The sequence below is a fragment of the Kitasatospora sp. NPDC087861 genome (genome assembly GCF_044742585.1).
Lineage (GTDB): Bacteria > Actinomycetota > Actinomycetes > Streptomycetales > Streptomycetaceae > Kitasatospora.
Window position 1 is genome coordinate 57672 of record NZ_JBIUUS010000024.1, and the last position, 55075, is coordinate 112746.

Sequence of the window (55075 nt, forward strand, 5' to 3'; positions counted from 1 at the left end):
AGGGCGGCCAGCCGGACCAGCAGTTCGGCGTGGTCGAGGCCGGGCAGGCCGAGGGCGTCGTAGGCGAAGAAGGTGAGCTCGACGCGGTAGGCGCGGTCCTTGGCTCGCAGGGTGCCGGCCGCGCCGCTGCGCGGGTGGGCGAACGGGGTGGCGCCGTGGGCGGTACGGACGGCGTTGGCCTGCTCGAACTGCTCGTGGGTGAGCAGCACCTCACCGCGCAGCTCGACGTCGACCGGCTCGGCGAGCCGGTCGGGCAGGCCGAGCACGGCGTCGGCCGCGGCGGTGATGTCCTCCCCCGCCAGGCCGTCACCTCGGGTCAGCACCCGGGTGAGCCGGCCGGCCCGGTAGCGGGCGGCGATGGCGAGGCCGTCCAGCTTCGGCTCGACGCACCAGGCGGCGACCGGGCGACCGAGTCGACGCTCCAGGCCGGCCGCCCAGGACTCCAGCTCCTCGGCCGAGAAGACGTTGTCGAGGGAGAGCATCGGCACGCTGTGCGGGACGTCGCCGACCGCCGCGCCACCGGCCACCTTGCCGGTGGGCGACTCGGGCAGCACCTCGTCCGGGTGCTCGCGCTCGTAGGCCTCGATCGCCCGCACCAGGGCGTCGTACTCGTCGTCGCCGAGCGGGGTGGCGCCGTCGGCGTAGTACGCGGCGGCGGCCCGTACGGCGGCGGCGACGGCATCGGCGTAGGCCTGCGGGGAGGCCGGGGCGGCGGGAGAGGCCATGGTGGCTGCGTCCTTCATACCGCCATCATGGCGAGCCGCACTGACATTCGGCCCGGCCGAACGCGGCCCCCGACCCGACCCGCCGACCCGACCCGGCCGGCGGGTCGGCGGGCGGGCGGGACCGGCGGGACGCGCGGGCACGGCCCCGGGTTCCCGCCGGGGCGGTCAGTCCGGCTGGGGCCGGGTGCGTCGGGCGTAGGCGCGGGCCGCGCGGGCGCGGTCGCCGCAGCGGGTGGAGCACCAGTGGCGGCGGCCGTGCCGGAGGAGGTACCGGGTGCACGGGGTGGAGCCGCAGGCGGTGAGGCGGACGGCGTCGGGCCCGGTGAGCAGGTCCGCGGCGTCGGCGGCGAGGGTCGCCAGGGCGTGGTCGACGATCTCGGTGGTGGGGTGCGGTGCGGCACGGTAGGGGCCGTTGCCGTCGTCCCACCGCAGCAGCCGGGCGGTGGGGAGACGCGTCAGGGCGTCGTTGACGGCGGTCAGCGCGGAGGCGGGCGCGGGCAGCTCCGCGACCCGGGCCGCGAACAAGGTCCTGATCTGCTCCCGCATCGAGCGCACCTGCGCCGTGCACATCTCCCGCAGGCCGGCGTCGGCGGGCGCGAGCTCGTGCTCCAGGAGCCACTGTTCGGCGGACGCCGGTGTGCCCAGGCGGTCGACCACGTGTCCGCCGGGCAGCGTGACGGCGCTGTTGACCAGGGCGATCGAGGGGTACTGCTGCTCGCCCGTCGCAGGCGGCGGGGCGGGGTCGTCGTCGGTCTCCGTCATGAATCTCATGGTAGCGGTTGCGCTCATCCGTGAGAACGGGCTAGCTTTTCTCACGGATAAACCGCTTCAATCCGTGAGGTGTACTTCGCCATGGCTTCTTCCGACACGACCGTCGAGCAGTTCCCCGTCCGCCTCTTCGGCGGCCCGACCGCCCTCTTCGACTACGGCGGCCTGCGGTTCCTCACCGACCCGACCTTCGACGAGCCGGGCGACTACCAGCGGCCCGCCGGCCCACTGCTGACCAAGACCGCGCCCTCGGCCGGAAGCCCCGCGGACACCGGCCGCGTCGACGTCGTCCTGCTCTCCCACGACGAGCACCCCGACAACCTCGACCACTCCGGCCGGGCGCTGCTGGCCGACGTCCCGCTCACCCTCACCACTCCCGGCGGCGGCCGGCGCCTCGGCGGGACGGCCCGGGGGCTGGCCGACTGGGAGTCCATCACGCTGGACCGCCCCGGCGGCGGCACCGTCACCGTGACCGGCGTTCCCGCCCTCCACGGGCCCGGGTCCCGCGCGGAGGTCGAGGCGGTCACCGGCCAGGTCGTCGGTTTCGTACTGACCGGGGAGGGGCTGCCCACCGTCTACGTCAGCGGCGACAACGCCTCACTCCCCCTGGTCGAGGAGATCGCCCAACGGTTCGCACCCGTGGACACCGCGATCCTGTTCGCCGGGGCGCCCCGCTTCCCCGCTCTCTTCGACGGCGCGCCCCTCGTCCTGGACAGCGCCCAGGCCGCCGAGGCCGCCAGGATCCTCGACGCCCGCCGGGTGGTCCCCGTCCACCACGACAGTTGGGCCCACTTCACCGAGGACCGCGACGACCTGGTGGCCGCCTTCACCGCCGCCGGCCTGGCGGAGCGCCTCCGCTCGGCGTGACCAGCGCACCGGGTGGGGCGCGCCGTACGGAACGCCCCACCCGCTCACCCTTGAACCACCCGCCCTTGACCCGCCTACTCTTGAGCCGCCCGCCCGGCGGGGTGGCGCAGGCCGCCGGGGCTCAGCCGGGCAGCGGTGCCAGCGGCCTGGTCCGGTAGCCGTCGGCGGAGCCCGGGGGGACGAGGCAGGGCAGCAGCCACTCCCACAGGGCGCCGACGCGAAGGGCGCGCTCCTCGCCCGGGCAGCCGTCGCCGAACACCACCTCCAGCCCGCAGGCTGCCGCCACGACCAGGGTCTCCGGCCCGAGCGCGCCCGTGCGCTCACGCAGCTCACCGGCCCGCCGGGCGCCGGTCAGCAGGTCCCGGACGACACCGGCCCAGACGCCGTGGAAGCCCCGCATACCCGCGACCAGGGCGCCGGAGGCGACTCCGCCGGGAGGGGGCACGGCGGCCTGCGGCTGCCAGCCGCCACCCTCCCGGCCGAGCCGGAACGCCGCGCGGACCACGGCGTCCGACTCCAGGGCGTCGACCAGCCAGTGGCCCAGGTCGATCAGCGCCTGGAGGGGGGAGGAGGTGGCGCGCAGGGCGCCGCAGGCTCTGCGCAGCAAGCGCTCGGCCTGCTGGAACACCGCCTGGGCCAGCTCCTCCTTGGACACGAAGTGAAAGTAGAGCGCGCCCTTCGTCACTCCCGCCGCACCGGCGATCTCGCCGAGAGTGGCGCCGGCATAGCCGCAGCGGTCGAACAGCACCGCCCCCGCCTCGACCAGCCGTCCGCGCGTCCGTTCCGACCTCTCCTGCACCACCCGACCCACAACCCCTCACAACGACAAGCACGTTCCGACCACACCCGAGCGGCGCCCCGGCGGCGCCGGCGTCTTCCGCGCGTCCTCAGCCGACCCTGGTGAACCTGGCCGTGGCCGCCTCCGGCGCTGTGGCCGCGGCCGCTTCGCGGTCCGGGCGCTCCGGGCCGGCCAGCAGGATGGAGCGCTGCAGCCGGCGCAGCCCGGCCGAGGGTTCCATGCCCAGCTCCCGTACCAGGGTGTTGCGCAGGCGCTGGTAGGCCTCCAGGGCCTCGCCTCGTCGGCCGGAGCGGTGCAGGGCGATCATGTACTGGCCGTGCAGGCTCTCGTGGGTGCGGTAGCGGTCGACCAGGACGGTGAGTTCGGCGAGCAGCACACGGTGGCGGCCGAGCCGTAGGTCCGCCTCGATCCGCTGGTCCAGGGCACAGAGCCGGGTCTCCTCCAACCGCTTGGCCTCGACGGCGAGTTGGCCGCCCGCGGGCACATCGGCGAAGGCCGGCCCACGCCACAGGCCGAGCGCCTCGCCGAGCATCCTGGCGGCCAGCGGGTGGTCGTCGCCGTCCATGGCCCGGTAGCCCATGCCGGCGAGCCGCTCGAACTCGCGGACGTCCGTCAACCCGCCGCCGCTGTTCAGCATGTAGCCGCCGGGCGAGGTCACCAGCACGTCCTTGGCGCAGGAGACCCCTGCGGCCGTGCCCACCTGGGCGAGCGCCCGGTCGATCATGTCGCGCAGCTGGAGCACGTACGTCTGCACGGTGGTGCGCGCGCTGCGCGGCGGGCGGCCCGACCACAGTTCCTCGGCCAGCACCCCGGCCGGAACGACCTGGTCGGCCCGCAGGGCCAGCAGCCCCAGGACTTGACGCGGTTTCGGCGCCGACGGCACCACCGACACTCCGCACACCCGGACGTCCAGCGCCCCGAGCACCCGAATTTCCACGATGACCACCCCAATCACACGGAACGCCGCAGGCCGATCCGCCGCGGCCGGCACCCGGGTCGACACCCCTAGGGCGACTGTCACCAGTCAAAAACAGGACGCGCGGTTTGTCAATACAAAACCGAACGCGCTGTTTGTTTCCGTGGGATGAGTGGCCGCCACCAAGGTCGTGGCGCGGCATCCACGCCGTGCCACGACCCGGGCACGCAGCGCATCCGCGCACGGACAAACCGAAGGCGGCGTCGGACCCCCATGGATCCCGCGCCGCCGCCAATTCGCCCACACCCGCACCGACCACCGACCAGCCGGCCGCCGGCCGGCCGACCATCGCCCGGCCTGCCGCCGCTCGGACGCCCCCGCGAGCAGGGAGGCCACCGAGCCTCGATCAACTCCGCACCGGCCAGCGAGACTTCCGGCCGCCGTCGGACCGTCAGCCCACGCCGACCCCGTCCGCGACCACCTGCGCCTCCGGCTGCGACTCGCCCGGCGCCTCGGCACCCTCCGCCGCCGCCCGGGCGGCCGCCACCTCGGCGACCACCTGGGCGCCGCGGTCCGGTCCCATCTGCAGCGAGCCGAGCACACCCGGCACCGCGACGCTCGGCATCAGGTGCTGGAACAGCCCGGCGGCCCGCCGCTCGAGGTCGGCGCGCCCGGAGAGCTTCTGCGACTGGATCTGCACACCCGTCCACGCGGCCGTGACCAACCACGCCGTGTCGGCCGGGACGACGTGCGGCAGCAGTTCGCCGCGCTCGCCCGCTGCGACGAGCAGCGCCTCCAACCGGCTGATCCAGCCCGGGATCGCACCGCCGCCGAGGTCGTCGAAGACGTCCTGGCCGAGGGAGAGCCGGGCCCCCGCGCTCAGCAGCGGATCACGTGGCATCAGATAGGCCACCACCATCCCGGTGTCCACGAACTCCTGCAGTTTGCAGACCCGTTCGGGCACACCGTCCTGGACGAACTGCTCCTCGACGACACCCTGGGCCAGATCCCGCTTGGAGGCGAAATGGAAATACACCGCACCGCGCGTCACGCCGGCCCGCGAGACCACCTCGCCGATGGTGGCGCCCTCGTAGCCGAACTCGTCGAAGACCGACGCCGCCGCCTCCAGGATCAGCCGACGCGTCCGGAGCGCCCGCTCCTGCCGTACCACCGCAACCACCCCACCCAGAGCTCCCGGAAAACAAAACCAAACACCCCGTATCTTAGCTACCGGTGGCCTACGGCCGACAAGACGATGTCGGCGAATCGCCTCAAACGCTCCCCCTCCCCACCGCATGGTCCGCACTTTGCCCACGGGTCGCCGGCCCGTCGACGGGTGGCCAAAAGCGGGGTCGGCGCCGCACGCCACCTGGCAGCAGAAAACCGAACGATCGGTATCTGAATTCGGACATCCAGGGCCCGGAAGCCGATCCCGGAGGCTCCACAACCACACCGGTGAATACGCCGGACGACCGCACGAGGCTCGGCGGAGGCCTACGGGGGGACCGGTCGCCGGGCCGGCGCAACTCCCGCCGCGCCGGCGGGCGTCAGGGCAGCACGGCCACCGCCTCCACCTCCGCCAGTTGGTCGTCGTAGCCGAGCACCGAGACGCCGAGCAGGGTGCTGGGGGCGTCGTGCTCCCCCATGTACTCGCGATACACGTTCCACACCGCCACCAGGTCGGCCCGGTCGGCGGAGGCCACGTACACCGTCGTCCGGGCGATGTCGGTCAGCCCGGCTCCGGCGTCCTCCAAGGTGGTGATCAGATTGCGCATCACCTGGTGGGCCTGGCCCTCGTAGTCGCCGACGGCGACCGTCCGCCCCTCGGCGTCGAGCGGGCAGGCGCCCGCGAGCCAGAGCGAGCGGGCCGGGGCGTCGACCACGGCCGCATAGGCGTAGTCGACGGTCGAGGTGAGGCGGGAGTTTCGGATCAGCTTGACGGCACTGCTCATGGGGCACTCCGAAGGTCTCGACCGAACATTTGCGCCCATCGTTGGTTTCTCCTGACCGACCGTCAAACCATTTACCAGCGGTTTCCCCTTTACCTCGGGCCCGGTGCGCCCACGATTCACCGGTATGGGTGATGGTGGGCCGACCCGCCGGGCCGGAATCCTGGTGCCTCCGACCGCGCGCGTCGACGGCGCGCCGAACACCAGGGGTCATCGATGGAATCCCAACCGCCGTATCGCGACGAGGCCTTCGGAGTCCGGCGGCGCCGGATGCTGGGCCTGGCGCTCGGGGCGGGACTCATCCCGGCACTCGCCCCCGCGGCCGCGGCCCGAGCCGCGAACCACGCGGCGCCCCCGGCCCTCCCGTCCGCCGCCCTCGGCCGCCGGGTCGCCGAGGTGGCCGCCGCCCAGATCGGCGTGCCGTACGCCTGGGGCGGCGGCGACCGGCTGGGGGCGAGCCTCGGCTTCTGCGACGAGGAGAACGGCTACCTCGACGGCACCTGCCTGGGCGAGAGCACGGTCGGCTTCGACTGCAGCGGACTGTCCCTCCACTGCTGGTACCTGGCCAGCCACGGCAGCGTCGAACTCGGGCACTACACCGTCGCCCAGTTCCACCGCAGTGCGCCGGTGGAGCGCGACGCCCTCGCCCCGGGCGACCTGCTCTTCTTCTCCCGCCCGGACGCGCCGTTGCACCACGTCGGAATCCACGTCGGCGACGGCGCGATGATCCACGCCGAGCGCACCGGGACGCTGGTGGCCCAGGTCGACCACGTCCTGGACGTCCCGCGCTGGGCGGGCGAGTTCGCCGGCGCCCGGCGCCCCGGGCCGGCCGCCTGACCGCACGTGACGGCAGGCCCTAGACGCTGCCGCGCCGTTCCCCCAGGCCCCGGTGGACGCGCAGCAGCAGTTCCTGCAGCACCTGCCGCTCCCGCTCGTCCAGCGGCGCCAGCACCTCGTCCTGCACGGCGCGCGCCCGGGCGTCCAGCTCAGCGAGCAGCGCCCGCCCGGTGTCGGTGACCGCCACCGAGACCCGGCGCCGGTCGGCCTGGTCCCGGGTGCGCTCGACGTACCCGGCGGCGGCCAGCCGGTCCGCGACCTTGGCCATGTCGCTCGGGTCCACGCCCAACCGCTGGACCAGGTCCCGCTGGGCGTGCGGCCCGAAGTCGGCGAGCGCAGCCAGCACGGCCATGTCCCAGAGCCGCAGGCCGCGTTCGGCGAGCCGCTCGGCGAGGCGGCCTCGCGCGGTCCGGCCGATCCGGGCGAGCAGGAAAGTGCTGAGGTCGAGCAGCGTCGGCGGCAGGGCGGGCGTGGGGGCAGGGACGCGGTCGAGGTCGGGGAGCGGGGGTTCGGTGGCCATGGCGGCAGTTTAGGGTCGATCCCTATAGTGGGTGCGGACCCACTAATATTCCGAACCCAGGAGCCTCGACCGTGGACGCCCTGTACCCCCGCCTGCTCGTCACCCGCTTCGCCGCGTGCTTCGACTTCTACCGGGCGGTCCTGCCACCACTCACCGGGGCCACCCTGGTCAAGGGCACGCCCGACGGCCCCTACGCCAACTGGGACGTCGACGAGCAGGCCGTCCTCGTGCTCTACGACCGCGCCTCGATGGCCGCCACCCTGGGCACCACCGACCTGCCCGACCGCCCGGGCGCCCCCGCCCAGGACGCCGCGATGCTGGTCTTCCGGGTGTCCAGCGTGGACGACGCCCTCGCCCTCTGCCTGCGCCACGGTGGCACCCTCGTCGTCGGCCCGACCGACCGCCCCGCGTGGGGGCCGAACCTGCGCACCGCCCACCTGCGGGACCCGGACGGCCACCTGATCGAGCTGCAGTCCTACTGAGCCGACGGCGCCCGGACGGACGTCGAGGCGGGTCGGCCGAGGGGCCCGAGGCCGGCTGACCGACGGCGCCCACGGCAGGAGGGGCGGCCGCCCCCTGCCGCGGCCTGACGGGGACAGCCGAAAGCGCCCGATACCCAGAACGGCCCGCCCTCTCCTGTCACAGGTCGGCGGGCGGCAGGCCGAGCTGGTCGTGCCAGGCCTGCCGACCCACCGGGGTGACCGCGATGGCGCGGGTGGTACCGATCCGGCTGAGCCATCCGGCGGTGAGCGCGTGGGTGCACAGCGCGGCCCCAGCCGCGCCGCCGAGGTGGGGGCGGCGCTCGGTCCAGTCCAGGCAGGCCCGCACGAGCGGGCGGCGGGATCCGTTCGGCAGGGTGATGCCGAGTTCGCCGTCCAGGCCCGGCCGTCGAGCAGGGCCAGGCAGAAGGCGGCCCGGGTGCCGTCGGCCAGCAGCCCGGCCACGGCGGACAGGTCCACCCCCACGTCCCGGTCCGCATGCCGTTCGTCCATGCCTCGACGTAGCGTTCCCGGGTCCGCAGGGCCGCCCGTGCCCTCGGCATGGAGGAGCCATGACCGCAGCCCACCCGACCGTCGCCGCTTCGCCACGGCCGGACCTGGTCGTCACCGACAGCCCCACGGTCGCAGACCTCGCGCTGGTCTCCGACGCGCTGGACCGCTTCAACGTCGAACGGACCGGGGTCGACGACCGCCGCCCGCTCGCCGTCCTGGTCCGTGAGCCCCGGACGCGCCGGATGCTCGGCGGGCTGACCGGGCGCACCTCGCTCGGTCTGTTCTTCGTCGACCTGTTCCACCTGCCGCCCGGGCTGCGCGGCCAGGGGCTGGGCGCGGAGATCCTGCGGCGGGCCGAGGAGGAGGCCCGCGCCCGCGGGTGCCGCTCGGCCGTGCTCTACACGATCAGCTTCCAGGCCCCGGGCTTCTACCTCAAGCACGGGTGGCGGCTGCTGGGCGAGGTTCCCTGCGATCCGCCGGGCACCAGCCGGGTCTTCCTCACCAAGCAGCTCTCCGCCGCCGGGTGACGCGGCGGCGGGCGAACGAGTCCTGACCGCCGGGCGGCCCCCGTGCTCCCGGCGGTCAGCGGCGGGCGGCGGCGGTCAGTTGTGGAAGACCTGCAGTTCGCGAACGGCGTCCTCGAACTCCTCCGGCAGCAGCGTGCGGTCGGCCGGCTGCTCGGCGGTGCGGGCGGCCCCGGCGGCCACGCCGTCGGCGTGGGCGAGCGCGTCGGCCGGGGAGGCCGGCGAGCAGGCGTGTCCGAGCGCCGGCGAGCGGCCGTCGGCGCCGGGGACGTGCCCGAGGATGGCGGCGCAGTACCGGACGTCCGGTACGGGCAGCGGGCGGAGCGCGGCCGAGGTCGCCGGGGCGGCGGCGACCGCTCCGGCGAGGGTGAGACAGCCGAACGCGGGGGCGACGAGCCGGCGCGGGATGCGCATGAGTACCTCCGAAACGGTCCGGGACAGGCCGGAACAGGGGGACGGCGGCGGCCGTGGACGAGGCCGCCCGCGCCCATTCGACGGGCGGCCCGCTCCCCCGGCCCGACCGACACACCGCAGACCGCACTAGTCGTACGTATGCCGCTGGATCGCCGACCGGGCCCGTCCGGGATGGCACCGGGCCCCGCCCGGGTCAGCGCCCGGGGTCGCCCTGCCCGGGGTCGTTCGCCCACAGCTCGGCGCTGCACGCCGCCACCAGCGCGCCGATCCTGGCCCAGGCCTCCTCCGCGGGCAGCGGTTCGAGCCGGCGGCCGTCCCGCAGCCGCAGCGCGACCAGGTCGTCCGCGGCCTCCTTGGCCCCGATCACCGCCTGGTAGGGCACCAGCCGCGCCGCCCGGATCCGGGCGCCGAGGCTGCCGTGTTCGGGCCCGGCGACCTCGGCGCGCAGTCCCAGGTCGAGGCAGCGCTGCCACAGCCGCTCGGCCTGCGGCAGTTCACCCTCGGAGACCGGGAGCAGCACCACCTGCGCGGGGGCCAGCCAGGCCGGGAACGCGCCGCCGTACAGCTCGATCAGGTGGGCGACCACCCGCTCCACGCTGCCGATCACGCTGCGGTGGACCATCACCGGCCGGTGCTTGGCGCCGTCCGGGCCGATGTAGTGCAGTCCGAACCGCTCGGGCTGGTGGAAGTCGATCTGCACGGTCGACAGGGTGAACTCGCGTCCGGCGCCGTCGGCGATCTGCACGTCGATCTTCGGCCCGTAGAACGCGGCCTCGCCCTCCGCCGCCTCGAACGGCACCCCGGAGCGCTCCAGGACGTCGGTGAGCAGCGCGGTCGCCCGCTCCCACAGGGCAGGATCCGCCACGTACTTGCCGCCCGCGCCGGGCAGCGAGAGCCGGTAGCGGACCGGTTCCACGCCGAGCGCGCGGTGCGCCTCGCGGATCAGCTCCAGCGCGGCGACGGCCTCGTCCGCGGCCTGCTCCGGGGTGCAGAACACGTGTGCGTCGTTCAGCTGGATCGCCCGGACCCTGGTCAGCCCGCCCAGCACGCCGGACAGCTCGGAGCGGTACATTCCGCCCAACTCCGCCATCCGCAGCGGCAGTTCCCGGTAGCTGTGGGGGCGGGAGCGGAAGATCAGGGCATGGTGCGGGCAGAGGCTCGGCCGCAGCACCATCTCCTCCGAGCCCAGCTCCATGGGTGGGAACATGTCCTCGCGGTAGTGCGCCCAGTGGCCGGAGATCTCGTACAGCTCGCGCTTGCCGAGCACCGGCGAGTACACGTGGCGGTAGCCGGCCCGCCGCTCGCGTTCGCGGATGAACTCCTCCAGGGCGTGCCGGATCGCGGCGCCGTCGGGCAGCCAGTAGGGCAGGCCGGAGCCCATCAGCGGGTCGGTGTCGAACAGGTCGAGTTCGCGGCCGAGCTTGCGGTGGTCGTGCATGAGGGGTCTCCACTCGGGTGGGCGGGCGAGTGGACCGGAAACGGCGAAGCCCCGGGGCACTCGCCCCGGGGCTTCGGACTAGGTCAGCAGTCAGCGCGCCGGGACTCTCTCCGGCGTCGTCGTGGCGAGTGCAGCGCGCTTCATGCCGTCCACGGTAGCAGGGCGCCGGCCGCCGCGGCGATCTTTACGGCGCACCCGCTCAGTGGAGGACCACGCAGCCGCGTGCGTCGAGTTCGCCGAGCAGTCGCGGTGAGGGCCGCACCTCGTTCCACCGCAGGTCCAGCTTCTCCAGTGCGGGCAGCTCGGCCAGCCAGCGCGGCAGTTCGGTGATCCGGTTGCCGCGCAGGTCGAGCCGGCGCAGCAGCGGCAGCCCGGCGAGCACCGGCGGGACCTCGGCGAGCGCGTTCTCCCGCAGGTCGAGTTCGCGCAGTCCGGTGAGCCCACCGAAGGTGTCCGGCAGGGCGGTCAACCGGTTGCCGCGCAGCCAGAGTTCACGCAGTCCGACCAAGCCGCCGAGGCTTTCGGGCAGCGCCGTGAGCCGGTTGTGCTGGGCGCGCAGCTCGACCAGGGCGGTCATCTCGCCGACGGTGGCGGGGAGTTCGGACAGCCGGTTCTCGCCGACGTTGAGGTAGCGCAGCACGGTGAGCCGGCCGAGCGTGTCCGGCAGGGCGGTCAGCGCGTTGTCGTGCAGGTAGAGGAAGTCGCCGAGCGCGATCAGGTCGCCCAGCTCGGCGGGCACCCCGGTGAGCCGGTTGTGCCCGAGGTCGAGGGTGCGCAGCCGCCGTAACCTCCCCACCTCGGAGGGCAGTTCGGTCAGGCCGGTCTCGGCGAGGATGAGCACGGTCAGGTCGGTCCGGTCCCACACCTCGGCCGGCACCGCGCCCAGCGGCCGGCGCCAGAGGTTCAGCGTCACGTCTGTCACGCCGACCATTCTCCCGCCGCCGCTCCGGGGCGACGGGGCCCACGGGGCCGACGGGGCAAAGGAGGTCGACGGGGCAGAGGAGGTCGACGGGCGGGCTCACCGGGCCGGGCCGGGGATGCCTACACCCCCGCACCCCCCGGCGGTACGGCCGCGGTGCGCCCGTGCCGTCGGCAGGGTGGAACAGGCGGTCGACGACGCGGTGCAGAAGCTCCCGGGGAGCACCGGCACGGTCGCGGCGGCCCAGCGCGGTCCGTACCGGTCGGCGGCCCGGCGCACCAGCTCCGGTCCGGTCCGGTCCGGGTGGGGCGGGAGGCGTGGCACGGAGCGGACCGGCCGTCGGACCGGCCGTCGAGGTGGCCGCCGCGCAGGCCCCGCCGTCCGCGTAGGCCGAGCGCCTCGACGTCGCCCCGGTCGAAGGAGATTCGCCAACCCTCCCACCAGGCGTCATGCACGCCCCACCAGGCGGGAATCCTGGCGTGCCGGTCCCCCCTTGACGGCTCGTCCGGTCACCGCGCCGAGGCCGGACGGCCCGCCTAGGGCTCGGCGGGGACCTCGGCGTTCTGGGCGGTCAGGTACTCCTCGCGGATCACCTTCGGCCCGAACGGCCAGGCGCCCTCGGCCCTCGACCACACCAGGTAGGCGAGGCCGCCGAGGCCGACCCAGGCCAGCGACCACTCGATCGGGTGGACACCCGGGTTGGCCTTGTCCGCGTAGCCGTAGATGACCAGCCAGCCGACGGCGGCGACGACGCCGGGCAGCGGGTAGAGCACCATCCGGTACGGGCGGGCGAGTTGCGGCTGCCGCTTGCGCAGCACCGTGACGGCGGCGATCTGGGCGAGCGCCTGGACGATCACCATGACGCTGGTCAGCAGGGTGATCAGGATGGTCAGCGGCGGGTGCTCGGCGGAGCTGCCGATGTGCCGGGCGAACAGGAAGCCGGCGGCGGTGACGGTGCCCATGGCCACCAGGCCGACCACCGGGAAGCCGTGCCTGGGGTGCAGTCGGCCGAAGGCGCGGAAGAACATCCCGTCGCGGGCCGCGTCGTACGGCACCCGGGACCCGCCGAGCAGGCCCGTGTAGACGGAGGCGAAGGCGGTGATCAGGATCAGCACCGTCACGGTGTCGGCGGCGCCCTTGCCCCAGGTCTTCTCCAGTACGGCGGAGGCGACCGATTTGGAGGCCACGTTCCCGGGGTCGAGCATGTCCTTCCAGTCGATCACGCCGAGCACGCCGATCTGCATCAGCAGGTAGATGCCCATGATGGCGGTGATCGAGAAGATGATGGCGCGCGGCATCACCCGGCCCGGGTTCCTGATCTCCGCGCCGAGGTAGGAGGCGGTGTTGTAGCCGAGGTAGTCGTAGATGCCGATGGTCAGGCCGGCGGCGAAGCCGATCCAGAACTGCCCGTGGGTGAGCTCGATGGCGTGGGCGGGCCAGTCGAAGGCCATCGAGGGGTGGAAGTCGGTGAACGAGGCGACGATCACGGCCGTGACGGAGATGATCATCACGGCCCACATCACGACGGTGATCCGGCCGATGTTCTCGACCCTGCGCCACAGCAGCAGCACGACGAGGGCGAGGATCGCGACACCCACGGCGTCGCCCTGACCGGTCGTCATGTCCGGCCACAGGTAGGCCAGGTACTGCACCAGGCCCTGGACGCCGGTGGACATGATCAGCGGGATGAAGAGCATCGCCGTCCAGACGAACAGGAAGGGCATCAGCCGCCCACTGCGGTACTGGAAGGCCTCGCGCAGGTAGACGTAGGTGCCGCCGGCGCCGGGCAGCGAGGCGCCGAGCTCGGCCCAGACCAGGCCGTCGACCAGGGCCAGGAGCGCGCCGGCGATCCAGCCGACGACGGCCTGCGGACCGCCGAAGGCGGCGACCATCAGCGGGATCGTGACGAACGGTCCGATGCCGCACATCTGGCTCATGTTGATCGCGGTGGCCTGGAAGAGGCCGATTCTTCGGGTGAAACCTGAGGACACGGGTGGCTCCGGGAAGGTGGGGGGAGACAACGCGCGCACAGGTGGCCACCGGGGACGCGGAGTTCAGGATCCCGACCGGAGCACCGACCGTCAATAGCCATAGTTAGGAAACTTTCCCAAACCTGGACGGCGGCCCCGCAGGCACCGGCGGCGCCGGACACGTCGAATGGCGCATCGAACCGATCGGCCGGGGCGTGAAAGCGGAAAGGCCCACCCGGGAGTCCGGGCGGGCCCTGCTGCCGTGCGGTCCGCGTCACATGTTGATCATGTGACCGGCGAGGCCGTGGATGGCTTCCTTGACCGCCTCGCCGAGGGTCGGGTGGGCGTGGACGTTGCGGGCGACCTCGTGGACGGTGAGGTCCCACTGCTGGGCCAGGGTCAGCTCGGGCAGCAGCTCGGTGACCTCGGGGCCGATCAGGTGGGCGCCGAGCAGCTCACCGTGCGTGCCGTCGCTGATGACCTTGACGAAGCCGATCGGGTGGCCGAGGCCGTGCGCCTTGCCGTTGGCGGTGAACGGGAACTTGGCGACCTTGACGTCGTAGCCGAGCTCCCGGGCCTGCGCCTCGGTGTAGCCGAAGGAGGCGATCTGCGGCTGGCAGTAGGTGGCGCGCGGGATCATGGCGAAGTCGACCTCCATGGTCTCCGCCCCGCCGATGGTCTCGGCGGCGATCACGGCCATCGTCTCGGCGGCGTGGGCGAGCATCAGCTTCGCCGTCACGTCGCCGATCGCGAAGATGTGCCCGGCGCTGGTACGGCCGCGGCCGTCCACCGCGATGGCACCGCGGTCGGTCAGCTTGACGCCGGCGTTCTCCAGGCCGTAGCCGTTGACGCGCGGCGCGAAGCCGATCGCCTGGAGCACCTTGTCGGCCTCCAGCACCTGCTGCTGCCCGTCCTTGGTGACGGTGACCTTGACCTTGCCGTTCGGGTCGCTGTCGTCGATCGACTCGACCCGGGTGGAGGTCAGCACCTCGATGCCGAGCTTGCGGTACTGCTTGGCCAGTTCGGTGGAGACCTCGACGTCCTCCAGCGGCACCATGCGGTCCAGAAACTCGACGATGGTGACCTTGACGCCGTAGTTGTGCAGCACGTACGCGAACTCGACGCCGATCGCGCCGGCACCCGCGATGATGATGCTCTCCGGCAGCTGCTCGGTGAGGATCTGCTCCTCGTAGGTGACCACGCGGTCGCTCAGGCTGGTGCCGGGCAGCAGTCGGGTGGTGGCGCCGGTGGCGATGATGCAGTGGTCGAAGGTGACGACCTCGAAGCCGCCGCCGCTGAGCGCGACCTGGAGGGTGCGGTCGTCGACGAAGGTGCCCCGGCCGTCGTACTCGGTGATGCCGTTCTTCTTCATCAGGTAGTGGACGCCCTTGACCCGGCCGTCGGCCACCGAGCGGCTGCGGCGGAAGGCCTCGCCGAAGTCGAAGGTCACCTGGCCCTCGACCTTGATGCCGAAGGTCTTGGCCTCCTTGGTGAAGATGTGGGCGAGCTCGGCGTTACGCAGCAGGGCCTTGGAGGGAATGCAGCCGACGTTCAGGCAGACGCCGCCCCAGTACTTGGCCTCGATGACGGCGGTCTTGAGGCCGAGCTGCGCGGAACGGACGGCGGCGGTGTAGCCGCCGGGGCCGGCGCCGAGGACGACGACGTCGTAGTGCGTGCTCATGTTGCTGACTCCTCCGAGGGTGTCACGGTGTCGTGATCTCGGTCCCATGGTGTCAGGACCGGGTTCGCCGCACCCACCGGGTCTCGGCGGATGCGCTCCGCGCGGCACCGTACCCGGCCGGAGCCGGATTGTCAGTGGCGTGTGCCATGGTGCTCGACATCCTCGCCCGCCAGGGGCGACGTCCGAGGGGAGGGCCGAATGGGGGATCAGTACGGCCGCGGCGGCCCGGGCGGCCACCGGGGCGGGTGGGCCCGCCGCCCGAGGACGGCAGCGGGCCCACCCGGGCGTCAGGCCGTCACCTCGTGGGCGTGGCCCCCGCTCATACCGCCGCCGCCACCCGCCTGGCCGGCGGGGCGTTGCGGCGGCACGGGCCGGTTCAGCGAGGAGAGGTCCCAGGCGTAGGTGCCGACGGCGTGCGCGATCACGTCGATGTTGACGTCGAAGGCGTCCATGTCGATGTTGCCCAGGTTGTCACAGGCCTTGTGGTAGCAGGCGTCGAAGGCCACGCCCGCCGCGCCGCCGTAGCGGTCCTCCTGCTGCGGCGACTTGATCTTCTCGGCGCCGGTGTCGGTGCCGCCGGCCGGGATGCCCGCGTCGATGAACGGGCCGTAGTCGGAGCGGCCGTCGAAGGCGGCCGGCTCGTGCGGCAGACCTCGGCCGTCCAGGTAGCCGGTGAGGTCCCGCTCGATCTGCGCCGAGCCCTCGGGGCCCGCGCCGCCGCCGGCGCTGCCGGAGCCGTCGTAGACGAACTGCGCGTAGTTGGGAGAGGCGATCATGTCGAAGTTGAGGTAGAGCTTGATCTTCTTCGTGTCCGCCTCGGAGAGCGACTTCACGTACGCCTCCGAGCCCTTGAGGCCGAACTCCTCGGCGGACCACCAGGCGAATCTGACCTTGTTCTTCACCGGGTGGACGCTCAGGTTGCGCGCGACTTCCAGGATGCCCGCCGAACCGGAGCCGTTGTCGTTGATGCCGGGCCCGGCCGGGACGGAGTCGAGGTGCGCCCCGACCATCACGGTGTTCTGCTCGTCGCCGCCCCGGGTCTCGGCGATGACGTTCCAGGTCTTGCGCGGTTCCATGAAGGTGCGGACGTCGAGGTTCACCCGGACCGGTCCGGCAGCGGCCTTCGCGGCCAGCGCCTCGCCCGCGGCCCGGGTGATCCCGCCGGTGGGGATCCGGCCGGCCGTCGGCTCCCCGAGGGTGCCGTTGAGGTCGCCCTCGGCGTTGTTGTAGATGATCGCGCCGACCGCACCGGCCGTCGCCGCCGCGGCCTGCTTGACCGCGAAGCCGCACCCGCCGCGCTGGATCAGCGCGATCCGGCCGGTGAACGCCCCCGCCGGGTAGTCGGCGGGCGCACACCCGGTGGTGGCGCTGACCGGGACGACCGCCAGGTCGGTGGTCAGGCCCGCGTCCGGACCGCCGACCGAGTACGTCATGGCGATCAGCGGGACGGGCTCGGCCTGCGGGGACAGCACCTGCAGGTGCTGCGTGCGCGCCTCGAAGAAGGTGTACTCGAACTCCTGCCGGGACACCTTCAGCCCGGCCCGGCGGGCCTGCTCGTAGACGTAGCGCGCGGACTCGTCGTGCCCCTTCGAACCGGCCACCCGGGTACCGCCGTTGCGATCCGCTATCCGCTGGAGCGCGGCCAGGGTGTCGTGGGCGCTCTCGGCGTCGGAGGCCTCGACCAGCCGCGCGGCCAGCCGCTCGCCTCTGCGCGCCGGGTCCGGGTCGGCGGCCGCGCCACCGGCTCCGACCAGCAGCAGCGGGGCGACCAGGGCGCCGACGGTCAGCGCGGCGCCCGCGCTCCGGACGGTGGCGGTGCGCGGGCGCGGGACCGGTAATGGCGTGGAACGGTCGAGCGGGGTGGTCGGGCTCAGCGGCGGGGCGGTCAGGCGGCGGGTTCGAGGCTTCAAGGCGACTCCTTCCGGCGGTCCGTGAACCCCTGATTTGACAGGACCCGGAACCGCGTTGCCAAGCCCGCCACACCGCTGCGGGATGCGAACCGCAGCGGACGCGGTGATCCTGGAGGGGTGGGGCCGTCTCATCCAGGAGTGTGACCACATGTCCATGTTGGATAAGCTCAAGGGCCTGCTGAAGGGCCACGAGGACCAGGCCGAGAAGGCCGTCGACAAGACGGGCGACGCCGTCGACGAGCGGACCCAGGGCAAGTACAGCGGCCAGGTGGACGCCGCCCAGGAACAGCTGAAGAACCAGTTCCGCGACCAGCCACCGCAGTAGTAGCGACCCGCTTCCCGCCGTACGCCTGCGGCCCCGGTCCGGCCCGCTCGGCCGGACCGGGGCTCAGCCGTCCCGGTCCGGAGCCACGGCCTCGGCCGGCTCGGCTCCGTCCGCGCCCGTGCCGCCCGCTCCCCCCTCACAGGCCCGTGCGGCCGTCGATGCTCTCCCGGAGCAGGTCCGCGTGACCGTTGTGGCGGGCGTACTCCTCGATCAGGTGGACCAGGATCCAGCGCAGCGAGACGGTCTCCGAGCCGACCCAGGCCGCCGCGCGCCCGGAGAGCCGTCCGGTGTCCTCCAGCGTCGCCCCGGCGGTCAGTTCGCGGCCATGGCCGACCTCCGCCTGCCAGTCGGCCAGCGCCTCGGCCATCCCCCGGTCCGGAGTGAGGGCGTAGCCGCCCTGGCCGTCCTCGCCGTAGAGCGGCGGCGCGTCCTCGCCTGCCAACACCCCTCGGTGCCAGTTGCGTTCGACCTCGGCGAGGTGCTGGACGAGGCCGAGTAGGGTCATCGTCGACGGCGGGACGGCCGCCAGCCGGACCTGCTGGTCGTCGAGCCCGGCGACCTTCTGCGCCAGCGTCGCCCGATGGAAGTCCAACCAGCTTTCCAGCATGGCGCGTTCGTCCGCGTGCGGGGGCGGGGTCGGCCGCCCGTCAGGTGTCGTTCCCATGGCCGCCACTGTGGCACAGTCCGGCGTCCGGGGCGATCACCCGGCCGGTTGCACGGCCCGCTCGCCCTGGTCCGGCGCGGGCGCGGGCCGCCGGGGCGGATGCCGGGTCAGGAACAGCAGGAGAGTCAGCTGTACGGCTGCGCCCACGGCCGGCCCCGCCCACACCCCGGTCACTCCGAGTGGACCCGACAGGCCTGCCGAGGCGGCGAGTTGGGCGCCCAGGCCGAGCAGCACGGAGAGCACCAGCGGCCGGCCGGCACCCGCGGCCTGGTGCACGCCGCCGAGGGCGACCACCAGCGCGTACGGGAGCAGGTAGAGCGCCGCCATCCGCAGGAAGCCGACGGACTGCCCGGCGACGGCCGGGGCGCGGGTGAACAGCGCGGTCAGCGGGGCGGCGAGCGTCGCGGAGAGCACCGCCGCGACGGCGCCGAGGAGTGCGGCGAGGCGTCCGGTGGCGCGGTGCAGCGAGCGCAGCCCGGCGGCCTCGCCCGCGCCGGTGAGGCGGGCGGCCTCGATCGCGGCAGCCTGGCGGAGCGCGTAGAAGGCCATGGTGACGACCAGCAGCATCCGGTAGCCCACGCCGTACCCGGCCACCGCCGCGACGCCGAAGCCCGCGACCAGGGCGAGTTGGGCCGTGCCGACCGCCATCCGGGCGGTGAAGTCCAGACCGAACGGCGCTCCCGCGCGGACGATCCGGCCCGCCGCCGTGCCGACTCCCCCGGCGGGCGCGGGCATCCGCGGCCGCAGCCGCAGGGTGACGGCGAGGGCGACCGCCCGCGAGGCGGCCAGCGCCAGCGCGGCGCCGGTCACGCCGAGGCCGGTGCCGAGGACGAGCAGCGGGTCGAGGGCGAGCAGCAGCGCGTTCGACAACAGGGCGATCCGCATCGGGGTGCGGGTGTCGCCCGTGCCCTTGAACAGTTCGTCGGCGACGCGCTGGGCGAAGAACAGGGTGAACGCCGGGAAGGCGACGGTGAAGTAGTCGGCGGCGAGGGCGGCGGCGTCGCCGTCCAGGAAGGCGCCGGCCAGGCGGTCGCGCAGCAGGAAGCCGGGGACGGCGAGGGCGATGCCACCCGCCGCGCAGAGCCGCCAGGCCGCGCGGGTGGTGCGGGCGGCGGCGTCGCGGTCGCCGGCGCCGAGGGCTCGGGAGAGCCGCACGCTGGTGCCCGAGCCGACCACCAGGACGAGCCCGAGCAGCAGGTTCTCCACGGTGCCGGCCAGGGTGACGGCGGCGACGGCGGCCCCGCCGAGGCCGGCCACCCAGAAGGTGCCGATCGCCGAGGCGACGACCCCGGACAGCAGTTCGGCGTAGACCGGCCCGGCCAAGGCGATCAGCCGCGACGGATGCCCGCGCATGTTCCTCCCCCGTTCCGCCGCCACCCGGCGGCCCCTGGACGCGCCTCGTGGGCGGATCCGACCCGGCCCGCATCGAGTCCCGCGGCGCCTCGAATAGAGATACCTCTTATAGAGGCACCTCGACAAGAGGTAGCATGGGCGCGCCATGGGGCGCACTCCGACGAAAGGGCTTCGACCGTGCTGACCCTCGCGATCCTGGGCTTCCTGTTCGACCAGCCGCTGCACGGCTACCAGCTCAAGTCCCGTATCACCGGCCTCACCGGCCACGTCCGGCCGGTCAGCGACGGCGCGCTCTACCCCGCCATCGCCCGGCTGGAGAAGGCCGGACTGCTGCGCCGCCGCGCCGAGCCCGGCAGCGGAGCCGCGCCGCGCCAGACCCTGGAGCTCACCGAGGAGGGCCGGGCCGAGCTGCGGCGCCGACTGGCCGACCCGGAGCAGGCCGAGATCACGGACCAGATCCGGTTCTTCGCCCACGCCGCCTTCCTGCACCACCTCGCCGACCCGCCCCAGCAGGCGGCCGTACTCCGGCGCCGGCTGGCCTTCCTGGACGAGCCGAGCAGCTTCTTCCAGGACGCGGACGGCCACCCGGTCACCGCCGAGCGGGAGCCGAACCCCTTCCGGCGCGGCATGCTGCTGGTCGCCCGCGCCTCCACGGCGGCCGAGCGGGCCTGGCTCACCGAGACCATCGCGGAACTGGACGGCTAGGGCCGGCCGGTCCGGCGGGTCCGGCCGGGGCTGCGGACGGATCCGAACGGCCGACCGAGCGCCCGGAATTGGACCGTCCCGCAACGGGTCCCAGCCCCGCCCCGGCATCGCTATGATGATCCGCCTCACGTCCACGGCTTCCCCTCCGCGGCGTGAACCGCCACCGCGCCCCGCCCGCCCTCCTGGAGGCCGCCGTGCCCACCGCCGAGACCGCCGCCGCCCGCCCCGCGCCGCTGACCCGGGACGACATCCCCGGCTGGTTCTTCCGGCTCGACCGGGCGGCCTTCGGCCATCTACTGGCCGCCCAGACCACGGCGGGCGTCGCCGGCGACATCCTCGAACTCGGCAGCTACCTCGGCCGCAGCGCCGTCCTGCTCGGCGACCACCTCCGGCCCGGCGAACGGCTGACCGTCTGCGACCTGTTCGACTCCGAGGCGGGCGACGCGGACAACGCCGCCGAGATGGCGATGTCCTACCGGAAGACCCTCACCCGGAGCGCCTTCGAGGCCAACTACCTCGCCTTCCACACCACGTTGCCGGAGATCGTGCAGGCGCCCACCTCGGTGCTGGCCGACGGCCGGATCCCGGCCGGCAGCTGCCGGTTCGCCCACATCGACGCCTCCCACCTGTACGAGCACGTCGCCGGGGACATCGCGGTGGCCAGGGCGGCGCTGGCCGAGAACGGCGTCGTCGCGCTCGACGACTACCGCTCCGAGCACACCCCCGGCGTGTCGGCGGCGGTCTGGGAGGCGGTCTTCACGGGCGGCCTGCGACCGGTGCTGCTCACCCCGATGAAGTTCTACGGCACCTGGGGCGACGCCGCGGCCGTCCGGCAGGTCCTGCTGGCGCGCGACTGGCAGGCCGAGGGCTACACGGTGGACGACGACACCATCGCCGGGGGGCAGGTGCTGCGGCTCAACTACCAGGTCAAGGCCCCCGTGCAGCAGTCCGCCCCGCGCCGGCTCGCGTTGGACCTGCTCCCGCCGGTCGCCACCCGGGCGACCCGCCGGGTGCTCCGGACGCTGCGCGAGCGCCGCGCCGTCCGCCCGGTGCCGACCTCCTGACTCCCCGTCGGGCCACAGACGACACGGCGCGGACCACGGACGACGCGGCGCGGACCACGCGGCCGACGCGGCGACCCTGGTGTTCGGATACCGCTGACTCCGGTGTTCAGATACCGCTCCGGCGGCAGAACCTCGCCCGGAGCAGATCGGTGAAGACACCGATGGGGTCGTCCCAGCCGCCGTCGCTCCAGTCGCCGTTGACGTTGACGGTGACCATCTGTTCGCCATCGCGGGCGCCGTAGGCGTAGGACCACGATCCGAAGAGCGCACCCCCCATGCCCCAGACCGTCACCCCGCAGGGCAGTCTCACCGAGGAGACACCGAGACCGTAGGCGGCGTCGGAAATCCAGTCGCGGGTGGGCACGGTGGTGAACATGTCGCGTTGCCGGTCCGGCGGCAGTATCCGGCCTCCCAGCAGGGCGCCGAAGAACCGGTTGAGGTCCCCGGCGGTGGAGATCATGCCGCCGGCGGCCCAGAACACCGACGGATCGAGCTCGGTCGCGTCGTGGACCGGCGCCCCCGGGCCGGTTTGGAACAGCTTCGTGTAGTGCCGGGAATGCGGCCCGTGGATCGTCGGGTCGCCGCCGTGCGGCAGGTACGTGCCGGTCAGTCCGAACGGACGGGAGATCCGCTCCGTGATCTCCTCGGCGAGCGCGCGGCCGGTGGCCCGTTCGACGATCATGCCTGCGAGGACGTAGTTGGTGTTGGAGTACGCCCAGTCCGAACCCGGCGTGAAGGCGGGCGGATGGGATGTGGCGATCTGCACCAGCGACTCGGGGGTGTGCGTCTCGTGGCGGTTCAGTGCTTCCACGTCATCGGTGTAGTTGAAGATCCCGCTGGTGTGGTTGAGCAGCATCCTGATGTTCACCCCGGCACCGTCGTGGTGGCCGTGCAGCACGCCGGGCAGCCACCGGTCCGCGGTGTCGTCCAGGCTCAGCCGGCCTTCGGCCGCCAGTTGCAGCACGACGGTGGCCACGAACGTCTTGCTGATGCTGCCGATGCGGAACCGGTCCTGCGGTGAGCGCCTGCCGCCGGTCCGGGTGTCGGCCACTCCCGCGGTCCCGAACCACGGCCGGGTGCCGTCGCGGACCTCGACGAGGATGCCGGGGAGGCCGCCTCGGGCCACGGCCAGCTCCAGCACGTGCTGGATCGCCTCGTAGCCCTCGGCGCTTGAGGCCGACGCGGGCTCAGGTGCCGTGCCCGCAGCCCCGGCTGGTTCGGCGCCCGGCCGGCCGCCGTCCGTACGAGCAGTGTGCTGGTGCATGCGATTCTCCTCGTCGTGTGCGACCTGACGATGACCGTCCGACCCACTCCACAGCATCGAACCGGCCATGTCAGCTACTTCCGGTGATCACTGATCCCGACGTCGAGCATCTGCCGTACGCGGTCCGCCAGTTCGGCCTGATCGATGCCGGCCAGGGCGAGGGCGCGTGGCACGGTGCCGACCTGAGCCTGCCGGATCCCGAGGAGCACATGTGCCGACCGCAGGTCCGTCGTGCGAGCGGTGGCGAAGCTCCGCTCCAGTGCGAGCCCGGCGGACGCCCCCATCCTGGGCTCCACACCATCGCCCTTTCATATGTCTGTCATATGTGCAATTCAATCCCTCACTCTAACGGGTGAATCTCCTTTAAAGATTTGCCCACGGAACATTAAAGCGCGCATAGTGATGACACCTCAGTTTGGTCTAAGGAAGACCAAGATCAGGCAAAGTCACCGCAGGTGAGGAGAAGGCCTTGTTGCACGGATTCACGGCGTCGGGTCACGGGCAGCGGCTCCGCGAGGAGATCGCGAGCCCCGGAACCACGCCCCTGATCGGCGTCTACGACATGTACTCGGCCTCCATCGCGGCCGAGCACTACAACGGCATGTTCGTCTCCGGGTTCGGCTTCGCCGCCTCCTACTACGGCCTGCCCGACATCGGGTTCATCGCCTGGCCGGACATGGTCGGCTTCGTCGAACGGCTGCGCGGCGCCTTCCCCCAGCACCACCTCCTGGTGGACATCGACGACGGCTACGTCGATCCCGAGGTCGCCTGCCACGTCGTGCGCAGGCTCGAACGCATCGGCGCGTCCGGCGTCATCCTGGAGGACCAGAAGCGGCCGCGCCGCTGCGGCCACGCCGACGGCAAGCAGGTCCTCCCGCTGGAGGAGTACCTGGAGAAGCTGAACCTCGTCCTCGCCAACCGGACGGACCTCCTGGTGGTCGCCCGCACCGACGCCACCGAGGAGGAGGACATCCTGCGCCGCGCCCAGGCCCTCGCCGCCACCGACGCCGACGTGGTGCTGGTCGACGGGGTGCGCAGCGAGGACTGGATCCAGCGGATCCGGCGGGTCGTCGGGGACAAGCCGCTGCTGTTCAACCAGATCGCCGGCGGCAAGTCCCCCCGGCTGTCGCTCTCCGAGCTGACCGAGCTGGGGGTGGACGTCGCGATCTACAGCACGCCCTGCCTGTTCGCGGCCCACCGGGCGATGGACGAGGCGCTGGCCGGGCTGAAGGTCGCCGACGGGCGGCTGCCGGCCGGCGCCGGGGAGAGCCGCCAGATCGGCGTACGGGAGTCCACCGAACTCCTGGAGCGGAACATCGCGCGCTCCCGCCCGCTCGCGGGGGTGACGGCATGACGGCGGGGCTGCGCGGCCCCGCCCCGCCCTCGGCGGCCGCCGCCCTGCGGGCCGTCGCGCTGGGACTGGCCGGGGCGTCCGGCCTGCTCGCGGGCGCTGCGCCGGCGGCGGCGAGCGGCGGGCTGATCACGCTCGTCGACAACTCCAACGCCGATTCCTGGGTGGAGATCGACCGTACGGCCAACGTGCAGAACGGCAGCGGTTCGGCGGGCAGCGACCACGACGGCGCCGGGTCCCTGGTGGGCGGCCTGCTCGGGTCCGGCCCGGGCGGGGTGGCGGTCGGGGGCGGCCGATGACCGACGGCACCGACCGCCGGAGCCGGTGGCGCGGGCTGCGGCCGCGCTGGCTCGACCCGTACATGGCGGCGCTCGCCGGGACGGTCGGGCTGGCCGCCCTGTTCCCGGCCACCGGCGGCTCGGCGCGGGTCGCGGCGGCGGCCTGCAACCTCGCGGTGGCGCTGCTGTTCTTCCTCTACGGCGCCCGGCTCTCCGCCCGCCAGACGCTGGCCGGGCTGGGCCACCTGCGGCTGCACGGGCTGGTGCTCGCCGCCACCTTCGGCCTCTTCCCGCTGCTCGGGGTGGCCACCGCGCTGCTCACCCCCGCCCCGCTCACCGGGCAGCTGCAGACCGGGGTGCTGTTCCTCTGCCTGCTCCCGTCCACCGTGCAGTCCTCGGTCGCCCTCACCGGCGCGGCCGGGGGCGACGTCCCGGCGGCGATCTGCGCGGGGACGTACTCCAGCCTGGCCGGGCTGCTGCTGACCCCGTTGTTGGCGGCCTGGCTCCTGGGCGCACACACCGCGCTGTCCGCCGAGGGGCTGTTCCGGATCGCAGCCCAGTTGCTCGCACCGTTCCTGCTCGGACAGCTGTTGCGGCCATGGATCGGGGGCTTCCTGAGCCGGCACAAACGGGTGCTGACGCCGATGGACCGGGGCTCGATCCTGCTCGTCGTCTACACCGCGTTCAGCGCGGCGATGGCCCAGGGCATCTGGGGCCTGGCCACGCCGAGCTCCCTGCTCGGCCTGTTCGTGGTGCTGCTCGCCCTGCTGGCCGCAGCGCTCGCGGCCACCTGGCTCGGCGCGCGGCTGCTCGGTCTCAACCGGCCGGCCACCATCGCGGCGGTCCTGTGCGGTTCCCAGAAGAGCCTGGCGAACGGGCTGCCGATGGCCACCGTGCTCTTCGGTCCCCAGGCCGGCCTGCTGGTGCTGCCGTTGATGGCCTATCACCAACTCCAGCTGGTGGCCGGCACCGTACTCGCCGGCCGCTGGGCCCGGGCACCGGGCGCCACGCCCGCCGGACGGACCCCACCTGCCGGGCGGGTGCCGGCCGCGCTCACGGCGGGGCCGGACGGGCCGCCCGTTCCCGGGTGACCCGTGCCGGAGGCCGAGCGGAGACACCCGCACCCGCTCGGCCTCCGGCCCGCGCCGCGCCGCCCGGAACGCTTCCACTCCCACGACAGCCCCCTGGGCAAACGTGGCGCCGGCGTTCACCACAAGTGCCGTAGACGGGCGGCGGGCGCCGGGGGGGGCGTCAGCGGACGTAGTAGGCGCGGTTGTGGGCGGCGACGGGCGGGGATTGGTAGGTCCAGACTCCGGCGGCGGGGGCGTCGGCGATCAGGTGGGCGAGGTCGCGGGCCGACTCCTCGGCGGGGTTGCCGAGGTCGAGGCGGACCCGGTCGGCGGTGCGGTCGTCCAGGGAGTAGTACCGGTAGGGCTGGTAGACGTTGAGCGGGCCGGCGAGCAGCTTGCCCTCGTCGTCGGTGCCGTAGCCGGTGATCGGGGTGTTGTTGACGGATTCGGGCGTGAGGCCGATCAAGTCCACGTCGAGGGAGAGGAGTTGTTCGTCGTGGCGGCGCAGCCCGTCCGGTCCGAGGGTGGCTCGGCTGCAGGAGACGGACCAGCGCTCGCGCACGGCGGGCGCATTGAGCGAGGGCAGGGCGGTCTCGAACCAGCTGGGGTGCTTGGGCTCGGCATAGAGGCGGCGCCCGGCGTCGATGGCGAGGGGGTTGTCGCAGAGCACGTGCAGCCGGGCGATGCCGAGCAGCTTGGTCTGGTCGTAACCCCTGGCGTACTGGCCGTAGTTGAGCACCGGCAGGCGGTCCTCGGCGAACACCGGGTGGGCGACCAGGTTGATCTCCAGTTCCTCGGTGATACCGCCACCGTTCGGGTACTGGGCGAAGTACAGCTGGTAGTTGAGGGACAGGCAGGCACCGCCGTCGAACACGGCGGCGGTCAGGCCTGGGTGACGCTTGCCGAGCAGCTCTCGCGCCCGATCCGGCCGGACGAGGTAGTCGACGCCGATGTTGTGCAGCGCGCCGTAGTGGAAGGGCAGGTGGTACGGCTCCGGTACGGGCGGGAGCGGCAGGCCGGTCATGGCGTCTCCGGGAGGGCGGACGGACAGGGGACGGACGGACGGGGGGCGAGCGGGGGAAGGTCGCCCGGACGGGGGGCGGCGGGGGACGGCAGCCGGGCGCTGACGGACAGCGGGCGGCGCAGGTCCAGCAGGTCCTGGTGGATCCGCTCGGCGCTGCGCAGTGCGAGGGCGGCCATGGTGAGCGAGGGGTTGGAGGTGCCGAGCGAGGGCATCGAGCCGCAGCCGACGGCGTACAGGTTGGGGTGGTCCCAGCAACGCTGCCAGTGGTCGACGACGGAGGTGGCGGGTGAGTCGCCCATCAGGTGGGTGCCGCCGGCATGGCCCGCGCCCCGGTAGCCGTACGCGACTCCCTGGTGTTCGATGCGGCCCGGCCACTGCGGACCGGCCGGGTAGGCGGTGTGGTCCTCGGCGCCGAGCAGCGCGAACAGCTGGTCGGAGACGGCCCGGGCCGAGGCCATGCCCGCGCGGACGTACCCGTCGAGGTCGTAGCGGACGGCCGGGGCGGGGAGGCCGAGCGGATCGCGCCGGTCCGGATCGAGGGTGACCCGGTTGGCCGGGTCGGCGGGCTGTTCCAGTTCGAACTGGAGCGAGAACTGGCGGCCGAGCCGATCGCCCAGGCACGCACGCAGCTGCTTGCCGCGCAGCCCGGCGGCCATCAGCGCGGCGGCCTCGGCCTCCGGCGATCCGCCGGCCCAGGACCAGCCCCAGTTGCCGATCTCGATCCGGAACGGGGCCCGGCGGGCACGGGCCGGGCCGAAGCGGAAGGCCTCCAGGCCGCTGGTCGAGCCGGGCCCCCGGTAGGGGCCGACCGGGTCGGGCATGAGCCCCCAGGTGAGCAGGGCCGGGTGGTCCATCAGGTTGCGGCCCACCTGGTCGCTGCGGTTGGCCAGGCCGGACAGGAGCAGCAGCCGGGCGTTCTCGACGGCGTGCGCGGCGAGGACCACCAGGTCCGCGTCCACGCGGTGAGCAGCGGCGTCGGCCAGGTACTCCACGCCGGTGGCGCGTCCGGTCACCGGGTCGGCGAGCACCCGGGCGACCACGGCCTCGGTGCGCAGCTCGACGCTGGGCGCCCAGCGGGCCTGGGTGCGCAGCGGCGTGTACTTGGCGCCGGTCGGGCAGACCGGGACGCAGCTGGCGCTGCCCGCGCACGGCGGGCCGAAGGTGTCCCCGGGCCGGGTGGGCAGGCCGTTGCGGGCGTGCGGAGTGCCGGTGACGGCGAGCCGGGCGGGGTCGGGCATGGCGGGGTCGCGGACGCTCCGGCCGTCGAGGACGTGGGCGAGCTGCCGGTCGAGGTGGCTGGCCGGGATGGCCCGCATGGGGTAGGCGTAATCGTCCGGGATGGGCAGTCCGACGGCGCGGCGCTGCTCCCCCGCGTCGGCGGCGACGCCGAGTTCGTGTTCGGCGTCGCGGTAGTACGGCTCCAGGTCGTGGTAGCCGATCGGCCAGTTGCGGCCGTGGCCGAGGTCGCCGATGCGGAAGTCCTCGGGGTGCATGCGCGGGGTGAGGCCGGTCCAGAGCAGTCCGGTGCCGCCATTGGCGCGCAGGTAGCCGCTGGCATAGGGCAGCGGTCCGTACTGCCGGAGGTGTCCGGTGGCGGTGAAGCCGCCGTCGGGGAGCCCGGTGAGGTCGGTGACGTCGGGTGACGGGGCGTCGGGGCTGTGCGGGTAGGGCGAGGTGGGCGGGCCGCCCCCGGCCGCGCGGTAGGCGGCGGCGGTCTCGGGGCCGGTGGGTGCGGTCCGTCCGGCTTCGAGGACGAGGACCCGCCAGCCCTGCGCACCGAGGCGGTGGGCGACCAGCGTTCCGGCGAAGCCCGCGCCGACCACGACGGCGTCCCAGCGGGCGGTCACCGCTTCTCACCCCCTCGGGGCGCCTCGGCCCAGCTGCCGTGTCCCGGGGCGGCGGAGCCGGGCGGGGCGGCGTGGAAGGTCCGCCAGACCAGGCCCTGGTCGTAGGCGCGGGCGGAGGTCGGCTCCTCGCCCGGCCAGGCGCCGACGTACCAGAGGTGGACCAGGGCGTGGTCGTCACGGACCCGGTGGGCCAGGGTGGTGCGGTGGTGTTCCTGCGCCATGCCGGTGGCGCGCAGTTCGGGTTCGTCGAAGCCGGTCAGTTCGGCGCAGACGCGCAGGAACTCGGCGAAGTCGGCGAGGCCGTCGGACGCCCCGAATTCGGCGAGGCGGTCAAGGGCAGGATGGTCGTCTGGCACGGACAAGCGGGCACCCCTACGGTCGTCGACGGGTGGCCAAGACATGACAGGCATCGGCGCGGACGGAGCGCACGGCTCGTCACGGCCTGCCATCGCGATCCTGCCGCCCGGCGTCGCCGCCGGGCACCCGATGCCCGAATGTGCTCGGACTTGACCGTCTATCGTCCGATCGACCGCCTTCCGCGCCCACTCGTCGGCCGATTCCGGTCAGGGCGGGTCGCTCAGATGGCGGCCGCGCTCAGGTGACGGGCGCTCGGGCGCCACCGGTCGGCCAACAGCCGGTCAACCGACGGCCGGCCGACCGAGGGCTGGTCGACCAACGGCCGGTCAACCGACAGCCGGCCGACCGAGGGCACGGACGGCGTCCAGGACGTCGAGGCCCAGCCCCGGGTCCGCGTTCTCGGGCAGGCTGACGGACAGCCGGGTGACCAGGCCCGTGTAGCGGCGGGTGAGCTCGCGGGCGACCTCCTCGACCGGGCCGGACACCGCGAAGGTGTCGAGCACCTCGTCGTCGATCAGCGCGGCCATCTCCGCCCAGCGGCCGCGCACCGAGTGGGTGTGCAACTCCTCCTGGAGCCCCTCCCACCCGTGCTGGGCCAGCACCGGACGGTAGGCCGGCGTGGAGGCGTAGAACGCCAGCCGCTCCCGCACCCCGGCCCGGTTGGCCGCCAGTTCCTCCTCGGTCCGACCGGTGGCGGTGAGCACGTTGCCGGTGATCTCGAACGGCCGCGCCGTCCAGGGGGCGTCCTCGGCCTCGGCCTGCGCCCGGGCCTCGGTCAGGCCGGGCAGCACCTGCTCGGCCAGGTAGGCGGTCGACGAGAAGGGGTGGCTGAGGAAGCCGTCGGCCACCGCCCCCGCCGTGCGGGTCATCAGCGGCCCGACGCCGGCCAGCAGGATCCGGGGCACCCCGCCGGGGACAGGGTCGGGCGAGAAGACCGGCGTCATCATCGTGTGGGTGTAGAACTCGCCGCGGAAGCGTAGCCGTTCGCCGGTCTGCCAGCTGTGCCAGATCGCCCGCACCGCGTGGACGTACTCGCGCATCCGCGCGGCCGGGCGGTCCCAGGGCATCCCGAAGCGCTTCTCGATGTGCGGCTTGACCTGCGAGCCCAGTCCGATGACGGCCCGTCCGCCGGAGGCCGCGTGCAGCCCCCAGGCCTGGTAGGCGAGCGTCATCGGGGTGCGGGCGAAGGCCACCGCGATGCCGGTGGCCAGTTCGATCCGCTCGGTCCGGTCGGCGGCGCGGGCCAGCTGGAGGAACGGGTCGTACGCGGTCTCGGAGACCACCAGGCGGTCCATGCCCCGGCGTTCGGCCTGCTCGGCGGCGTCGAGGATCCCCGCCGGGTGCCCGGAGGCGGTGGCGTCGAGACGGAAGGCGGCGGGGGGTCGGTGCATGGCGGTGCTCCTGGACGCAGGCTGCGGCGGTACCCGGGTAGCCTCCCACGGCCCTCCCCCGGCTTAGACCGACCGGCACATGGTGGGTGGATGAAGGAGCGGCGTCCGGGCCGAGTCTGGGCGGTGCCGACGAGGGAGTAGCAGCGGAGCTGCGGCGACTGAGGAGAAGCCGTTTAGGCGACAGCCCGGGCGTCGCGACGCCGCCCACCATGTGCCGGTCGGTCTTACGCCGCAGCCTGCCGGTCAGCGTTTGAAGAACTCCACCTCGGCCAGCGCGATGTGGGGCCCGGTTCCGGCTGCGGCACGGACGACGAGTGTCACCTTGACCACGTCGCTGACGCCGGTCAGCACCGTCTGCGGACCCGCCTTGTCGTTCAGGGTCACCTTCTGCTCGTGGACCTTGCCCTCCGAGGTCGTCATCCGCAGGTCCAGGCTGATGGGCCGCGCCTCCTTCTGGAACTCCTGCGGATCGGTGGAGGCGCCGGTGTGGACGATGATGTCCACCAGCCGGAACGGGCGGGCGAAGGAGAAGTCGATCGAGTCCCCGACCTGCGGCGCTCCCCAGTAGGTGTTGGTGAGCCCGTCGACGGCCAGCGACGCCGGATGGCCCTCGACCGCCGCACTCGCCGAATACCCGGTGGGGGTGATCGCCGACGCGTTGCGGAGCTTGTCCAGCACGTCCTCGTAGATGTTCCGGCCCGCCGGGTACAGCAGGACGCCCGCGATCACCAGGGCCGCCACCACGAGGATCGCGATGATCCGGCGCAGGGTGTTTCCGGAGCCGCCAATGCGCACGCGGCGCCGGAACGGCCAGCGGGTGCGCCACCACGGCAGGGCCGCCACGGGTTCCGCGGGGGTCAGCGGCTCCGCGCAGCGCCGGCAGAACTTCCGGTCGGGCCGGTTGGGCGTGCCGCACCGGGGGCAGGGCGGGCCGACCTGGGCCTCGTCGGCCGTGGACGGCCGGACGACCGGGCGTGGCGCGACGGGCTTGGCGGGCTGCACGGCCACCGGGTCCGCCGCGGGCGGTCGGGGCGCGGCGGACTGCGGTCGCACCGCCACCGGGTCCGCCGCAGGCGGCCGGGTGGGCGCCGCCTCGGGGGCGGGCACCGGCTCACGGGCAGGCGCCGGCTCACGGGCGGGCGGAGCCGCCGGACCGGCGGCGGGCGGGCCCTGCGGTTCGGCGACGGGCGGAACCGGCGGCTCGGCGGCAGTCGGACCCGACGGCTCGGCGACGGGCTCGGGCCTGCGGATCAGCCGCGCCGCGCCGCGCCGGCCGGACGCCCGCCCGGAGCCCGCCGCAGGTGCGGCGGGCGGCTCGGCAGGCGCTTCAGCAGGCGACGAGACGGACGACGAGACAGGCAACGAGACAGCCGGCGAGGCGGACCGCGCGGCGGCCGACGCACCCGGGCGCACCGACGGTTCGTCACGGGCCGCCGTCACGCCTTCGGTGGCCGCCGCAGCTCCGGTGGCCGCCGCCGGGCCGCCGGCGGCGGCCGAGGCCGCCCCCGACCACCCTAGGTAGGCACCGCAGTTGCCGCAGAAGTCGTCCCCGTCCTCGTTGGCGACTCCGCACTCGGGACACGTACGCATCGGTCAGCTCCCCTCCACCCCGGGTGGACCGGGCAAGACCTGCACCCGGCAGGTGAGATGGACCGGGCAGGACGCCCGGACGACGGCCAGTACCTGCTCCTCGTCCACCGCCGGGGTGCGCTCGGGCCAGACCCGTACCAGCAGTTCCCCGGAGGGCGCGGGTGGCAGCGCGGCGTCCGGGGTGGTCGACCAGGCCACCCCGCCGCCGTCTACGATCTCCACACCGACGCCGAGGATCAGCCGCAGCCGTTCCCGGAGCCCGCGCCGGGTGCCCCGCCACCGGTGCAGCTCCACCGCGCGCTCGACCACGCTGCGGCGCACCTCCTCCGGCCAGGCCGGGTCGGCCTCCACGGCGACCCAGGATGCCAGCCAGCCGAGGAAGTCGGCCGGGGCCAGCCGTGGTTGGAAGTAGGCGGGCAGGTTGTCCAGGGTGGCGAAGACCGGGGCGAGGACGGTGTCCAGCCCGGCGGTGAACCGCTGGGCGAAGTCGTCCTCGGCGTAGAGCGCGGGCAGCCACTCGCCGATCGGATGGGGGCTGGGCAGCCCGGGGACGGCGCCTCTGCTCATGCGTCCGCCCCGCCAAGCCCGGCAGCGGCGTTCGCCCGCCCCCACCACTTCACGACGAACCCGCGCCCCTCGACCACGCGCCCGCACCACTCCATGCCGAACCCACACCACTCCACGACGAACCCGCCCCGCCCGCCCATCGCACCCCGCCCGCTCATCGCACCTCTCCCGGAGGCAGCGTGGCGACCACGACCTGGTGCTGGTGGGAGAAGACCAGCGCGTCCGGGGCGACGTCGACCCGCTCGGCGGGCGCACCCCGGCGCCCGGTGATCGGGTCCGCCGGGAAGAGCCGCAGCTCCTCCACCGCCGTGACCCCGGCCACCTGCTGGAGCACCGCGAACATCTCCCCGTACTGCACGGCCCGGCCGAACGGCCAGCCCGAGCCGTCGGCGCCGCCGCCGCGCAACGGGTTGAGGTACCGGAACAGCGCCGCGAGCGCCGCCTCGCGGACCCGGTCGGCGTCCGGGGAGTTGGTCGCGAGCCGGGCGACCACCGTCACCCCCTGGTAGGCGGGGGGTTGGACGACGAGCCGGGTGCCGACGAGCCGCCGCTCGTCGAGGGCCGCCGCGATGGCGGACAGCATCTGCTCGCCGGGGATCAGCTGCTCGAACCGCAGGCGGTCACCCTCGTCCGCGACCGCGTCGGGGACCACCAGCACGCGCACGGCGCCCGCCTCCCCGGCGACGGCCGGCGCGCAGCGGACCCGGGCTGCGGAGGGCGCGGCCTGCCGGGCGATCAGCTCGAAGTCCTCGGCCGTGACGGCCCGTTCCTGGAGCCGCAGCAGGTGGGGGGCGCGCAGCTTGGCATTGTCCACCGTCTCGCCATCGACCCCGCCCCTGGCCGCCTCGCGGTTGTCGACCCGGGCCACGTACGGGACCGAGCTGCGCAGCACCGTGATCGTGCTCCGGGCGACGTTTCCGGCGGTGCCGCCGCCCGTGCGGTAGCGCGGCACGCGCAGTTGCGCCCCCTTGGGCGGGACGGCGCCGAAGGCGCGCAGGCCGCCGTCGGGCTCCCGGACGGCGGGCGGGAAGGCGAACTCGCCGGTGGTCGCGTCGATCACGACGTGCCGGTCGGTCGGTGCCGAGTCGCCGAAGTGCTCGACGGTCGTCCACCGTTCCCAGCCGTCCCCGCCCGAGACCTCGACCACCGGGGCCCCGCCGTCGAGCAGGACGGGCGGCCTGGCGAGCCGGAAGCGCTGGCCCGCGACGCCCTCCGAGGTGCCGAGCGGTGCGTCGGTCACGGTCTGGGCGTGGACGACGGTCGCGGTGCCGCCGATCGTGAACACCTCCGCGCGGCGGATCGTGGGGGACTCCGCGTAGAACGGCTGGCCCGGCTCCGGCTCGGCCACCCGGCAGCGCAGCCAGCCCGCCCGGCGCCCGGCGACCACCGAGGCGACCTGCCCGGCGGGCACGAACACCACGACCTCACCGGGCCGGTTGAGGCCGCCGGTGGTGTCGGGGCCGGTCTCGCAGGCGATCCACCGCGCGCCGTCCCACACCTCCCACGCCAGTGGGGGCTGCCGCGGGTCGACGCCGACGCCCTCGACCCGGCTGTCCAGCCGGACGACGAGGATGCACCGCGGCACCACGGCCGGCAGCGCGAACATCATGGCGTCCCCGACCTGGGGGCGCGCTTGGAAGCAGGGCACGTCCACGCCGTCGGCCAGTCGGGACGTGGCGTCGCTCTGCTCCCCCGCGGCGGAGACGGTGACCAGCCGGTCGAGGGAGCTGGGGACCACCGGCAGGTCCTCGGCGGTGGAGAACACCACCGCCTCCTCGGTCTCGGTCCGCAGCGTGGACACCTCGGTGCCCGCCCGCAGGAGAACGGTCTCGGGCTGCGGGGCCGACAGCCAGAAGTCGACCTCCGCGGTCGCCGCGGCCGGCGGGAAGAGCCGGACGCCGAGCAGGTCGAGGAAGGCGGAGTAGTTCTTCTCCGGTACCCGGTTCAGCCGGTAGAGCAGCTGGTCCACCATGTACGCGAAGGTCTCGATGAGGGTGACCCCGGGGTCGGACACATTGTGGTCGGTCCACTCCGGGGCCCGCTGCTGGACGTACCGCTTGGCCTCGTCGACGAGTTGCTGGAAGCGGCGGTCGTCCAGGTTCGGGGAGGGCAGCGCCATCAGTTCTCTCCCCCGTACGAGGCGTCCACGGTCTCCGGGGCGTCCGGCGAGCTCGGGATGGTGTAGAAGGGGAAGACGAGGTTCCGGCGGTCGTTGGTGGACCGCACGGTGTAGTGGATGTCGATGTAGAGCGTGCCGTCGTCGACGGTGTCGAAAGCGACCACGACGTCGTCGACCTCGATGCGGGGCTCCCAGCGCTCCAGCGCGGTGCGCACCTCGCGCGCGATCCGGCCGGCGGTGCTGCCGTCACTCGGCGCGAACACGTACTCGTGGATGCCGCAGCCGAACTCCGGACGCATCGGCCGCTCGCCGGGGGCCGTGCCGAGGATGAGCCGGATGGCCTCCTCGATCTCCCGGTCCCGGTCGACCATGCCGATGCCGCCAGTGGCGTTCACCCGGAGCGGGAAGGCCCAGCCACGGCCGATGAAGCCGCTCATGCGCCCACCTCGCTGCGCTCGCCGCACTCGGCGGTCGCTTCGCGGGACACGCCCCTGACGAGGGACCCGCCCCTGTCGATGGTCCGCTCGCTCACGCGACCCCTCCGATCAGCACGTTGAACGCGCCGGTGACGATCTTCGCGCCGCAGGCCGTCTGGTCCCCCACGCGCGCCGCGGGCAGCCCCCCGATCAGGACCAGACCCCCGGCCGCCGCCTTGGGGCTGGGCATGACGACGTTGGCGGGCCCGAGTTCCACGTGCGGAACGCACACGTGCAGGCTGCCGGTGACGGCGGCCGGGCGGCCGCCGATCAGCACGGTCTCCGCCGCGAGGGCGCCTGGCGGCGGGGTGGTGATGGCACCGCCGTCGCTGGTGGTGTCGCCCATCCGGGCTGCGGGGGGCATCTTCGTTCTCCGATCGGGTGGTTCGAGGGGTCCGGGTGCGGATGCGGTGACGGTGGTTCAGTTGATGCGTACGAGGGCCGCCTTGAGCACCGCGAGCGCGCCGCCGTCCACGGTGACCTCCGTGCGGCCGGTGACGTTCACCGATGCCCCGCGCAGGTTCACCGCTCCGGTACCGGCGTCGAGGGTGATGCCGGAGGAGGAGAGGCGCACCGAACTCGCCGCCGCCGCACCGGCCGCGCCGAAGACGGTCAGGACGATCTCGCCGCGCTGCTCGTCCAGCCTGACCTCCAACTTCCGGTCCCCGCTGGCCAACCGCACGCCGGACTGGCCGCCCGGCACGTCCAGCAGCTCCAGGCGGTGGCCCGAACGGGAGACCAGCGAGCGGCGGTTGACCTTCCCGCCGGCCGCGTCGACCAGCGGGACCTCGTGCGGCGAGGGTTTGTCGACGCCGTTGTAGAGGCCGCCCAGCACGTACGGGCTGTCCAGGCAGCCCTGCTCGAAGCCGACCAGCACCTCGTCGTTCACCTCCGGGCTGAACACGCCGCCGCCCCCCTGCCCGCCCCACTGGACGGTGCGCACCCAGTCGGAGACGTAGGTGTCGTCCAGCCACGGGAACTTCAGCCGCACCCCGCCGCGCTCGGCGCCGCCCGGCTCCCGGACGTCGGTGACCACCGCGATGGCCAGACCGGGCATCCGCGGCCCGCGCGGGGGCGCGCCGCCCCCGCTGACCAGCCCCGCGAGGGAGCGGTCCGGCGCCGCGCTGACCACCACGGTGGTCCGGTAGCCGCGGTACGGCTCGATCAGGTGGCGCACCGCGGTGGCGGTGTAGCGACCGGAGAAGGCGGCGCCGACGTTGCCCAGCGCGACCGGAGTGCCCGCCCGCAGCCTCGGGTTGCCCTCGGCGACCACCTCCAACTCGCCGAATCCGGCGGCCACCGAGGAGGCGACCGACCCGGCCGCGGCCGTCGCCTCCGCCTGCGTGCGGTACGGGGTGTCGGTGACGGTCATCCGTGCCGGTCCGGCGAAGGCCGCGCCCACCACCGACGGGCTGAGCCCCGGCAGCACCGTCCGGCTGGTCACCGACGGCTCCGTGGCGACCAGGGCGTTCTTGGTGACGACGTTCCAGCCGCGCACCTCGACCGTGTCCGCCCCGCCGCCGCCCGTCAGCACGCCGCGCAGCTCCAGCAGGTTGCGGCCGTACTCCAGCACCATCGGGTTCTGCGGGGCGGGCGTCGAGGGGGCCGGGGCGGAGGAGGCCGGCTCGGGCTTGACGAACTCCAGCAGCCCGTCGTCGTCCACGCGCACCTGCGCACCGCTCTCCTGCGCCAGGTACTGGAGGAACTCCCAGTCCGACACGTTGGCCTGCGACAGCTGCTGGTGGACGACGGGGAACGCGTCGACCCGGCCGCAGCCGAGCCCCGCGCCCGCGGCGACCTGACGGACGATGTCCGCCGTCGACATGTTGCGGAACCCCTTCACCCGGCGCCCGCGCATCAGCCGGTGGGTGACCGCGGACGCCCGGACCACGGTGAACGAACCGGTGGTGTCCACGTCCAGCTCCAGCGCGGTCACCTCGCCGGTGAACAGCCGCACCTGCGCCTGGCCCTGCACCGTCACCACGGAGACCCGCAGCCGGGTGCCGATGGTGACCCCGGTCGCGGAGAGGAAGGTGTGGTCCGCGTCGCGGAACGACAGCACGGCGGTGTCGGGCAGGCCGACACTCTCCTCGATGTCGCAGGAGACCAGCTGGGTCGCCCAGACCGGCGGCAGCGGCCCGGGCGCCTCGATGATCGGGTCCGCGGCGAAGGAGCGGCCGCCGCGTGCCTCGGGGGTGCTCATGGCCGTCCGCCTCGGGTGAGTTCGTCGAGCGCCGGAACGATCAGTTCCGTCCCGGGGACGAGCACCATCGGGTCGTCGATGTCGTTGGCCTCGGCGATGGTGCGCCAGGCCGTCGCGTCGCCGTACTCGCGCCAGGCGAGCAGCGCCAGGCTGTCGCCCGCGATCACCCGGTGGGTGCTGCGCGCCTCCATCGAACCGGAGGTCGGGTTCTGGCCCGGCGGGTCGACGCTGGCCTCGTCGATGGAGAACGAGCAGGTGGCCCGCAGCGGCTTGCCGTCGACGTCGAAGAGCGAGTAGGTGACCTGGAGGTCGCTCATCACCCCGTTGAAGGACGTCGTCTTCGACGTGCCCCAGTCCAGCCGGATCCACGGGCTCGCCGGCTTCTTGCGCGCCAGGCTGGCCGGAGTGGGGACACAGGCCGTCATCAGCTGCTCCACCGCCCGTTCCACGGAGTTGTCGTGCTTGGCCGTCGCATCGAGGAACACCTCCAGGGAGAGCGAGCGGGGTCCGCTGCCGACGAACTCGGGCAGCGCGGACTCGCTGGCCATCCGGGACGGGGTGCGGCGCCACTCCGAGGACTTCCGCAGCACCAGGGTCGACGGGTTGAACTGGAGCGGAAGCCTCGCGATCACCCCGCCGGGTTGGGCGCCGACCGTCGCCGGGGGCTCCATGATGGCCAGTTGGGCCCGGGTGACACTCGCGGGAACCGCTGAGGACATCCCGCACCTCCTTCCGTTGGTCGTCCGAAGCGTGGTCTGGGTCGGGTACCGCGCGCCGTCATGACGGACGCAGGCCGGCGTGGGCGATCTCCAGGGACTCCATGGCCGCCTGCGAGTTCATCGGGTCGAAGGACGGGCCCTGCCACCGCACGGGGACGATGCCGAGCACCTGCCAGCTGACGATGCGGCTCAAGTCGGGCCGCAGGGCGACGATCTCGCCGTCCTTGGGCTCGACCCGCCGCACGATCTCGTCCAGCCAGCGCGCGATCTTGGCGGTGTCCGCCGTGACCGCGCGGGTGAGCGTGATGTTCGACCAGGTGATGCGGCCCGGCAGTTGCCAGGAGAAGCCGTTGTTGCCGCCCTCCGCGTACTGGTGGATCTCGACCTCGGCGCCCAGCCCCGAGCAGGTCGTGAACTCCCCCAGGTCGTTGCCGCCGATCGTGAGCTTGAAGAACACGCTCGTCGCGAAGATGTTGTCGGTCATTCCTGCCTCCGTCGCCTGCCCGCCCCTGCCGTACGCGCTCAGCGGCGGCCGTCGTACGGCCGCCCGGCGCGTTCCCTTCCTCTGCGCAGTTCGGCGCGCAGCAGCCGTCCGACGGGTTCGATCAGGCGTCGGGCCAGTTCGTCGAGGTCGGTCCCGTCCGGCGATCCGTGGCCCGCCTGCGAGGGCGGGGCCGGGGGCGGGACGGTGATCGGGGGCGGGGCGGCCCTGGTCTGGACGGCCGGCTGGGAGCGGGCCGGTACGGCGGTCAACGGCACCCCGGACAGGCCCGCCTGCTCCGCCACCCGCTGCAGCACCCGCGCCGTCTCGGCCGACGGCCCCGGCGACGCGGCCGGCCGGGGAGGCGTGCCCGCGCCGCCCCGGGGCTGCGCGACCCACGACACGGTGCGCACCGGCGGCTCCCCGCCCGCCCCGGGCGCGCCGAGGCCGCCCGGTGCGCCGCCCGACGTCCAGCTTCCACCGCTCGGCGGCGGCATCGTCGGGGAGGCGGGCACGGACGCGGGCGGGCCGGCGACCGGCAGCCGCTGGACCGCCGGGGCCGCCGACGGTCCCGGCGGCGCGAGACGCACCAGCGGCACGTTCGAGGCGCGACCGCCGGGCCCAGCGGACACGGCCACGGCACCGCCGCCGACCGCCGGGGCCGAAGGCGCCGGGCGCTCCCCGCGTCGCGCGCGCCCGGCGGGAGCCGTGGCAGACGCCGGAGCGCCTTCGGACAGCGAAGGTCGGACGACCGGGACCGCCGGGCCGGAGGCCTGGGCAGGGCCGTCGGAAGCGGAGCGCTGCACGCTCGCGGCCTGCCCGGCCCGGGCGGCGGTCACCACCGGCGTGCCGCCATCGGCCGCGACGGCCGGGGCGGCGACCGGCAGCACCGGGGACTCCCCCCTCGGTACACGCCCGGCGGGGACCACCGCAGGCGCCGCGGCACCTCGGGCCTCCGCCGCACGGGCGTCCGGCTGCACGGGACTCGGACCGCCGGACACGGCTCGCTGCACCTCCGGGGCGCGACCGTCGCGCGATCCGGGCGCCGGAGCGGCCGGAGTCACGGCGGCGGCAGGTGACCCGGGGGTCCCTGCCGGGCGCGCGAGGACCACGGCAGGCACCGAAGCGGCCCCGGGCGGCGCAGGCCGCGTACCCGACGCCTCTGGAGGCGGGCCGGCGGCCGTCGACCGCTGCACACTGGGACGCCCCGTCGGCGCAGCACCGGCATCCGACGACGACCGCGCACCGGGCCCCGTCACACCGTCCGGGCCGACGGGCGTCGACGGCTGCGCCCCCGGCTCGACCGAGCCAGGACCACCGGACGCCGGGCGCCGCACAGGAGCACCGCCGTCCTGCGATGACCGCGACGCCGCACCACGCGGGCCGTCGGCCGTCGACCGTTGCACACTCGGACGCACCTCAGCAGCACCGTCACGGGCGGACGATCGCGACGCCACCGCCCGCGGGCCCACGGCCGCCGACCGCTGCACGCTCGCGCGCCCCTCAGCAGAACCGCCACGGACGGTCGCCTCCGCCGCCGGGCCCGCCGAGCGCGCGGCATCGGTTCGGCGCGCCGGTTCGCGCCGCGGGAGCCGTAGGACGGCGGCAGCCCGGCTCCGCCAGGTCGCGGGGGCGACGGGGGCCACAGGCTCCGCGGCCGACGGGCCGTCGGCGCGCGCGGGCGGGTCCTGCCGCCAGGCGGCCCTGACCACGGGTGGGGCGGGCGCGGGGCCGGGTGCAGCACCGGCGCGCGACACGGGAGCCGTCGCCGGTGTGGCGAGCGCGGACGTCATGCTGCGCTCGCCGAGCAGGCTCCGGGTGCGGTGGCCGGGCGCGGCCGCCGTGCGGGCGGCGGTGCCGCCGATCGGCGCGCGCAGCACGACCAGCGGGCCGTGGCCGTCCGGCGACGCGGCGGGCCGCGCGCTCGCGCCACCGCCGGTGCCCCCGGGGCGCCGGGCGGCGCCCTGCGGTGCCGGGGCGGCGGATGGCTGCGGCACAGCGGCGGGCCCGGGCGTGCCGGAGCCGCCCTGCCCGCTCGCGTCCGCGCCTCGTGCGCCTGCGGCCGACGTCGCGGCCGGTGCCGAGGTCGGGACTGCGTCGCGCCGGGGGCCGGACCGGCCCGCGTCGACCGCACGCTGGACCGCCGCCGCAGCCGACCCGGCGGCGCCGCTGCGCGGGGCGCCTTCCGGGCCCGGCGCCGCCCCGCTCCGATCGGTCGGCTGCGGCGGTGCGGCGGACGTGGGAGCCGCGGGTGCGCCGGAGTCCGGGGCGGTGCCGCCCGGGGTGCTCGCCGCCTGGGCCGTGGTCCGCTGAACGGGTCCGCGCCGGCTGTCGGCCGCACGGGTGCCGGGCGATCCGCTCGCCGTCGGCGGCAGCGCGGCGAGCGGTGCGCCCAGGCCGCCGTGGGTGCGCGCGGAGGACGATCCGGCGCCTGACCGGGTGGCGCGCTGGGTACGGGGGGCCGCCGTGGGCGGCGTGGCGGACGTGCCACCGCCCGGCTGGGCGGCGCGCTGCACGGCGGCGGTGTCGCGGGGGCCGGGCTCCGGGCGAGTCGGCCGCCCCGGTGCGGACGGCCCCGCAGCGTCGGGCCCGCCCGCCGCCGGACCGGTCGGCTGCGCGGGCGAGGCGACGATCGGCATCGGCCCGTACGCGGGGCCTGCTGTGTCGTCGGTGTTGAGCCGCGACGAGGCGCTGGCGGGCAGCGAGGTCAGCGGAGCGCCGAGGACCGGTCGGCCCGGTGCCGCGCCGCCGGTCGCAGCGCGCTGCACGGCCGTGCCCGGCTGCGCCACCGTGCCGGACGGCCGGGCCTGGGCACCGGTCCGCTGCACCGAGGCAGGCTCGGAGGTCCTGGAAGTCGTGGAGGTCTCGGAGGTCCTGGGGGTCTCGGAGGTCCCCGGGGTCTCGGACGGCTCGGACGTCTTGGGGCTCTCCGACGGCCGGGCGCCGACGCCCGGTTCCACTGCCGACCCGGACGCCCCGGGGGCGTCGGGCGCGTCGGAGGAACCCGCCGAGCGTCCCACCGGACGCTCCGCCGCGCGTTGCTCCGAGCGGGGCGGGATCACGGCCACCGCGCGCGTGGGCAGCGACCGGGGTCGCGGCGCCACCGTCAGCGGCGTCCCGACCCGGCGCGGCAGCACCGGCCGGTCCTGCCCGGCGGACGACCCCGCAGTTCCCTCGGCGGCCGCGGGAAGCGCCGGAGCGCCGCCGTCCCCGGTGGCCGCCGACCGTACGGGCAGCCGTCGGGGTGTGGCGCCGGACCGCTGGACCTGCCGTACCTCCCCGCGCCCGACCGCCACCTCCGGCCCGTCCGCGAGCGGTTGCGCGGCAGGCTCCGGCGCGGCCGCGGGCCCCGCCGCCACGGCGTACCGCAGCGCAGGCCCGTCCGCCCCGCCGACGGCCGCCGGGCCGAGGGGCCGGGCGACCGCCCGCAGGATTCCCGCCGGGGCCGACGGCAGCACCGCGTGGCCGAGCGCGCCGGACAGCGAGGGGTTCTGCCAGGAGGCGAGCCGGGACCGGAACCGCAGGCCGTCGCTGACCCCGGTCGCCGGGCCCGCGAGGGTCGGGGCCAGCGGCGCGACCGCGCGCCAGCCGCCGTCCGGGGCGGGCACGTCGGCCTGGGGCACGTCGGACCGGGGCGCCGGGGCGGCCTCGCCCTCGTCGCCCGTCCGCCGGCGCCCGAACCTGCTCCGGATCCCCATGCCGCTCACCCGCCTTCGTTGACGCGGGTGTTGATCCGCGCGATCTCCCGTACCCACTCGCGGCGTTCGTGGTGGGACAGGTCGAGGATGTCCTCCCGCTGCCAGTGGAAGTGGTAGGCGATGTACGCGACCTCCTCATACAGCCGGGCGGTCGCGTACGTCACCATTCCCCCAGGCGCCCACCAGCGAGGTCGACTTCGAAGGAGCCCTCGCAGTGCGGGCAGGTCACCGCGGCGCGGGTGTGGCCCTCGCTGTTGATCCGCTGGTAGAAGTCCTGGAGGAACGCGACGTCGGTGGCGTACATGCGCTCGACGACGCCGGCGTGCACGTCGGTGACGGTGCCGAGCCTGGTGATCACATGGCTGAGCAGCACCACGCTCAGGTACGCCGGGTTCTCCTTGACCCGCAGATCGATCTGGGGCATGAGTTCGTCCCGCGCGGTGGCCAGGCGCATGGCGCCGTGCCGGTGCAGGGTGCCCTCGTCGTCGAGGTACCCGCGCGGGAGCTCGAACTCGAACTCCGTGTGCAGCCCGTGCCCCTGGGGGCCCCGACCCCGCTGCGGCGCGGAGGCCTGCGGGGTCGGGGCCGGGGCGGGTGCCGGGGCCTGCTCCAGGAGTTCGTCAAGGCTGATCCGTCGCCTCATTCGACGGTGATCTCCTCGAACACGATGGTCACCGTCTCCGTCGCGGGGCTGGATTCACCGGCGGTGAGGGTGGGGCCCTCCCACCGGCTGGCCCAGGCGTTCATCAGCTGGATCCGCCGGAGCGTGGCACCGGTGGTGTCCTTGACCTCGATGGTGAGGTTCTGCCGCGCGGTGTTGATCGCACCGTTGTTGAGCGTCTCGTTGATCCACTTGGTGAACGCCCCGCTCTTGTCGAGGCCGCGGGTGATCGTCACCTCGCCCGGCAGTCGCGCGCCGGGCTGCTTGCGGACGATCAGCTTGCCCTGCTGGGTCACCTGCTTGTACTCGACGACGTCCTGGTCAACGGTCAGGTTGCTGACCTCCTTGACCGACTCGACGTTGTAGCCGCCGAGTTGGACGCCGAATATATGTGTGGAGAGCGGATCGCCTTCAGCCATGACTCCCTGTCACCTTCCCTTCCGGTCTGTGCTGGCCTGCTGGTCACTCGTGGACGAGGCGCGTGTCACTCGTTGACGAGGCTGGTGCTGTCGGAGAACTGGGAGAGCCGGAACACCACGAACTCGGCGGGCTTCACCGGAGCGACCCCGATCTCGCACACCACCTGTCCGAGGTCGATGGACTCCTGCGGGTTGTTCTCACGGTCGCACTTGACGTAGAAGGCCTCCGCAGCCGTGCTGCCGAACAGCGCCCCGCGCCGCCACTCCTCGGTCAGGAACGCGGTGATGTTGCGGCGGATGCTGGACCAGAGGCGGTCGTCGTTGGGCTCGAACACCACCCACTGGGTCCCCAGGAGGATCGACTCCTCCAGGTAGTTGAACAGCCGTCGGACGTTGAGGTAGCGCCACGCCGGGTCCGAGGAGAGGGTCCGGGCGCCCCAGATCCGGATGCCGCGCCCGGGGAAGGCCCGCACGCAGTTGACGCCGATCGGGTTCAGCAGGTCCTGCTCGCCCTTGCTGAGACGGATCTCCAGGTCCACCGCGCCGCGGATGACCTCGTTGGCCGGCGCCTTGTGCACGCCGCGCTCGGCGTCACTGCGCGCCCACACCCCGGCGACGTGCCCGCTCGGGGGGACCATCGAGTTGCGGCCGGTCGCCGGGTCGAACACCTTGATCCACGGGTAGTACAGGGTCGCGTAGCGGGAGTCGTAGCCCGCCTCCTCGTTGCGCCAGTTGCGCACCTGCTGGGCGTTCAGCCCGGGCGGGGCGTCCAGGACGGCGATCCGGTCGCCCATCTGCTCGCAGTGCGACATCACCGCGAGCTGGACGGTCCTGACCCCCTCGGCGTCGATGTCCCCGCGCTCGAAGGCGCTCATCAGGTCGGGCACCGCGACCATGGTGATCTCGTCGATCGCCTCCAGGCCGGCGAAGCCGGTCCGGGCCGAGGCGTCGCCCACGTACTCGGCGGGGTCCAGCCGGGTCGCGGGGGCCACCGGCCCGGCCGCGGGGGCGGCGGCGAGGGTGAGGGTCTGCCGCTCGGGGCGGCTCGGCGCGGTGCCGGGCTGCTCGCCGACCGCGACGAGCTTGGACTCCCGCAGCTGGGTGACGACGTAGCCCTTGGTGTTCTTGCGGGTCGAGACCTCGTACGTCTCGGCGACCTCGGTGCCCTTGCGGACCACCAGCCGGAACCGGTCGTCGGGGACGTTCTCCCCCTCGGCGTCGGCGATCTCGACGGACACGTCTCCGCCCGCGGCGGGCAGGGCCGAGTACAGGAAGCCCGCGACCGCGGTGGGCGCGGGCGCCGGTCGGACGGCCGCCGGCCTGCCGCCGCCCGTCGCGCCGCCTTCGCGGCCGATCCGGACGACGTAGACGGCGCCGCCGCCGTTGGCGAAGAAGCCGTAGACGGCGTGCGGCAGGTAGGTGCCTTCGGTGAAGCCGCCGAACTGCTGGACGTACTGGTCCCAGTTGGTCACCAGGGTGGGCTCGTGGAAGGGGCCGGTCTCGGCGAAGCCGACCAGAGCGGCGACGGCTGTGCCGACGCCCTCGATCGGCCGGGCACCGGACTGGACCTCCTCCACGTACACGCCCGGTGTGAGGTACGACGGCATGCTCGCTCCTTCGGGGTGGCCGATCAATCACCACCGAGTCTGCTGCCGGGACCACCCCCCGCGACATGTCCCCGGGTCCCTGACCAGGGGCAGGCTCGCTGCCCCGACGGGCACCCCGCAGGGAACGACCGGTCCTCGGTGTCAGCCCCGGCCCGCGTTCCACCGAGCGTGTCCGACCGTTCGGGCCGGGCGTGCGACGCGCATGGTCAGACCCGCCCGGCGGCGCTCGACCACGGCCCGAACTCGCTCTCCAGGACCAGGCGGCCGAGCTTGCGGTACTCCTGCTTGATCGCGGACACCAGCTGCGCCATGCCCAGCGGCCGGCCCGTCTCGGCCGCCAGGTACGCCGCGGTCACCGCGCACGCCCGGATGGAGCCGCCGGCGAGTTCGAAGTGCCGCGCGCAGAAGGCCAGGTCGAGGTCCTCGTCGCGGGGGATCCGCGGGCCCAGGCAGCGGTCCCACAGGGCATGCCGCTGCTCCTCGTCCGGCACGGGGAACTCCGCGATGACGTCCAGCCGCCGGGTGAAGGCCTCGTCGAGGTTGGCGCGCAGATTGGTCGTCAGCACCGCGATCCCGTCGAAGGACTCCATGCGCTGCAGCAGGTACGCCGACTCCACGTTGGCGTGCCGGTCGTGGGCGTCCTTGACCTGCGACCGCTTGCCGAAGATCGCGTCGGCCTCGTCGAACAGCAGGACGCCGTTCACCTGCGAGGCCTCGGTGAAGATCCGTTCCAGGTTCTTCTCCGTCTCGCCGATGTACTTGTCCACGACGGTGGACAGGTCCACGACGTACAGCTCCATGCCGAGTTCCGCGGCGACCACCTCGGCCGACATGGTCTTTCCGGTGCCCGACTCCCCGGCGAACAGCGCGATCACCCCGCGTCCGCGCCCTCCGCCCGGCCGCATCCGCCACTGGCCGAGCACCTGGTCGCGATGCCGGGCTCTCAGCACCAGTTCGTGCAGTTGGCGCGCGGTGGGCTCGGGCAGCACCAGGTCGTCCCACCCGACGGCGGGCTCGATCCGGCGGGCCAGGCGGGCGAGCCCCGCACCGTTCTGCGCCCGGACGGCGGCCCGCAGGTCGTCGGCGGTCACCGGGCGGTGCTCGGCCGCGGCCGTCCTGGTCGCCACACCGGCGGCCCTGGTCACCTGGTCCTCGTCGAGCTGGTACGGGGCGACCGCCTCGGCCAGGTCGTGGCTCAGCGCACCCTCGTCCGGCGCGCCCTCGTCCGGCCCGCCCGTCGCCGTCCGCAGCGCGTGCGCCCAGCGTTCGGCGCGCTGTCCCGGGTCCAGCGGCGGGGCGACCAGCACCACCGGGCTCTCCCGCGCCCAGACCGGATCCCAGGCACGGGTACCGTGCACGAGCAGCGGCACCCCGGCGAGCTCCGTGCAGAGTTCGCGCAACAGCCGGGCCTGCTCCGGGCGTTCGGGTTCGAGCCGCTCCAGGGGGCCGAGCACCACTCCGCTGCCGGTCAGCCGTGCCTCCCGGGCGAGCGCGCGCACCGCGGCGTCCGGGGGCCGGGCGGCGAGCGCGGCGACGTCGACGACCAGGGCCTGGCGGCCGATGCCCGCGAGGGCGTCGACCGCGAGCCGTCCGGCGCTGCCGCCCCGGTCCAGCAGGTGCACCAGTGCGCCGCCGTTCGCCACGGCGGCGCGCAGGCGGCGGGCGGCCTCCGGCGGGGCGCCGGCGCCGGCCCGGCCGATGCGGACCAGCCCGCTCAGCGCGCCGTCGAGCTCGTCCGCCCCGAGCAGATGGGCCGTCACCCGGTCGGGCAGGCGCAGGCCCCGGGAGAGCAGCGGGCGCTCCGGCTCGGTGACCTCCAGCAGCCCGCCGGCGATCAGCGGGGCCTGGGCGGAGAAGCGGAACCGGCCGGCGCCCGCCCCGGGCAGGCCGCACAGGTCGAGCGCGAGCCCGATGGTGGGCCGGCGCAGGGTCAGGTCGTCGTTGAGGTAGCCGTAGAGCCGTTCGAAGCGGGTGTCGAGGTCGGGGGCGAGCGCCACCAGCAGGAGTTCGAGGTCGACCGGCAGCAGCCCGAAGCCGTCGACGAGCCGTTCGAGCCTCGACCCGGGCGGCGGCGGCACCAGCTCACCGGGATCGGCGTCGGCCCGACCCACCGCGGCGGGCGCCGCCAGGATCCGCTCGACCGCCTCCGGGGTGAGGTACTGGCCCCGGTACGGGTCGTCCGGGTCCGGGTCGTCGGCCCTGCGCTCGCGGACGGCGGCGCGGATCCGCTGTTCGACGCGGCGCAGCCGCTCCCACAGGTCGGCGACGTCGACGGCCGGCGCGCTGGTGGCCGCCGGCTCAAGGTCGAGGGTCATCGCACCGCTCCGCCGCGCCGTCGGCGGCCGGGCGGCAACGGGCGTTCCCGGGGCGCCGCGAAGCCGTCCGCGCCGGGGTCCGTGGCGCCGTCGTAGCGCAGGCGGCGGCCCGGGTCGTCGGACGGGTCGGCCTGGTCGGCCGTGTCGACGGTGCGCAGCACGAGCCCCTCGGTGACCGGGGGCCCAGCCGGGGCGCGCTCGCCGGACAGCGGGGCGAGCACCCTGAGGTCGATCGAGGGCTTCAGCTCGCCCCCGAGGGCCGACCACACGTCGGACACCGACGGCATGCCCTCACTGCGCCCGGCGGTCTCCAGCCCGACGGTGAGCCCGAGTTCGGCGAGCGTGCCGGTGAGCAGCCGGGCGGGGAGCGCGTCCGTCGCCGTCAGGCAGCGGAGCACCTCGGACAGCAGCCGGTGCTCGTCCTGCGGCCGGTTGGTCCACGCCGTCACCAGGTAGGCCAGCTCGAACCAACGGGGTGCGCTGCGCCAGGCCACCACCACGCCGTCCGCGTCGTGCTGTTCGGCGGCGCCGCTCTGCCGGCGGGCCACGTCCTCGCGGATGCCGTACAGGAAGACGCTGACCGTCGGCGCGTTGCGCCGGGCGGCCCAGTCCCGGGTGGGCGAGTCGAAGACCAGCTCGACCCCGCGCTCCTGCAGGCCGCTCTCGGCGAGCAGGAGCCGCAGCCCCTCGTCGACTTCGTGGATCACCGGCGCTGCACCTCCCCCGGCGGGCCGATGCTGCCGGTCACCACCAGGAAGGGGGTGGTCACCGGGGAGAATCCGGGGCCGCTCGCGGTGATGGTCCGCGGACCCGTCTCGTCCTTGGGGAGGATGAGCAGCTGGGCGGCGAAGGTGCCGCTGGCGACCGGGTGGGTGGGCGCCGCGGCGGCGGTGATGCCGGGCGTCCAGGTGAGGGTCACCGGCACGCCGGGCGGGAAGTCCACGCCGCGGACGGAGGTCACGAAGCCGGGCTTGCCGATCGGCGGCACCGCGACGATGCGGGGCTGCAGGATGCGCAGCGGGGTCCGCGCGACGTGGTCGCCCGGGTTGGCATCGGTGCCGGTGGTGGTCAGGACGGAGGTGACGGTGGTGTCCAGGGTGGCCTCGGGTGCCAGCACCACCTGGACGACGGCGCTGGCGCCCGGGAGCAGGTCGGCCACGTCACAGACGCCGCCGGTGCAGCCGGGTGGCAGCGGTCCGGTCGGGACCCCGGCGGGCAGGCCGAGCGACAGCCGCAGTCCGGTGGCGAGGGCCTGGCCGTCGTTGCGCACGGTGTAGGTGACGGTCACCCGGCCGCCGACGTAGCCGGGATTCGGCTGGGCGCCGACCGTCACGGCCGGTCCGGCCTTGGGCGCGGGAGGCGCCGGCGGTGCGGGGGCCGGGGCGGGCGCCGGTGGCGGCGGGGCGGGCGGTGACGAGGCGGGCGGGGCGGACGGCGACGGAGACGGTGACGCGGACGGGGAGGGCGACGGCGAGGCCGACGGAGACGGGGACGGCGACGCGGCCTGGACGGGAACGACCGTCTGCCCCGCGTTGTCCTCGGGCCGCGGGTCGACCACCGCTCCGGTGACCCACCAGCCGAACCGCTGGTCCCCGCTCTGGGTGGCGACCACGGTGGCGGTCACCCGGACGACCGCGCCCGGGGCCAGCGTGCCGAGCTCGCAGCGCAGCGCCACGGCGTCGCAGGTGCCGGCCGAGGCCTTCAGCCCGCCGAGCCGGGCACCCGCCGGCACCGAGGCCGTGAACACGGTGCCGGGCGAGGGCGCCGGGCCCCGGTTGGTGACGGTGATGTCCACGGTGGTGCTGCTGCCGGCCGGGACCGGGGGCGTGCTGGCCGGCGCGCTCAGCGCCAGGTCGACGGACTGCTGGACGCTCGGCTCCTTCTGCCGCCCCGGCAGCCGGGAGTTGATGGAGGTGAGCCGGCCGGTCGCGAGGTCGAGGCTCGACAGCGCCTCGGGCGAGTTCGCCGGCAGGGCCCGGCGCGAGGTCAGCACCAGCTGCGCGCCGTCCGCCGTCCAGGCGACGTCGCGGGGCTGGAACGGTCCGGCGTCGGGGGTGTCCGGCAGCGGGCGGCGGCAGGCGTTGCGGTCCTGGCCGGGCCCGGCGGGCAGGGCCACCGTGCAGCCGTCGCCGGTCGCCGAGGCGACGAGGACGCCGTTCCGCTCGTTGGGCCCGCCGTTGCCGGTCTTGCGGTTGAAGGCGACGCGCCGGCCGTCCGGCGAGAACGCGGGGCTGTCGTCGATGACCTCGCAGGCACCCGGGCAGGCCGTCCGGCTGAGGTCGGTCGGCCGGTCGAGGGCGTCGGCGGGCACGGTCCACACGTGCTTGTTGGCGCCGCTGCCGTTGATGACCTCGGTCTTGGTGTAGGCGATCAGTTTGCCGTCCGGGGACCAGGAGGGTTGGGCCACCGACGCGGCCGGCTGGTCGCTGGTCGGCTCGACGGTGCCGACGATCGCGCCGGTCGACACGTTCGCGATCAGCACCCGCCCGGGGCCGGAGGCCGCGCCGATGCCGCCGGGCGAGGTCCTGGTGAAGGCCACCAGCCGGCCGTCGGGCGAGAGCGCCGGGTCGGTGTCCCAGTCCTTCGGCCCGCGCCCGGCGAGGTTCATCGGGCGCGGGTTGGAGCCGTCGACGCCGGTCTGCCAGATCCGTTCGATCCGGCCGGCGGGCGAGTCCTCGAAGCGGGTCACCACGATCCCCCGGCCGTCCGGCGTGTAGGTCTGCCGTTCGAACCACGGGTCGTAGCCGGGGCGGGGGTTGAACAGCGGGTCGGTCGCGGGGTCGGTGTTGGTGTCGGCGGCCGGGTCCTCCCGGAGCACGCTGACGCCCAGGTCGCGCGGGTCCACTCCGTCGGGGCGGATGTCCGACAGGTCGGCCACGTCGGGCGTCTCGGCGCTGTTGCGGTCCACGACGGGCCCGCCGCCGTTCTGCGGGCCGAGCCAGACCGGGGTGCGGACGGCGCGCTCCTCGCTCAGCACCAGTTCGGCCCCGCCGCAGAAGCAGGTCTTGGCGCGGTACACGCTCTCGTGCGCCGTCGGGTTGCCGTTGAGCCGGTTGGGGCTGAGGAAGAGCACCCCGCTGCCGTCGGGCAGCCAGCCGGCGGACCTGGTCCGCCAGTCGGCGCCGACGCCGGGGAAGAACGCCCGGTCGTTGGCGCCGGTGGGCGTCATGACCCGCAGCTGCGGTCCGGTCTGGCCGCCCTGGTCCCAGGTGTAGACGATCTGGTCACGGAGGTCGGGCGCGTCCACCGGGTTCCACGCCGGTTCGATGGCGTTGCCGGCGGTGACCGCGGTGATCCGCTGCGCCGCACCGCCGGCCAGGGGCATGACGTAGATCTGGGTGTGCTCCCGGTCGACGTTGCAGGTGTACGCGACCCACTTGCCGTCGGGTGAGACCGTCGGGTGCGCCTCGGAGTCCGCGGTGTCGGTCAGTCTGCGCAGCCCGGTGCCGTCGGTGTTGACCACCCAGAGGTCGCGCTGGGTCTGCCCGTCGCGTCCGCCGGGCTCCACCGCGTCGAACACGACGGCGCGGCCGTCCGGGGTCAGCGTCGGCTCCGCGGTGTCCATGCCCGTGGTGAGCCGGCGCACCGCGCCGGACTGCTCGCGCAGGTAGACCTGGGGCAGCGTCTCGTCCCGCAGGCTGGTGAACACCAACTGCTCACCGCGGGCCGAGGGTTCGGTGTCGAAGTGGACGGGCCCCGGCCCGAACAGCGGCGTGCTGGACGCCGTGCCGGTGACCCGCGCCAGGCTGCGGTGGCCCGTACCCGCGTAGACGATCCGCCCGCTCTCCGCCGCGGCCCCGGCGGCCACCGGGGCGGGCCCTCTTCCCTTCCCGTCGGAGTTCGCGGTGCCCAGCGTCACCACGGCCACGGCCAGGGACAGCAGCAGCGCGGCGGCGGCTCGCGCCGAGCGCCGGACGGGGCGGGGGGTGCCGGTGGCGCCGATCACGCTCAACCTCACAGACCGAGAAGGCGGTACATCCGGCAGTCTCCCCGGCCCGGGAACGCGGGGACAGGCCCCGGGCACCCGAGCCGGGGGTAGCGACCGGTGCCCCTGAGGGCAATCCGGCGGCGACGATCCGGCCCGGCCTCAGATCAGGCCGTGGCGCATCGCGTACCCGACGGCGTGGGCGCGGTTGCGCAGTCCCAGCCGCGTGGTGATCTCGTGCAGCACGTTCTTGACGGTGCGTTCGGAGTACGAGGTCTGGGCCGCTATCTCGCTGGTGTCGAGGCCGTCGGCGACCAGCCGGAGCATCTCCGCCTCCCGGGCGGTCAGGGTCGACAGGGTCAGGCCGCGCGGGTCGAGCATGGTGCGCTGGAGGCTCCCGACCCGGTCGAGCAGCTTGCCGAGGAGGTCCCCGGGCATGACACCCTCACCGTTGGCCAGGGCGGTGATGAGGTGGACGAGCCGGTCCTGGTCGGCGTCCGAGCGGCGCAGCACGGCGCCGACGCCGCACTCGATGATGGTCTGCAGCCCGCCGGCCTCGAAGTGGCCCACCACCAGCCCGGTCCGGCTCTGCGTGTTGAGGCGGAGTCGGCGCAGCCGGTCGGTCACGGCGTCGTTCAGCCCGTCGACCACCATCAGGGACACCTGTGCCCGCGCGACGTCGCCCTCGGCCAGCAGCTCCACCTCCGGCCGCTGCCTCAGCTGCTGGACGACGCCCGTGTGGAGGATGATGTCCTCCGCGTACACCGCCACCGCGACCCGGCCCGGCTTGACGCGCACCGCGGCGGGCTCGGCCGATCCACGCGGTCGGGCCTGGACGGACCTGGTCGCCCCGGCGGCCTCGTGGGTGGTGGTCTCGATCATCGTCATCAACTGTTCCGTTCTGCTTCGTGGGCGTCACTGGACGCGTGGTGAGGGCAGCCGGGCGCCGTGTCGTGGAGCCGGCCGCGGGCGTTGGCGGGGGGCGCCGGCGGGGAGCATGGCTGTGGCACCGGGCAGGGCCCGGTTGTTCCTGCGGGCAAGGCGTGTGCCCGCAGCTTGCCCGCGGGGCTCTCTCCTCGGGGTGTCCTCCGGTCCTACCGTCACGGCATGACCGCATCTCCCGAACTCGGCCTTCCCGCGCTGACGGTGTCGCCCGGCGACGCAGCCTCGATGACCCTGACGGTTCGCAATGAGACCGACATCGTTGAGGCGTACTCGCTGGAAGTGGTCGGGGAGTGCGCCCCGTGGACGACGGTCGAGCCGGCCCGTCTCTCGCTCTATCCGGGGACGTCCGAGACGGTGACGATACGGCTGGCGCCGCCCCGTTCCCACGAGGTGCGGGCCGGTGAGTTCCCGCTCGGCATCCGGGTGTTGCCCGCCGAGCGCCCCGAGCTGGTGACCGTGCCCGAGACCACCGTCACGGTGACGCCGTTCCGGGAGCTGCGCACCGCGCTCGCCCCCCGGCGCCGTCGGGGCTGGCTGCGCGCCCGCTACCGGACGTCGGTGCGCAACCTGGGGAACACGGCCACCGTCGTGACCTTCTCCCCGGCCCAGCCCGGCGAGGAACTGCGCTTCGGGTTCGCCCCGGAGAAGCTGCGCCTCGAACCGGGCGAGTCCGCCGAGACCCGACTGAAGGTCCGCGCGCGCAAGTTGATCTGGTTCGGCAAGCCGGCCACCTGGCCCTTCGAGGTCACCGTCGACCATGAGGGCGACGCCGCCAAGCCGGACGGCCCGCAGCCGAGCGGCCCGCAGCAGGCCGGCGCACAGCCGGCCGACCGCCGGAACGTGCTGGACGGCGAGTTCGTCCAGCACGCGCTGCTGCCCACGTGGCTGCTCGCGCTGCTCGCGGCGCTGATCGCGCTGATCCTGGCCTGGCTCACGCTGGTCCGGCCGGCGGTGCGCAGCTCGGCGAAGCAGGCCGCGAACCAGGCCGTCGAGCAGAAGGCCGCCTCGTTCACCCCGGCGCCCGTCCCCGTCCCGACCCCGTCGGCTCCGGCTGCCGGGGCGACTCCGAGCGGTCAGGGCCAGCAGGGCGGTACGACGGGCGGCGGCTCCGGCGGCGGTTCGGGCGGCGGCTCCGGTCGGGCGGTCCCGGGGACGGAGCAGCAGTTCTCCACCACGGTCGACGTGACCACCAACAGCGGCGGCTCCGCGGTGGGCGCCTACAAGGTGGAGCACGGCAAGGTCTTCCGGATCACCGACATCGTGGCCGCCAACTTCCAGGGCGACCAGGGGCTGTTGACCATCAAGTTCGGTGAGCAGACGATCACGACGATCGCCTTGGAAACCTTCCGGAACCAGGACTACCACTGGGTGACTCCCATCGAGGTCCCCGAGGACCAGACCGTGACGGCGAGCGTGATCTGCCAGCAGCCGGGCACGCCCGCCTCGGGGAAGCAGTCCTCCCAGTGCCACGAATTGCTGAACGTCAGTGGGCAGTTGAGCGATATCAAGCGCTGAAGCCGCACGTCTCCCCCACGTCTCGTTCACACCATGCACCTGCCAATAGAGGTGGTCTCATCGGCCGCTTTCAGAAGCCTACCGGCGGGTTTAGAACTCGTTTCTAACACCAACCCGACCTCGATGGGACAGAGAGTGACGCGAGTGACACTCGCCCGGAAGCCTGGCGGGCCCCATCGGGCCCGCCAGGGCCGGACTTTCGCCCGAACGGGCAGGCGGCACGTCCCGTTCGTACAGTGAAACCTGCCCTTTCGCCCATGCTTGACACCTCGTCAACCACACGACGGGGAGGCCGGATCACCGACCGGGCGGTCGGTCAGAAACGGGCGAACAGGCCGTCCAGGTGCCGGTCGACGGCCGCCAGCACGGCCACCGGCTCGATCACGCGCAGTTCGAGCAGGGTGGTGAACCCGGTGAGCGCGAGCAGCAGGTCGGTCTCCACGACCGCGTCGCGGTCGGGGGCGATCAGCCCGTCGGCGATCGCCTGCCGGACCACCTGCTCGACCATCGCCCGCCCCTGCAGCAGGCCGCCCCGCGCCCGCGCGAGGACGTCCTCGTCGTGCAGCGCCTCCAGGACGTAGGCGGCGCCCATCCGGCTGGTCGCCCGCGCGTCGGCGTGCAGCGGCAGCATCTCGACCAGCGTCACCCGCAGCACGTCACGCGGGTGCGGCCGCTCGCCGAGCTCCGCCAGGCCCCGGCCGACCCGCCGGGCCGTCTGCTCGCCGGCGAAGTCCATCGCGAAGGCGAGCATGGCCGCCCGTGAGGTGAAGTAGTGCTGGAGCTGACCGAGCGAGATGCCCGCCTCCTGGGCGACCTCACGCATGGTCAGGTGCGTGGCGCCGCGCCGCTCCACCACCCGCCACAGCGCACGGGCGATCGTCTCGCGGCGCTCCTGGTGGTCCACCTGCTTCGGCATCGTCGGCCACTCCCCCAATCTTTTCCATACAGTTGACATAATACAGCTGACCGATAACCCTGGGGGCAGTCGGACCGAGGAGCACCATGCCTGAGCACGACCTGCCCGAATACCCGACCGTACGCGCCGCCGAGGGCCTGTTGCGCGGCCGCCGCCACGGCGGACACGCCGTCTTCCGCGGCATCCCGTACGCCCGGCCCCCGGTGGGCGCGCTTCGCTTCGCCGCCCCCGCGCCGGTCGAGCCCTGGCACGGCGTCCGCGAGGCGGCGGAGTTCGGCCCGACACCGCCGCAGTCCGGCCCGGTGGCCGCCGCCCCCACCGAGGGCACCGACTGGCTGACGCTCAACGTCCACACCCCCGATCCGGGCTCGGTGGGGCTGCCCGTCCTGGTCTGGATCCCCGGCGGCGGCTACATCGCGGCGGCCTCGGACGACCCCATGTACGACGCGACGGCCCTGGCCTCCGCCGGGCTCGTCGTGGTCAGCCTCAACTACCGGGCCGGCGTCGAGGGTTTCGCCCTCCTCGACGGCGTCCCGGCCAACCGCGCGCTGCTCGACCAGATCGCCGCGCTGCACTGGATCCGGCGCAACATCGCCGCGTTCGGCGGCGACCCCGACCAGGTCACGGTGGCCGGCCAGTCCGCCGGAGCCGGGTCGATCGCCGCCCTGCTCACCATGGAGCCGGTGCGCGGCCTGTTCCGACGTGCCGTCACCCACTCGGTGCCGGGCAGCCACTGCACCCCCGCGCTGGCCGCCGAGGTCACCGCCGCGCTGGCAGGCCGGCTCGGCACCGCGCCCACGGCCGCCGCCCTGTCGACCGTCGCCCCCTGGCACCTCGCCGAGGCGCTCACCGCACTCAGCGCCGACCTGCCCGGACACGGCGGGCGCTGGGGGGCCTTCGCCCAGTCCGGCGCCGCGGTCTGCCCGGTCGTCGACGGCGAGGTCCTGCCCGAGGCGCCCTGGCCCGCCCTGGCCTCCGGCCGGGCCGCCGGCATCGA

54 protein-coding genes and 1 pseudogene (2 of these 55 only partly in view) are annotated in these 55075 nt (G+C 74.2%); 14 read left to right on the forward strand and 41 right to left on the reverse strand.

What is annotated here, in order from left to right; all coding sequences use genetic code 11:
- A protein-coding gene (gene ligA / locus ACIOJE_RS29330; RefSeq protein ID WP_400780189.1) for an NAD-dependent DNA ligase LigA crosses the window boundary here: on the reverse strand, positions 1 to 743 show its 5' end (the start). Its footprint begins 1324 nt before the window's first position; 743 of the gene's 2067 nt are visible here — the first part of the coding sequence; it begins with the start codon at positions 741 to 743; the stop codon falls past the left edge of the window.
- Positions 744 to 890: 147 nt separating this feature from the next.
- A complete protein-coding gene (locus ACIOJE_RS29335; protein ID WP_280681911.1) occupies positions 891 to 1487 on the reverse strand; it encodes an ABATE domain-containing protein in 597 nt (198 codons plus the stop codon).
- 90 nt (positions 1488 to 1577) lie between these two features.
- Between ACIOJE_RS29335 and ACIOJE_RS29340 the strand changes: the two genes are divergently transcribed.
- Positions 1578 to 2360 carry an MBL fold metallo-hydrolase gene (locus ACIOJE_RS29340; protein ID WP_280681909.1) on the forward strand — a complete coding sequence of 261 codons (783 nt, stop codon included), beginning with the start codon at positions 1578 to 1580 and terminating at the stop codon, positions 2358 to 2360.
- A 121-nt stretch (positions 2361 to 2481) separates the two neighbouring features.
- Here the strand turns inward: ACIOJE_RS29340 and ACIOJE_RS29345 are convergent, their stop codons facing one another.
- The 4 genes from ACIOJE_RS29345 to ACIOJE_RS29360 form a co-directional block, all read right to left on the reverse strand.
- A complete protein-coding gene (locus ACIOJE_RS29345; RefSeq protein ID WP_280681907.1) occupies positions 2482 to 3162 on the reverse strand; it encodes a ScbR family autoregulator-binding transcription factor in 681 nt (226 codons plus the stop codon).
- 85 nt (positions 3163 to 3247) lie between these two features.
- On the reverse strand, positions 3248 to 4096 hold the full coding sequence (locus tag ACIOJE_RS29350; RefSeq protein WP_400780192.1) for a BTAD domain-containing putative transcriptional regulator: 849 nt from the start codon (positions 4094 to 4096) through the stop codon (positions 3248 to 3250).
- 430 nt (positions 4097 to 4526) lie between these two features.
- Positions 4527 to 5255: a ScbR family autoregulator-binding transcription factor gene (locus tag ACIOJE_RS29355; protein ID WP_280681903.1), complete on the reverse strand. Its 729-nt coding sequence runs from the start codon at positions 5253 to 5255 to the stop codon at positions 4527 to 4529.
- A 367-nt stretch (positions 5256 to 5622) separates the two neighbouring features.
- Positions 5623 to 6027, reverse strand: coding sequence for a RidA family protein (locus ACIOJE_RS29360; RefSeq protein ID WP_400780195.1), 405 nt, complete (start codon positions 6025 to 6027; stop codon positions 5623 to 5625).
- A 213-nt stretch (positions 6028 to 6240) separates the two neighbouring features.
- Here ACIOJE_RS29360 and ACIOJE_RS29365 point away from each other — a divergent pair, with 213 nt between their 5' ends.
- Complete coding sequence (locus ACIOJE_RS29365; RefSeq protein WP_400780196.1) at positions 6241 to 6861, forward strand: C40 family peptidase; 621 nt, start codon at positions 6241 to 6243, stop codon at positions 6859 to 6861.
- A gap of 19 nt (positions 6862 to 6880) precedes the next feature.
- Here ACIOJE_RS29365 and ACIOJE_RS29370 read toward each other — a convergent pair whose 3' ends face one another.
- Positions 6881 to 7381: a MarR family winged helix-turn-helix transcriptional regulator gene (locus ACIOJE_RS29370; protein ID WP_400780198.1), complete on the reverse strand. Its 501-nt coding sequence runs from the start codon at positions 7379 to 7381 to the stop codon at positions 6881 to 6883.
- A 71-nt stretch (positions 7382 to 7452) separates the two neighbouring features.
- Here ACIOJE_RS29370 and ACIOJE_RS29375 point away from each other — a divergent pair, with 71 nt between their 5' ends.
- A complete protein-coding gene (locus tag ACIOJE_RS29375; protein WP_280683675.1) occupies positions 7453 to 7863 on the forward strand; it encodes a VOC family protein in 411 nt (136 codons plus the stop codon).
- 157 nt (positions 7864 to 8020) lie between these two features.
- Here the strand turns inward: ACIOJE_RS29375 and ACIOJE_RS29380 are convergent, their stop codons facing one another.
- Entirely contained in the window at positions 8021 to 8209 is a 189-nt protein-coding gene (locus tag ACIOJE_RS29380; protein WP_400780200.1) for a hypothetical protein, read from the reverse strand.
- A gap of 223 nt (positions 8210 to 8432) precedes the next feature.
- Between ACIOJE_RS29380 and ACIOJE_RS29385 the strand changes: the two genes are divergently transcribed.
- Entirely contained in the window at positions 8433 to 8900 is a 468-nt protein-coding gene (locus ACIOJE_RS29385; RefSeq protein WP_400780202.1) for a GNAT family N-acetyltransferase, read from the forward strand.
- 75 nt (positions 8901 to 8975) lie between these two features.
- On the opposite strand, the gene ACIOJE_RS29390 is transcribed toward ACIOJE_RS29385, so the two are convergent.
- The 6 genes from ACIOJE_RS29390 to ACIOJE_RS29415 form a co-directional block, all read right to left on the reverse strand.
- Positions 8976 to 9311 carry a hypothetical protein gene (locus ACIOJE_RS29390; RefSeq protein ID WP_400780204.1) on the reverse strand — a complete coding sequence of 112 codons (336 nt, stop codon included), beginning with the start codon at positions 9309 to 9311 and terminating at the stop codon, positions 8976 to 8978.
- A 193-nt stretch (positions 9312 to 9504) separates the two neighbouring features.
- Positions 9505 to 10749 carry a threonine--tRNA ligase gene (thrS, locus tag ACIOJE_RS29395; RefSeq protein WP_400780206.1) on the reverse strand — a complete coding sequence of 415 codons (1245 nt, stop codon included), beginning with the start codon at positions 10747 to 10749 and terminating at the stop codon, positions 9505 to 9507.
- A gap of 199 nt (positions 10750 to 10948) precedes the next feature.
- Positions 10949 to 11671 (reverse strand): leucine-rich repeat domain-containing protein, encoded by a 723-nt coding sequence (locus tag ACIOJE_RS29400; RefSeq protein ID WP_400780208.1) that lies wholly within the window; start codon positions 11669 to 11671, stop codon positions 10949 to 10951.
- Positions 11672 to 12204: 533 nt separating this feature from the next.
- Positions 12205 to 13659 (reverse strand): APC family permease, encoded by a 1455-nt coding sequence (locus tag ACIOJE_RS29405; RefSeq protein ID WP_280683667.1) that lies wholly within the window; start codon positions 13657 to 13659, stop codon positions 12205 to 12207.
- A 253-nt stretch (positions 13660 to 13912) separates the two neighbouring features.
- Positions 13913 to 15319, reverse strand: a complete 1407-nt coding sequence (lpdA, locus tag ACIOJE_RS29410) for a dihydrolipoyl dehydrogenase (RefSeq protein WP_400780211.1) — start codon at positions 15317 to 15319, stop codon at positions 13913 to 13915.
- Between the two features lie 287 nt (positions 15320 to 15606).
- Positions 15607 to 17106 (reverse strand): M28 family peptidase, encoded by a 1500-nt coding sequence (locus tag ACIOJE_RS29415; RefSeq protein ID WP_280683683.1) that lies wholly within the window; start codon positions 17104 to 17106, stop codon positions 15607 to 15609.
- A gap of 271 nt (positions 17107 to 17377) precedes the next feature.
- Between ACIOJE_RS29415 and ACIOJE_RS29420 the strand changes: the two genes are divergently transcribed.
- Positions 17378 to 17554 carry an antitoxin gene (locus ACIOJE_RS29420; RefSeq protein ID WP_400780213.1) on the forward strand — a complete coding sequence of 59 codons (177 nt, stop codon included), beginning with the start codon at positions 17378 to 17380 and terminating at the stop codon, positions 17552 to 17554.
- 136 nt (positions 17555 to 17690) lie between these two features.
- Here ACIOJE_RS29420 and ACIOJE_RS29425 read toward each other — a convergent pair whose 3' ends face one another.
- Together ACIOJE_RS29425 and ACIOJE_RS29430 are read right to left on the reverse strand one after the other, a co-directional pair.
- Complete coding sequence (locus ACIOJE_RS29425) at positions 17691 to 18218, reverse strand: DinB family protein (RefSeq protein WP_280683664.1); 528 nt, start codon at positions 18216 to 18218, stop codon at positions 17691 to 17693.
- A gap of 36 nt (positions 18219 to 18254) precedes the next feature.
- Entirely contained in the window at positions 18255 to 19571 is a 1317-nt protein-coding gene (locus ACIOJE_RS29430; RefSeq protein ID WP_400780215.1) for an MATE family efflux transporter, read from the reverse strand.
- Between the two features lie 177 nt (positions 19572 to 19748).
- Here ACIOJE_RS29430 and ACIOJE_RS29435 point away from each other — a divergent pair, with 177 nt between their 5' ends.
- Both ACIOJE_RS29435 and ACIOJE_RS29440 read left to right on the forward strand, forming a co-directional pair.
- Complete coding sequence (locus tag ACIOJE_RS29435; protein WP_400674696.1) at positions 19749 to 20276, forward strand: PadR family transcriptional regulator; 528 nt, start codon at positions 19749 to 19751, stop codon at positions 20274 to 20276.
- A 152-nt stretch (positions 20277 to 20428) separates the two neighbouring features.
- Positions 20429 to 21340 carry a class I SAM-dependent methyltransferase gene (locus ACIOJE_RS29440; RefSeq protein ID WP_400780217.1) on the forward strand — a complete coding sequence of 304 codons (912 nt, stop codon included), beginning with the start codon at positions 20429 to 20431 and terminating at the stop codon, positions 21338 to 21340.
- A gap of 106 nt (positions 21341 to 21446) precedes the next feature.
- On the opposite strand, the gene ACIOJE_RS29445 is transcribed toward ACIOJE_RS29440, so the two are convergent.
- Together ACIOJE_RS29445 and ACIOJE_RS29450 are read right to left on the reverse strand one after the other, a co-directional pair.
- The gene (locus ACIOJE_RS29445; RefSeq protein WP_400780219.1) at positions 21447 to 22604 is read right to left on the reverse strand and encodes a serine hydrolase domain-containing protein; all 1158 of its coding nucleotides are present in this window, start codon (positions 22602 to 22604) and stop codon (positions 21447 to 21449) included.
- A gap of 74 nt (positions 22605 to 22678) precedes the next feature.
- On the reverse strand, positions 22679 to 22888 hold the full coding sequence (locus ACIOJE_RS29450; protein ID WP_280683658.1) for a hypothetical protein: 210 nt from the start codon (positions 22886 to 22888) through the stop codon (positions 22679 to 22681).
- Positions 22889 to 23076: 188 nt separating this feature from the next.
- On the opposite strand from ACIOJE_RS29450, the gene ACIOJE_RS29455 reads away from it, so the two are divergent.
- Genes ACIOJE_RS29455 through ACIOJE_RS29465 form a run of 3 tightly spaced genes read left to right on the forward strand, consistent with a single transcriptional unit; the run spans position 23077 to position 25324 of the window.
- Complete coding sequence (locus tag ACIOJE_RS29455; RefSeq protein WP_400780222.1) at positions 23077 to 23958, forward strand: oxaloacetate decarboxylase; 882 nt, start codon at positions 23077 to 23079, stop codon at positions 23956 to 23958.
- A complete protein-coding gene (locus ACIOJE_RS29460) occupies positions 23955 to 24254 on the forward strand; it encodes a hypothetical protein (RefSeq protein ID WP_280683656.1) in 300 nt (99 codons plus the stop codon). The genes ACIOJE_RS29455 and ACIOJE_RS29460 overlap by 4 nt, the downstream gene beginning before the upstream one ends.
- On the forward strand, positions 24251 to 25324 hold the full coding sequence (locus ACIOJE_RS29465) for a bile acid:sodium symporter family protein (protein ID WP_400780224.1): 1074 nt from the start codon (positions 24251 to 24253) through the stop codon (positions 25322 to 25324). Before ACIOJE_RS29460 ends, ACIOJE_RS29465 begins: the two co-directional genes overlap by 4 nt.
- 160 nt (positions 25325 to 25484) lie before the next feature.
- Here ACIOJE_RS29465 and ACIOJE_RS29470 read toward each other — a convergent pair whose 3' ends face one another.
- The 14 genes and pseudogenes from ACIOJE_RS29470 to ACIOJE_RS29535 form a co-directional block, all read right to left on the reverse strand.
- Positions 25485 to 26327, reverse strand: a complete 843-nt coding sequence (locus tag ACIOJE_RS29470) for a hypothetical protein (RefSeq protein ID WP_400780226.1) — start codon at positions 26325 to 26327, stop codon at positions 25485 to 25487.
- Entirely contained in the window at positions 26324 to 28174 is a 1851-nt protein-coding gene (locus ACIOJE_RS29475; RefSeq protein WP_400780228.1) for a GMC family oxidoreductase, read from the reverse strand. Before ACIOJE_RS29475 ends, ACIOJE_RS29470 begins: the two co-directional genes overlap by 4 nt.
- The gene (locus tag ACIOJE_RS29480; protein ID WP_400780230.1) at positions 28171 to 28536 is read right to left on the reverse strand and encodes a hypothetical protein; all 366 of its coding nucleotides are present in this window, start codon (positions 28534 to 28536) and stop codon (positions 28171 to 28173) included. The genes ACIOJE_RS29475 and ACIOJE_RS29480 overlap by 4 nt, the downstream gene beginning before the upstream one ends.
- A gap of 321 nt (positions 28537 to 28857) precedes the next feature.
- Positions 28858 to 29922 carry a TIGR03617 family F420-dependent LLM class oxidoreductase gene (locus tag ACIOJE_RS29485; RefSeq protein ID WP_400780232.1) on the reverse strand — a complete coding sequence of 355 codons (1065 nt, stop codon included), beginning with the start codon at positions 29920 to 29922 and terminating at the stop codon, positions 28858 to 28860.
- Between the two features lie 243 nt (positions 29923 to 30165).
- A complete protein-coding gene (locus tag ACIOJE_RS29490; protein ID WP_400780267.1) occupies positions 30166 to 31029 on the reverse strand; it encodes an NADase-type glycan-binding domain-containing protein in 864 nt (287 codons plus the stop codon).
- A gap of 417 nt (positions 31030 to 31446) precedes the next feature.
- A pseudogene (locus ACIOJE_RS29495) lies at positions 31447 to 31512 on the reverse strand (zinc-ribbon domain-containing protein); the annotation flags it as partial.
- Between the two features lie 3 nt (positions 31513 to 31515).
- Entirely contained in the window at positions 31516 to 32079 is a 564-nt protein-coding gene (locus ACIOJE_RS29500) for a phage tail protein I (RefSeq protein WP_400780234.1), read from the reverse strand.
- Between the two features lie 154 nt (positions 32080 to 32233).
- Complete coding sequence (locus tag ACIOJE_RS29505) at positions 32234 to 34198, reverse strand: putative baseplate assembly protein (RefSeq protein WP_400780236.1); 1965 nt, start codon at positions 34196 to 34198, stop codon at positions 32234 to 32236.
- Positions 34198 to 34635 carry a GPW/gp25 family protein gene (locus ACIOJE_RS29510; protein WP_280683641.1) on the reverse strand — a complete coding sequence of 146 codons (438 nt, stop codon included), beginning with the start codon at positions 34633 to 34635 and terminating at the stop codon, positions 34198 to 34200. Before ACIOJE_RS29510 ends, ACIOJE_RS29505 begins: the two co-directional genes overlap by 1 nt.
- Before the next feature lie 91 nt (positions 34636 to 34726).
- Positions 34727 to 35038 carry a PAAR domain-containing protein gene (locus ACIOJE_RS29515; RefSeq protein ID WP_280683639.1) on the reverse strand — a complete coding sequence of 104 codons (312 nt, stop codon included), beginning with the start codon at positions 35036 to 35038 and terminating at the stop codon, positions 34727 to 34729.
- 57 nt (positions 35039 to 35095) lie between these two features.
- On the reverse strand, positions 35096 to 36877 hold the full coding sequence (locus ACIOJE_RS29520) for a VgrG-related protein (protein WP_280683638.1): 1782 nt from the start codon (positions 36875 to 36877) through the stop codon (positions 35096 to 35098).
- Positions 36874 to 37596, reverse strand: coding sequence for a LysM peptidoglycan-binding domain-containing protein (locus ACIOJE_RS29525; protein WP_280683636.1), 723 nt, complete (start codon positions 37594 to 37596; stop codon positions 36874 to 36876). The genes ACIOJE_RS29520 and ACIOJE_RS29525 overlap by 4 nt, the downstream gene beginning before the upstream one ends.
- A gap of 58 nt (positions 37597 to 37654) precedes the next feature.
- Entirely contained in the window at positions 37655 to 38080 is a 426-nt protein-coding gene (locus tag ACIOJE_RS29530; protein ID WP_280683634.1) for a phage tail protein, read from the reverse strand.
- A gap of 38 nt (positions 38081 to 38118) precedes the next feature.
- Positions 38119 to 38490: a hypothetical protein gene (locus tag ACIOJE_RS29535; RefSeq protein ID WP_400780239.1), complete on the reverse strand. Its 372-nt coding sequence runs from the start codon at positions 38488 to 38490 to the stop codon at positions 38119 to 38121.
- Between the two features lie 1360 nt (positions 38491 to 39850).
- On the opposite strand from ACIOJE_RS29535, the gene ACIOJE_RS29540 reads away from it, so the two are divergent.
- Together ACIOJE_RS29540 and ACIOJE_RS29545 are read left to right on the forward strand one after the other, a co-directional pair.
- On the forward strand, positions 39851 to 40390 hold the full coding sequence (locus ACIOJE_RS29540) for a hypothetical protein (RefSeq protein WP_400780241.1): 540 nt from the start codon (positions 39851 to 39853) through the stop codon (positions 40388 to 40390).
- Between the two features lie 162 nt (positions 40391 to 40552).
- Entirely contained in the window at positions 40553 to 41797 is a 1245-nt protein-coding gene (locus ACIOJE_RS29545) for a hypothetical protein (RefSeq protein ID WP_400780243.1), read from the forward strand.
- Here ACIOJE_RS29545 and ACIOJE_RS29550 read toward each other — a convergent pair.
- The 8 genes from ACIOJE_RS29550 to ACIOJE_RS29585 form a co-directional block, all read right to left on the reverse strand.
- Positions 41781 to 41939: a DUF6760 family protein gene (locus tag ACIOJE_RS29550; protein WP_348534143.1), complete on the reverse strand. Its 159-nt coding sequence runs from the start codon at positions 41937 to 41939 to the stop codon at positions 41781 to 41783. The two genes, ACIOJE_RS29545 and ACIOJE_RS29550, sit on opposite strands and share 17 nt — an antisense overlap.
- Positions 41936 to 42418: a hypothetical protein gene (locus ACIOJE_RS29555; RefSeq protein ID WP_400780245.1), complete on the reverse strand. Its 483-nt coding sequence runs from the start codon at positions 42416 to 42418 to the stop codon at positions 41936 to 41938. The genes ACIOJE_RS29550 and ACIOJE_RS29555 overlap by 4 nt, the downstream gene beginning before the upstream one ends.
- On the reverse strand, positions 42415 to 42855 hold the full coding sequence (locus ACIOJE_RS29560) for a phage tail protein (protein WP_280683629.1): 441 nt from the start codon (positions 42853 to 42855) through the stop codon (positions 42415 to 42417). Before ACIOJE_RS29560 ends, ACIOJE_RS29555 begins: the two co-directional genes overlap by 4 nt.
- A gap of 65 nt (positions 42856 to 42920) precedes the next feature.
- A complete protein-coding gene (locus ACIOJE_RS29565; RefSeq protein WP_280683628.1) occupies positions 42921 to 44462 on the reverse strand; it encodes a phage tail sheath family protein in 1542 nt (513 codons plus the stop codon).
- 206 nt (positions 44463 to 44668) lie between these two features.
- The gene (locus ACIOJE_RS29570; RefSeq protein ID WP_400780247.1) at positions 44669 to 46777 is read right to left on the reverse strand and encodes an AAA family ATPase; all 2109 of its coding nucleotides are present in this window, start codon (positions 46775 to 46777) and stop codon (positions 44669 to 44671) included.
- Positions 46774 to 47484 carry a DUF4255 domain-containing protein gene (locus tag ACIOJE_RS29575; RefSeq protein ID WP_400780249.1) on the reverse strand — a complete coding sequence of 237 codons (711 nt, stop codon included), beginning with the start codon at positions 47482 to 47484 and terminating at the stop codon, positions 46774 to 46776. Before ACIOJE_RS29575 ends, ACIOJE_RS29570 begins: the two co-directional genes overlap by 4 nt.
- Positions 47481 to 50729 (reverse strand): hypothetical protein, encoded by a 3249-nt coding sequence (locus ACIOJE_RS29580; protein WP_400780269.1) that lies wholly within the window; start codon positions 50727 to 50729, stop codon positions 47481 to 47483. The genes ACIOJE_RS29575 and ACIOJE_RS29580 overlap by 4 nt, the downstream gene beginning before the upstream one ends.
- A gap of 135 nt (positions 50730 to 50864) precedes the next feature.
- Complete coding sequence (locus tag ACIOJE_RS29585) at positions 50865 to 51590, reverse strand: LuxR C-terminal-related transcriptional regulator (RefSeq protein WP_280683620.1); 726 nt, start codon at positions 51588 to 51590, stop codon at positions 50865 to 50867.
- 219 nt (positions 51591 to 51809) lie between these two features.
- On the opposite strand from ACIOJE_RS29585, the gene ACIOJE_RS29590 reads away from it, so the two are divergent.
- Positions 51810 to 53162, forward strand: a complete 1353-nt coding sequence (locus ACIOJE_RS29590; RefSeq protein WP_400780251.1) for a hydrolytic protein — start codon at positions 51810 to 51812, stop codon at positions 53160 to 53162.
- Between the two features lie 316 nt (positions 53163 to 53478).
- Here ACIOJE_RS29590 and ACIOJE_RS29595 read toward each other — a convergent pair whose 3' ends face one another.
- A complete protein-coding gene (locus tag ACIOJE_RS29595; RefSeq protein WP_400780253.1) occupies positions 53479 to 54078 on the reverse strand; it encodes a TetR/AcrR family transcriptional regulator in 600 nt (199 codons plus the stop codon).
- Between the two features lie 86 nt (positions 54079 to 54164).
- On the opposite strand from ACIOJE_RS29595, the gene ACIOJE_RS29600 reads away from it, so the two are divergent.
- Positions 54165 to 55075, forward strand: the 5' portion of a protein-coding gene (locus ACIOJE_RS29600; protein ID WP_400780255.1) for a carboxylesterase/lipase family protein. 595 nt of this gene lie beyond the right edge of the window; the window shows 911 of its 1506 coding nt (coding positions 1-911); it begins with the start codon at positions 54165 to 54167; the stop codon falls past the right edge of the window.

What these genes read in the sequence shown, in the direction of transcription:
- ACIOJE_RS29445 (WP_400780219.1), bottom strand. Translation starts at nt 22,604, where the DNA reads ATGCACCAGCACACTGCTCGTACGGACGGCGGCCGGCCGGGCGCCGAA.
- ACIOJE_RS29390 (WP_400780204.1), bottom strand. Translation starts at nt 9,311, where the DNA reads ATGCGCATCCCGCGCCGGCTCGTCGCCCCCGCGTTCGGCTGTCTCACC.
- ACIOJE_RS29505 (WP_400780236.1), bottom strand. Translation starts at nt 34,198, where the DNA reads ATGGCGCTGCCCTCCCCGAACCTGGACGACCGCCGCTTCCAGCAACTC.
- ACIOJE_RS29460 (WP_280683656.1), top strand. Translation starts at nt 23,955, where the DNA reads ATGACGGCGGGGCTGCGCGGCCCCGCCCCGCCCTCGGCGGCCGCCGCC.
- ACIOJE_RS29595 (WP_400780253.1), bottom strand. Translation starts at nt 54,078, where the DNA reads ATGCCGAAGCAGGTGGACCACCAGGAGCGCCGCGAGACGATCGCCCGT.
- ACIOJE_RS29555 (WP_400780245.1), bottom strand. Translation starts at nt 42,418, where the DNA reads ATGAGGCGACGGATCAGCCTTGACGAACTCCTGGAGCAGGCCCCGGCA.
- ACIOJE_RS29430 (WP_400780215.1), bottom strand. Translation starts at nt 19,571, where the DNA reads ATGCGCGGGCATCCGTCGCGGCTGATCGCCTTGGCCGGGCCGGTCTAC.
- ACIOJE_RS29425 (WP_280683664.1), bottom strand. Translation starts at nt 18,218, where the DNA reads ATGGGAACGACACCTGACGGGCGGCCGACCCCGCCCCCGCACGCGGAC.
- ACIOJE_RS29525 (WP_280683636.1), bottom strand. Translation starts at nt 37,596, where the DNA reads ATGTCCTCAGCGGTTCCCGCGAGTGTCACCCGGGCCCAACTGGCCATC.
- ACIOJE_RS29340 (WP_280681909.1), top strand. Translation starts at nt 1,578, where the DNA reads ATGGCTTCTTCCGACACGACCGTCGAGCAGTTCCCCGTCCGCCTCTTC.
- thrS (WP_400780206.1), bottom strand. Translation starts at nt 10,749, where the DNA reads ATGCACGACCACCGCAAGCTCGGCCGCGAACTCGACCTGTTCGACACC.
- ACIOJE_RS29360 (WP_400780195.1), bottom strand. Translation starts at nt 6,027, where the DNA reads ATGAGCAGTGCCGTCAAGCTGATCCGAAACTCCCGCCTCACCTCGACC.
- ACIOJE_RS29420 (WP_400780213.1), top strand. Translation starts at nt 17,378, where the DNA reads ATGTCCATGTTGGATAAGCTCAAGGGCCTGCTGAAGGGCCACGAGGAC.
- ACIOJE_RS29565 (WP_280683628.1), bottom strand. Translation starts at nt 44,462, where the DNA reads ATGCCGTCGTACCTCACACCGGGCGTGTACGTGGAGGAGGTCCAGTCC.
- ACIOJE_RS29370 (WP_400780198.1), bottom strand. Translation starts at nt 7,381, where the DNA reads ATGGCCACCGAACCCCCGCTCCCCGACCTCGACCGCGTCCCTGCCCCC.
- ACIOJE_RS29515 (WP_280683639.1), bottom strand. Translation starts at nt 35,038, where the DNA reads ATGCCCCCCGCAGCCCGGATGGGCGACACCACCAGCGACGGCGGTGCC.
- ACIOJE_RS29365 (WP_400780196.1), top strand. Translation starts at nt 6,241, where the DNA reads ATGGAATCCCAACCGCCGTATCGCGACGAGGCCTTCGGAGTCCGGCGG.
- ACIOJE_RS29450 (WP_280683658.1), bottom strand. Translation starts at nt 22,888, where the DNA reads ATGGGGGCGTCCGCCGGGCTCGCACTGGAGCGGAGCTTCGCCACCGCT.
- ACIOJE_RS29585 (WP_280683620.1), bottom strand. Translation starts at nt 51,590, where the DNA reads ATGACGATGATCGAGACCACCACCCACGAGGCCGCCGGGGCGACCAGG.
- ACIOJE_RS29385 (WP_400780202.1), top strand. Translation starts at nt 8,433, where the DNA reads ATGACCGCAGCCCACCCGACCGTCGCCGCTTCGCCACGGCCGGACCTG.
- ACIOJE_RS29500 (WP_400780234.1), bottom strand. Translation starts at nt 32,079, where the DNA reads ATGAGCAGAGGCGCCGTCCCCGGGCTGCCCAGCCCCCATCCGATCGGC.
- lpdA (WP_400780211.1), bottom strand. Translation starts at nt 15,319, where the DNA reads ATGAGCACGCACTACGACGTCGTCGTCCTCGGCGCCGGCCCCGGCGGC.
- ACIOJE_RS29530 (WP_280683634.1), bottom strand. Translation starts at nt 38,080, where the DNA reads ATGACCGACAACATCTTCGCGACGAGCGTGTTCTTCAAGCTCACGATC.
- ACIOJE_RS29510 (WP_280683641.1), bottom strand. Translation starts at nt 34,635, where the DNA reads ATGAGCGGCTTCATCGGCCGTGGCTGGGCCTTCCCGCTCCGGGTGAAC.
- ACIOJE_RS29560 (WP_280683629.1), bottom strand. Translation starts at nt 42,855, where the DNA reads ATGGCTGAAGGCGATCCGCTCTCCACACATATATTCGGCGTCCAACTC.
- ACIOJE_RS29570 (WP_400780247.1), bottom strand. Translation starts at nt 46,777, where the DNA reads ATGACCCTCGACCTTGAGCCGGCGGCCACCAGCGCGCCGGCCGTCGAC.
- ACIOJE_RS29465 (WP_400780224.1), top strand. Translation starts at nt 24,251, where the DNA reads ATGACCGACGGCACCGACCGCCGGAGCCGGTGGCGCGGGCTGCGGCCG.
- ACIOJE_RS29590 (WP_400780251.1), top strand. Translation starts at nt 51,810, where the DNA reads ATGACCGCATCTCCCGAACTCGGCCTTCCCGCGCTGACGGTGTCGCCC.
- ACIOJE_RS29335 (WP_280681911.1), bottom strand. Translation starts at nt 1,487, where the DNA reads ATGACGGAGACCGACGACGACCCCGCCCCGCCGCCTGCGACGGGCGAG.
- ACIOJE_RS29520 (WP_280683638.1), bottom strand. Translation starts at nt 36,877, where the DNA reads ATGAGCACCCCCGAGGCACGCGGCGGCCGCTCCTTCGCCGCGGACCCG.
- ACIOJE_RS29470 (WP_400780226.1), bottom strand. Translation starts at nt 26,327, where the DNA reads ATGACCGGCCTGCCGCTCCCGCCCGTACCGGAGCCGTACCACCTGCCC.
- ACIOJE_RS29485 (WP_400780232.1), bottom strand. Translation starts at nt 29,922, where the DNA reads ATGCACCGACCCCCCGCCGCCTTCCGTCTCGACGCCACCGCCTCCGGG.